The sequence below is a fragment of the Nocardia harenae NBRC 108248 genome (assembly GCF_001612885.1).
Taxonomy (GTDB): Bacteria; Actinomycetota; Actinomycetes; order Mycobacteriales; family Mycobacteriaceae; genus Nocardia; species Nocardia harenae.
Genome location: NZ_BDBH01000013.1, coordinates 57,672 through 115,342, shown reverse-complemented (window position 1 = coordinate 115,342; position 57,671 = coordinate 57,672). Strand labels below are relative to the sequence as shown.

The 57,671-nt window shown below is 72.2% G+C and carries 50 protein-coding genes (2 of these 50 cut by a window edge); 28 read left to right on the top strand and 22 right to left on the bottom strand.

All coding sequences use genetic code 11. The features are described from left to right. From NH2_RS24865 to NH2_RS24845, 5 genes are all read right to left on the bottom strand, one after another. A protein-coding gene (locus tag NH2_RS24865; RefSeq protein WP_067659219.1) for a non-ribosomal peptide synthetase crosses the window boundary here: on the bottom strand, positions 1-9,021 show its 5' portion. 3,885 nt of this gene lie to the left of the window's left edge; 9,021 of the gene's 12,906 nt are visible here — the first part of the coding sequence; it begins with the start codon at positions 9,019-9,021; its stop codon lies off the left edge, out of view. A gap of 42 nt (positions 9,022-9,063) precedes the next feature. Continuing rightward, positions 9,064-9,450: an AMP-binding protein gene (locus NH2_RS24860; protein WP_067659216.1), complete on the bottom strand. Its 387-nt coding sequence runs from the start codon at positions 9,448-9,450 to the stop codon at positions 9,064-9,066. Positions 9,451-9,623: 173 nt separating this feature from the next. Next, on the bottom strand, positions 9,624-10,043 hold the full coding sequence (locus NH2_RS24855) for a DoxX family protein (RefSeq protein ID WP_067659213.1): 420 nt from the start codon (positions 10,041-10,043) through the stop codon (positions 9,624-9,626). A gap of 92 nt (positions 10,044-10,135) precedes the next feature. Further along, positions 10,136-11,350: an FAD-dependent monooxygenase gene (locus NH2_RS24850; RefSeq protein ID WP_067659210.1), complete on the bottom strand. Its 1,215-nt coding sequence runs from the start codon at positions 11,348-11,350 to the stop codon at positions 10,136-10,138. Beyond that, positions 11,338-11,847 carry a hypothetical protein gene (locus NH2_RS24845; protein ID WP_067659207.1) on the bottom strand — a complete coding sequence of 170 codons (510 nt, stop codon included), beginning with the start codon at positions 11,845-11,847 and terminating at the stop codon, positions 11,338-11,340. Before NH2_RS24845 ends, NH2_RS24850 begins: the two co-directional genes overlap by 13 nt. 224 nt (positions 11,848-12,071) lie before the next feature. Here NH2_RS24845 and NH2_RS24840 point away from each other — a divergent pair, with 224 nt between their 5' ends. Next, entirely contained in the window at positions 12,072-12,215 is a 144-nt protein-coding gene (locus NH2_RS24840) for a hypothetical protein (protein WP_157103953.1), read from the top strand. A 117-nt stretch (positions 12,216-12,332) separates the two neighbouring features. Here the strand turns inward: NH2_RS24840 and NH2_RS24835 are convergent, their stop codons facing one another. The 6 genes from NH2_RS24835 to mftR form a co-directional block, all read right to left on the bottom strand. Continuing rightward, on the bottom strand, positions 12,333-14,648 hold the full coding sequence (locus NH2_RS24835) for a SpoIIE family protein phosphatase (RefSeq protein WP_245650745.1): 2,316 nt from the start codon (positions 14,646-14,648) through the stop codon (positions 12,333-12,335). After that, positions 14,645-15,277 (bottom strand): SpoIIE family protein phosphatase, encoded by a 633-nt coding sequence (locus NH2_RS24830; protein ID WP_067659196.1) that lies wholly within the window; start codon positions 15,275-15,277, stop codon positions 14,645-14,647. The genes NH2_RS24835 and NH2_RS24830 overlap by 4 nt, the downstream gene beginning before the upstream one ends. Then, positions 15,270-15,683 (bottom strand): ATP-binding protein, encoded by a 414-nt coding sequence (locus tag NH2_RS24825; protein ID WP_084505862.1) that lies wholly within the window; start codon positions 15,681-15,683, stop codon positions 15,270-15,272. The genes NH2_RS24830 and NH2_RS24825 overlap by 8 nt, the downstream gene beginning before the upstream one ends. Further along, positions 15,673-16,059: an STAS domain-containing protein gene (locus tag NH2_RS24820; RefSeq protein WP_067659193.1), complete on the bottom strand. Its 387-nt coding sequence runs from the start codon at positions 16,057-16,059 to the stop codon at positions 15,673-15,675. The genes NH2_RS24825 and NH2_RS24820 overlap by 11 nt, the downstream gene beginning before the upstream one ends. Positions 16,060-16,074: 15 nt before the next feature. Continuing rightward, positions 16,075-16,980: an STAS domain-containing protein gene (locus NH2_RS24815; protein ID WP_067659190.1), complete on the bottom strand. Its 906-nt coding sequence runs from the start codon at positions 16,978-16,980 to the stop codon at positions 16,075-16,077. Between the two features lie 95 nt (positions 16,981-17,075). Next, positions 17,076-17,729 carry a mycofactocin system transcriptional regulator MftR gene (gene mftR, locus NH2_RS24810; RefSeq protein ID WP_067659187.1) on the bottom strand — a complete coding sequence of 218 codons (654 nt, stop codon included), beginning with the start codon at positions 17,727-17,729 and terminating at the stop codon, positions 17,076-17,078. Positions 17,730-17,783: 54 nt separating this feature from the next. Between mftR and mftE the strand changes: the two genes are divergently transcribed. Together mftE and mftD are read left to right on the top strand one after the other, a co-directional pair. Beyond that, on the top strand, positions 17,784-18,518 hold the full coding sequence (mftE, locus tag NH2_RS24805) for a mycofactocin biosynthesis peptidyl-dipeptidase MftE (protein WP_067659184.1): 735 nt from the start codon (positions 17,784-17,786) through the stop codon (positions 18,516-18,518). Continuing rightward, positions 18,515-19,717 carry a pre-mycofactocin synthase MftD gene (mftD, locus tag NH2_RS24800; protein WP_067659181.1) on the top strand — a complete coding sequence of 401 codons (1,203 nt, stop codon included), beginning with the start codon at positions 18,515-18,517 and terminating at the stop codon, positions 19,715-19,717. The genes mftE and mftD overlap by 4 nt, the downstream gene beginning before the upstream one ends. On the opposite strand, the gene NH2_RS24795 is transcribed toward mftD, so the two are convergent. The 3 genes from NH2_RS24795 to NH2_RS24785 all read right to left on the bottom strand — a co-directional run bounded on the left by NH2_RS24795 (position 19,718) and on the right by NH2_RS24785 (position 22,724). Further along, a complete protein-coding gene (locus tag NH2_RS24795; RefSeq protein WP_067659178.1) occupies positions 19,718-20,959 on the bottom strand; it encodes a fatty acid desaturase family protein in 1,242 nt (413 codons plus the stop codon). An 8-nt stretch (positions 20,960-20,967) separates the two neighbouring features. After that, complete coding sequence (locus NH2_RS24790; protein ID WP_067659175.1) at positions 20,968-22,080, bottom strand: ferredoxin reductase; 1,113 nt, start codon at positions 22,078-22,080, stop codon at positions 20,968-20,970. 179 nt (positions 22,081-22,259) lie between these two features. After that, positions 22,260-22,724 (bottom strand): MarR family winged helix-turn-helix transcriptional regulator, encoded by a 465-nt coding sequence (locus tag NH2_RS24785; protein ID WP_067659172.1) that lies wholly within the window; start codon positions 22,722-22,724, stop codon positions 22,260-22,262. A 165-nt stretch (positions 22,725-22,889) separates the two neighbouring features. Between NH2_RS24785 and NH2_RS24780 the strand changes: the two genes are divergently transcribed. Further along, positions 22,890-24,566: a fumarate hydratase gene (locus NH2_RS24780; protein ID WP_067659169.1), complete on the top strand. Its 1,677-nt coding sequence runs from the start codon at positions 22,890-22,892 to the stop codon at positions 24,564-24,566. Positions 24,567-24,822: 256 nt separating this feature from the next. Then, positions 24,823-25,236 (top strand): M15 family metallopeptidase, encoded by a 414-nt coding sequence (locus NH2_RS30020; RefSeq protein ID WP_245650748.1) that lies wholly within the window; start codon positions 24,823-24,825, stop codon positions 25,234-25,236. 1 nt (position 25,237) lies between these two features. Here the strand turns inward: NH2_RS30020 and NH2_RS24770 are convergent, their stop codons facing one another. Continuing rightward, positions 25,238-26,377, bottom strand: a complete 1,140-nt coding sequence (locus tag NH2_RS24770; RefSeq protein ID WP_067659286.1) for a hypothetical protein — start codon at positions 26,375-26,377, stop codon at positions 25,238-25,240. 353 nt (positions 26,378-26,730) lie between these two features. On the opposite strand from NH2_RS24770, the gene NH2_RS24765 reads away from it, so the two are divergent. After that, positions 26,731-27,036: a hypothetical protein gene (locus tag NH2_RS24765; protein ID WP_067659166.1), complete on the top strand. Its 306-nt coding sequence runs from the start codon at positions 26,731-26,733 to the stop codon at positions 27,034-27,036. A 49-nt stretch (positions 27,037-27,085) separates the two neighbouring features. On the opposite strand, the gene NH2_RS24760 is transcribed toward NH2_RS24765, so the two are convergent. After that, complete coding sequence (locus tag NH2_RS24760; RefSeq protein ID WP_067659163.1) at positions 27,086-27,970, bottom strand: PAC2 family protein; 885 nt, start codon at positions 27,968-27,970, stop codon at positions 27,086-27,088. Positions 27,971-28,071: 101 nt separating this feature from the next. Here NH2_RS24760 and metH point away from each other — a divergent pair, with 101 nt between their 5' ends. The 11 genes from metH to NH2_RS24705 all read left to right on the top strand — a co-directional run bounded on the left by metH (position 28,072) and on the right by NH2_RS24705 (position 42,544). Continuing rightward, positions 28,072-31,659 carry a methionine synthase gene (gene metH, locus NH2_RS24755; RefSeq protein ID WP_067659160.1) on the top strand — a complete coding sequence of 1,196 codons (3,588 nt, stop codon included), beginning with the start codon at positions 28,072-28,074 and terminating at the stop codon, positions 31,657-31,659. Between the two features lie 371 nt (positions 31,660-32,030). After that, the gene (locus tag NH2_RS30015) at positions 32,031-34,544 is read left to right on the top strand and encodes a serine/threonine-protein kinase (protein ID WP_245650744.1); all 2,514 of its coding nucleotides are present in this window, start codon (positions 32,031-32,033) and stop codon (positions 34,542-34,544) included. Between the two features lie 57 nt (positions 34,545-34,601). Continuing rightward, positions 34,602-35,339 (top strand): HAD family hydrolase, encoded by a 738-nt coding sequence (locus NH2_RS24745; protein WP_084505859.1) that lies wholly within the window; start codon positions 34,602-34,604, stop codon positions 35,337-35,339. 66 nt (positions 35,340-35,405) lie between these two features. Further along, complete coding sequence (locus NH2_RS24740; protein ID WP_067659157.1) at positions 35,406-36,269, top strand: HalD/BesD family halogenase; 864 nt, start codon at positions 35,406-35,408, stop codon at positions 36,267-36,269. 27 nt (positions 36,270-36,296) lie between these two features. Then, a complete protein-coding gene (locus tag NH2_RS24735) occupies positions 36,297-37,124 on the top strand; it encodes a class I SAM-dependent methyltransferase (protein WP_067659152.1) in 828 nt (275 codons plus the stop codon). Beyond that, the gene (locus NH2_RS24730; protein ID WP_067659149.1) at positions 37,121-38,941 is read left to right on the top strand and encodes a choline/carnitine O-acyltransferase; all 1,821 of its coding nucleotides are present in this window, start codon (positions 37,121-37,123) and stop codon (positions 38,939-38,941) included. Before NH2_RS24735 ends, NH2_RS24730 begins: the two co-directional genes overlap by 4 nt. 81 nt (positions 38,942-39,022) lie before the next feature. Next, positions 39,023-39,286 (top strand): phosphoribosyl-ATP diphosphatase, encoded by a 264-nt coding sequence (locus NH2_RS24725; protein ID WP_067659283.1) that lies wholly within the window; start codon positions 39,023-39,025, stop codon positions 39,284-39,286. A 64-nt stretch (positions 39,287-39,350) separates the two neighbouring features. Continuing rightward, entirely contained in the window at positions 39,351-40,202 is an 852-nt protein-coding gene (gene hisG, locus NH2_RS24720; protein WP_067659146.1) for an ATP phosphoribosyltransferase, read from the top strand. A 398-nt stretch (positions 40,203-40,600) separates the two neighbouring features. Further along, a complete protein-coding gene (locus NH2_RS30250; protein WP_281202061.1) occupies positions 40,601-40,735 on the top strand; it encodes a hypothetical protein in 135 nt (44 codons plus the stop codon). Continuing rightward, a complete protein-coding gene (locus NH2_RS24710; protein ID WP_084505858.1) occupies positions 40,735-41,910 on the top strand; it encodes a YeiH family protein in 1,176 nt (391 codons plus the stop codon). The genes NH2_RS30250 and NH2_RS24710 overlap by 1 nt, the downstream gene beginning before the upstream one ends. 19 nt (positions 41,911-41,929) lie before the next feature. Then, on the top strand, positions 41,930-42,544 hold the full coding sequence (locus NH2_RS24705; protein ID WP_084505857.1) for a TetR/AcrR family transcriptional regulator: 615 nt from the start codon (positions 41,930-41,932) through the stop codon (positions 42,542-42,544). Between the two features lie 38 nt (positions 42,545-42,582). Here the strand turns inward: NH2_RS24705 and NH2_RS24700 are convergent, their stop codons facing one another. Continuing rightward, positions 42,583-43,476 (bottom strand): RecB family exonuclease, encoded by an 894-nt coding sequence (locus NH2_RS24700; RefSeq protein ID WP_067659137.1) that lies wholly within the window; start codon positions 43,474-43,476, stop codon positions 42,583-42,585. 87 nt (positions 43,477-43,563) lie between these two features. Between NH2_RS24700 and NH2_RS24695 the strand changes: the two genes are divergently transcribed. After that, positions 43,564-44,397 carry a tRNA (adenine-N1)-methyltransferase gene (locus NH2_RS24695; RefSeq protein WP_067659135.1) on the top strand — a complete coding sequence of 278 codons (834 nt, stop codon included), beginning with the start codon at positions 43,564-43,566 and terminating at the stop codon, positions 44,395-44,397. Positions 44,398-44,518: 121 nt separating this feature from the next. On the opposite strand, the gene NH2_RS24690 is transcribed toward NH2_RS24695, so the two are convergent. Beyond that, positions 44,519-45,022: a WKL family lipoprotein gene (locus tag NH2_RS24690; RefSeq protein WP_369690062.1), complete on the bottom strand. Its 504-nt coding sequence runs from the start codon at positions 45,020-45,022 to the stop codon at positions 44,519-44,521. Between the two features lie 209 nt (positions 45,023-45,231). Here NH2_RS24690 and arc point away from each other — a divergent pair, with 209 nt between their 5' ends. Next, positions 45,232-46,992: a proteasome ATPase gene (gene arc, locus NH2_RS24685; protein ID WP_067659129.1), complete on the top strand. Its 1,761-nt coding sequence runs from the start codon at positions 45,232-45,234 to the stop codon at positions 46,990-46,992. Between the two features lie 94 nt (positions 46,993-47,086). On the opposite strand, the gene NH2_RS24680 is transcribed toward arc, so the two are convergent. After that, positions 47,087-47,785: a peptidylprolyl isomerase gene (locus NH2_RS24680; protein WP_245650743.1), complete on the bottom strand. Its 699-nt coding sequence runs from the start codon at positions 47,783-47,785 to the stop codon at positions 47,087-47,089. Positions 47,786-47,909: 124 nt separating this feature from the next. Between NH2_RS24680 and NH2_RS24675 the strand changes: the two genes are divergently transcribed. Further along, positions 47,910-48,290 carry an arsenate reductase family protein gene (locus tag NH2_RS24675; protein ID WP_067659126.1) on the top strand — a complete coding sequence of 127 codons (381 nt, stop codon included), beginning with the start codon at positions 47,910-47,912 and terminating at the stop codon, positions 48,288-48,290. An 11-nt stretch (positions 48,291-48,301) separates the two neighbouring features. Then, a complete protein-coding gene (locus NH2_RS24670; protein ID WP_067659123.1) occupies positions 48,302-48,982 on the top strand; it encodes a TIGR00266 family protein in 681 nt (226 codons plus the stop codon). Here the strand turns inward: NH2_RS24670 and NH2_RS24665 are convergent. The 3 genes from NH2_RS24665 to NH2_RS24655 all read right to left on the bottom strand — a co-directional run bounded on the left by NH2_RS24665 (position 48,966) and on the right by NH2_RS24655 (position 50,666). Continuing rightward, positions 48,966-49,505 carry an NUDIX hydrolase gene (locus NH2_RS24665; protein WP_067659120.1) on the bottom strand — a complete coding sequence of 180 codons (540 nt, stop codon included), beginning with the start codon at positions 49,503-49,505 and terminating at the stop codon, positions 48,966-48,968. The genes NH2_RS24670 and NH2_RS24665 overlap by 17 nt on opposite strands. Next, on the bottom strand, positions 49,498-50,265 hold the full coding sequence (gene yidC, locus NH2_RS24660; protein ID WP_169811532.1) for a membrane protein insertase YidC: 768 nt from the start codon (positions 50,263-50,265) through the stop codon (positions 49,498-49,500). The genes NH2_RS24665 and yidC overlap by 8 nt, the downstream gene beginning before the upstream one ends. Before the next feature lie 92 nt (positions 50,266-50,357). Continuing rightward, complete coding sequence (locus NH2_RS24655; RefSeq protein WP_067659114.1) at positions 50,358-50,666, bottom strand: DUF6412 domain-containing protein; 309 nt, start codon at positions 50,664-50,666, stop codon at positions 50,358-50,360. A 219-nt stretch (positions 50,667-50,885) separates the two neighbouring features. Between NH2_RS24655 and dop the strand changes: the two genes are divergently transcribed. From dop to NH2_RS24620, 7 genes are all read left to right on the top strand, one after another. Beyond that, entirely contained in the window at positions 50,886-52,385 is a 1,500-nt protein-coding gene (gene dop, locus NH2_RS24650; RefSeq protein ID WP_067659111.1) for a depupylase/deamidase Dop, read from the top strand. A gap of 104 nt (positions 52,386-52,489) precedes the next feature. Continuing rightward, positions 52,490-52,684 carry a ubiquitin-like protein Pup gene (locus NH2_RS24645; RefSeq protein ID WP_067659108.1) on the top strand — a complete coding sequence of 65 codons (195 nt, stop codon included), beginning with the start codon at positions 52,490-52,492 and terminating at the stop codon, positions 52,682-52,684. After that, positions 52,681-53,598: a proteasome subunit beta gene (gene prcB, locus NH2_RS24640; protein ID WP_067659105.1), complete on the top strand. Its 918-nt coding sequence runs from the start codon at positions 52,681-52,683 to the stop codon at positions 53,596-53,598. The genes NH2_RS24645 and prcB overlap by 4 nt, the downstream gene beginning before the upstream one ends. Further along, on the top strand, positions 53,595-54,365 hold the full coding sequence (gene prcA, locus NH2_RS24635) for a proteasome subunit alpha (protein WP_067659102.1): 771 nt from the start codon (positions 53,595-53,597) through the stop codon (positions 54,363-54,365). Before prcB ends, prcA begins: the two co-directional genes overlap by 4 nt. Before the next feature lie 364 nt (positions 54,366-54,729). After that, a complete protein-coding gene (gene pafA, locus NH2_RS24630; protein ID WP_084505856.1) occupies positions 54,730-56,088 on the top strand; it encodes a Pup--protein ligase in 1,359 nt (452 codons plus the stop codon). A 24-nt stretch (positions 56,089-56,112) separates the two neighbouring features. Then, on the top strand, positions 56,113-57,108 hold the full coding sequence (locus NH2_RS24625; protein WP_084505855.1) for a helix-turn-helix transcriptional regulator: 996 nt from the start codon (positions 56,113-56,115) through the stop codon (positions 57,106-57,108). Then, positions 57,105-57,671, top strand: the 5' portion of a protein-coding gene (locus NH2_RS24620; protein WP_067659097.1) for a helix-turn-helix transcriptional regulator. The gene runs 414 nt beyond the window's last position; 567 of the gene's 981 nt are visible here — the first part of the coding sequence; it begins with the start codon at positions 57,105-57,107; the stop codon falls past the right edge of the window. The genes NH2_RS24625 and NH2_RS24620 overlap by 4 nt, the downstream gene beginning before the upstream one ends.

The following is a 57,671-nucleotide window of genomic DNA, read 5'->3' as shown; positions in this document are numbered from 1 at the left end:
GCGGTCGGGGAAGCGGGCGGCGGTGCCGGTGAGGATGGCGGGCAGCGTGGTCGTTCCGGCGGTCTCCGGGCCGGTGACCGGGGCCAGCTCGGCGCGCTCGGCGGCGTCGAGCAGGTCGATATCGCCGATCCGGATGGCCGGCGCGGCGGTGACCGCGGTCAGGATGCGCTGCCAGCGGCGGATCAGGGCGCGCGCGGTGGGCTCGTCGAAGAGGTCGGTGGCGTAGGTGAGCACGCCGGTCAGCCCGTCCGCGTGTTCGCGCAGGTCGACGGTGAGGTCGAACTGTGAGGAGCCGCGGTCGAAGTCCTCCACCTCGACGCGCAGCCCGGGCAGCTCCAGCACCGGCGCCACGTAGTTCTGCAGGCTCAGCGTCACCTGGAAGAGCGGGTGGTGCGCGGTCGAGCGGGCCGGGTCGAGCACCTGCACCAGCCGCTCGAACGGCACGTCGGCGTGCGCGAAGGCGTCCAGGTCGATGCCGCGCACGGTGCCGAGGAGCTCGCCGAAGGTGGCGGCCGGGTCGACCGGGGTGCGCAGGGCGAGGGTGTTCACGAACATGCCGACCAGGTCGTCCAGGGCGCGGTCGCCGCGACCCGCCACCGGGGTGCCGATCACGATGTCGCCGCTGCCGCTCAGCCGCGCGGCGAGGATCGCGAGCGCGGCGTGCGCCACCATGAAGAGGCTGGCGCCGTTCGCGGTCGCCAGCTCGCGCAGCGCGTCCGCGAGTGCCGGGTCGACGGTGAAGTCCAGGTCGGCGCTGCGCAGCGACTGCACCGCGGGGCGCGGGCGGTCGGCGGGCAGCTCGAGGACGTCGGGGGCGCCGGTCAGCGTTTCGGTCCAGAACCGGACCTGTTTCGCGGCCATCGAGTCCGGGTCGGACTCGGCCCCGAGCAGCTCCCGGTGCCAGAGCGCGAAATCCGCGTACTGCACCGGCAGCGGCGGCGCGGTGCCCCCGGCGTAGGCGGTGACCAGGTCGGTGGCGAGCGGAGCCATGGAGGCGCCGTCGGCGCTGATGTGGTGCACGACGAGCAGCACCACGTGCGTCTCCGGATCGAGCCGGAAGACGCTGGCGCGCAGCGGGGTCTGGTCGGCCAGGTCGAAGCCGGCCGCCGCCGCGGCGGTGATCTCGGTGCGCAGCGCGGCGGCCGCCACCTCGCGCAGCGCGACCTCGGGGGTGGCGTCGGCGGCGTCGAGCACCACCTGGCGGGCGCCGTCGGCATCCGCCGGGTACACGGTGCGCAGACTCTCGTGCCGCGCCACCAACGCGCCGAAGGCGGCGCGCAGCGCGGCGAGGTCCAGCGCGCCGGTGAGCCGCAGCGCCACCGCGATGTTGTAGCCGGGCGAGCCGGGATCCATCCGGTTCAGTACCCACATGCGCTGCTGCGCGGGGGAGAGCGGGATCCGGTCCGGCCGCACCCGGGCGGCGAGCGCGACCCCGCCGCCCGGCTCGACGGCGGGCACCACCCGGGCCGCGAGCTGCGCGACGGTGGGGGCGTCGAAGAGGTCGCGCAGCGCGATCCGCGCGCCGAGCGCCGCGTTCACCCGCGCCACCACCTTGGTCGCGCTCAGCGAGTTGCCGCCCAGCTCGAAGAAGGACTGGTCGGCGCTGACCCGCTCGGCCTCGAGCACCTCGGCGAAGACGGCGGCCACCGCCTCCTCGACCGGGGTACGCGGGGCCAGGTAGGGGCGGGTGGCGCCGGTGAAGTCCGGGATCGGCAGCGCGGCCCGGTCCAGCTTGCCGACCGGGGTGAGCGGAATCGCGGCCAGCACCACCACGTGCGCGGGCACCATGTACCCCGGCAGCACCGCCGCCACCCGCTCGCGCAGCAACTCGACATCGAGCACGATATCGGCGGCGGGCAGCACGTACGACACCAGCACGGTGGCGCCCCCGGGCCCGGCGCGGCCGATGGTGACCGCGTACTCCACCTGCTCGTCGCGCGAGAGCACGGCGTCGATCTCGCCCAGCTCGATCCGCAGCCCGCGGATCTTCACCTGGAAATCGCTGCGGCCCAGGTACTCCAGCTCATGCCGCCCGGTCCAGCGCACCATGTCGCCGGTGCGGTACATGCGGCTGCCCGGCTCGCCGTACGGGTCGGCGACGAAGCGCGCCGAGGTCATGCCGAAGCGGTTGAAGTAACCGCGGGCCAGCGCGGGCCCGGCCAGGTACAGCTCGCCGGGCACGCCGACCGGCACCGGGCGCAGCCAGCCGTCCAGCACCACCGCCGCGGCGCCGCGGATCGGCCCGCCGATGGTGATGCGCTCGCCCGCCACCAGCTCGGCCGGGCCGGTGGCCCAGATGCTGAACTCGGTGGGGCCGTACTCGTTCACCATGCGCCTGCCCGGCGCCCAGCGCTGCAGCAGCTCGGGGGTCGCGGCCTCGCCCGCCACGGCGAGCGTCCGCAGCTCGTCCAGCCCGGCCTGCTCCATGGTGGCCAGCGAGGACGGGGTGATCACGGCGTGCGTCACCCGCTCGGTGCGCAGCAGCTCGGCCAGCGCGGCGCCGCCGTAGACCTCCGGCGGCGCGACCACCAGCCGCCCGCCGGAGGCGTGCGCGGTGAGCAGTTCGTACACCGAGGCGTCGAAGCTGGGGGAGGCCACCTGCAGCGCGCGGATCGCCGGGCCGACGCCGAGCGTGGTCCGCTGGTGCTCGACCAGGTTCGCGATGCCGCGGTGGCTGAGCAGCACCGCCTTGGGCTTGCCGGTGGAGCCGGAGGTGTAGATGAGGTACGCGGTCTGGTCCGGGAAGATCGGGCCGCCGCGCTCGGCGTCGGTGATCGGGGCGGCGGAGACCGTCATGACCCGGCGGATGGTGTTCAGGTCGTCCAGCAGCAGCCAGTCGATGGTGCCGGGCAGCGTCTCGCCGGTCGCGGTGACGGTGACGCCGATCGGGGCCCTGGAGTCGGCGAGCATGTGCTCGATCCGCTCCACCGGGTGGTTCGGGTCCAGCGGGGCGAAGGCCGCGCCGGTCTTGGCCAGCGCCCAGACCGCCACCACCGACTCCAGCGAGCGGGTGAGCGCCAGGATCACGAAGACCTCGCGGCCGATGCCGCGGCGCAGCAGCATCCGGGCGAACCGGTTGGACCAGGTGTCGAGCTCGCGGTAGGTCATGCTCAGCTCGCCCGCGCGCACCGCCACGGCGTCCGGGTCGAGCGCGGCGCCCGCGGAGAGCAGCTCGGGCAGGGTGCGCACCGGCACCGCTTCGGGGCCGCGGACCGGGGCCAGCGCGGCGAGCTCGGCGTCGTCGCAGGTGCGCAGGTGCGCGAGCGGGGCATCCGGGCGGGTCGCGAGCTGGTCGGTGAGCCGGACGAAGCGCTCCAGCAGCGGCCGCGCCGCGTCGGCGGCGAGGTGCCCGGTGAGGTACTTGAGCGTGACCTCCAGGGTGTCGCCGTCGTCGCCACGCCGCGGGATCACCATGAGGTTGAGCGGGTACGGGGTGGCATCGGTGCCCTCGACGTCGAGCACCCGCATCCCGGCGATATCCAGCGCCTGTGAGAGCGCCGCCCGGTCGATGGGGTAGGACTCGAAGACCGTGAGCGTGTCGAAGAGCTCCGCCAGCCCGACGGCCCGGTGGATGGCGGCCAGCCCGATGTGCTGGTGGTCGAGCAGCCGCGCCTGCTCGGCCTGTACCCGGGTGAGCAGCGCGGCCGCGCTCTCCGCCGGATCGAGCCGGACCCGCACCGGCAGCGTGTTGATGAAGAGCCCGATCATCTCCTCGACCCCGGCCAGCTCCGGCGGCCTGCCTGCCACCGTGCCGCCGAAGACCACGTCGGTGCGGCCGGTCAGCATGGCGAGCATCAGCGCCCAACCCGCCTGGACCAGGGTGTTCACCGTGGCCCCCGCGCCGCGGGCCGCGCTCTCCCAGCGCGCCACGGTGGCGCGCGGCAGCTCCAGGGTGGCCGCTCCGGTCTCGGTGGACTCGATGTCGGAGAGGCTGGGCAGTGCCCGGGTGGGGGTGTCGATCCCGGCCAGCGACTCGGTCCAGGCGGCGAGCGAGGCGGCGTCGTCGCGCTCGGCCAGCCAGGCCAGGAACTCGCGGTAGGAGTGCGCGGGCGGGAGCGCGGCGGCGTCGCCCGCGGTGACGTAGAGCGTGAGCAGCTCGCGCACCAGCAGCGGGGTCGACCAGCCGTCCAGCACCAGGTGGTGGTTGGTGAGGATCAGCCGGTAGGTGTCGCCGGGCAGCCGGACCAGGGTGAAGCGGACCAGTGGCGGGCGGGTCAGCTCGAAGCGGGTGCGGGCGTCGACCGCGACGATCCGGTCCAGCTCGCGCCGCCTGGCGTCGGGGTCGGTGACGGTCCGCAGGTCGAGCTCGCGCCAGCCCACCTCGGCGGTGCCGAGCACCAGTTGCCGCGGCCCGTCGGTGGTCTCCACGAAGGCGACCCGCAGGTTCTCGTGCCGGTCGATCAGCGCCTGCGCGGCGCTGCGCAGCCGGGCCGCGTCGACGGTGCCCGCCAGGGTGAGCAGCGACTGCACGGTGTAGCCGTCGGCGGTGTCGGTGTCGTACACGGCGTGGAACAGCAGCCCGTACTGCAGCGGCGAGAGCGGCCAGACATCGGCGAGCGCCGGGTGGTCGCGCTCCCAGCGCTCGATCTGCGGCTGGTCGACGGCGACCAGCGGGAAATCCGACGGGGTGCGGCCACCCGGCCCCGTCGCGGCGAGCGCGGCGAGCGCCTCCGCCCAGAGCCCGGCGAGCTCGGTGACCTCGGCGGCGGTGAGCAGCCGGGTGGCGTAGGCCCAGGTGACCTCGAGCCCGGCCGCGGTGCGCACCGCGTTGATGTCCAGCACGGCGGCCAGCGGCGCGCGGTCGTCCTGGGTGGCGGCGAAGCGGCGCGGCAGCCAGGGGCCGTCGGCGTTCGTCTCGGCCCGGCCCAGGTAGTTCACGCTGATCTGCGGCTCCCGGTACCCGGCGAGCGTGGGCGCGGTCTCCGGGTTCAGATAGCGCAGCATGCCGTAGCCGATGCCCTTCTCCGGCACCGCGCGCAGCTGCTCCTTGACGGCCTTGAGCGCCGCGCCGGGGTCGGCGGGGTCGATGCCGGTGAGGTCGATGGCGACCGGGTGCACGGTGGTGAACCAGCCGACGGTGCGGGTGATGTCGGCGCCGGGCAGGATCGATTCGGCGCGGCCGTGGCCCTCCAGGGTGAAGACCGCCGTGCGGCGGTCGCGCCAGCGCGCGATCGCCAGCGCGAGCGCGGTGATCAGCACGTCGTCCGGGCCGCAGTGGAAGCGCTCCGCGGCGGCGCCGAGCGCGGCGTCGGCCGAATCCGGCGCGATGACGGTGTGCTGCTGCGCCATGGTTCCCACCACGTCGAGCGCGGGGTCGAAGGGCGCGGCGCCGATCGGCGGGTCGTCGGTGGCGGCGATGCGCTGCCAGACCGGCAGCTCCCGGCTTCTGGTGGCGGCGTGCTCGCGCTGGCCGTCGGCCCAGCGCCGGAAGGAGGTGCCGACCGGGGCGAGCGCGCCGCCGAGCGCGGCGGTGGCCAGGTCGGGGAGCAGGATGCGCCAGGAGACGCCGTCGGTGACCAGGTGGTGCAGCACCAGCCAGGCCAGCGGCTCGGCCGCGTCGATCACGACCACCCGGACGACGACGCCGTGCTCGGGGTCCAGCCGTTCGGCGGCGGCATCCAGCGCGGCGTCGGGGTCGGTGCCCGCGGGTACCAGGTCGATCAGTGCGCGCGCGTCGACCGCCCCGGGGGCGGCGACCTCCCAGGTCCAGCCGTTGGCGCCCGCGTCCCGGCGCAGGGTCGAGCGGAGGAGATCGTGGTGGTCGAGCAGGGTTTGCAGCGCGGGCGCCAGGTCGGTGCCCGCGGGTAGCCCGATCAGCACGGCCTGGCCGAAGCGCCGCCAGTGGCCGCCGGCCAGCATGGCGTGCACGATCGGGGTCGGCAGCACCGGACCCACTCCGCCGCCGGGCAGTTCGCGCACCGCGACCGCGGTGACGTCTGTGGCCACGGCGGCCAGCGCCGCCACCGTCTTGCGCTCGAAGACGTCGCGGGCGCCGAAGCCGAGCCCGGCCGCCTTGGCCCGCGACACCAGCTGGATGGAGACGATACTGTCACCGCCGAGCGCGAAGAAGCTCTCGTCCACCCCCACCGACTCCAGCCCGAGCACCTCGGCGAAGAGGCCGGCCAGCAGCTCCTCGCGCGGCGTCGACGGTGCGCGGCCGGTGCTCGGGCGGGCGCCGAAATCGGGGGCGGGCAGCGCTTTCCGGTCCACCTTGCCGAGCGGGGTCAGCGGCACGTGGTCGAGCAGCATCACCACCGACGGCACCATGTACGACGGCAGCGACTCCCCGGCGGCCACCTTCAGCGCCTCCGGGTGCGGCGCGGCACCCGGCCGCGGCAGCACGTAGGCGACCAGCGCGGTGGCGCCGGACGGGGTCTCGGCCCCGACGGTGAGCGCGAACTCGACATCGGGGTGCCGGTGCAGCGCCGCATCGATCTCGCCCAGCTCGATCCGGAAGCCGCGGATCTTCACCTGGAAGTCGCCGCGGCCCAGGTACTCCAGCTCGTGCCGCTCGGTCCAGCGCACCAGGTCGCCGGTGCGGTACATGCGCTCGCCCGCGGCGTACGGATTCGCCACGAAGCGGGCGGCGGTGAGCCCGGTGCGCCGGTGGTAGCCGCGCGCCAGCCCCGGCCCGCCCAGGTACAGCTCGCCGGTGGTCCCCGCGGGCACCGGGCGCAGCCAGGGGTCGAGCACCATCGCGGCCACCCCGGGCTGCGGGGTGCCGATGGTGACCGGGGCGTCCGTGTCGAGCGGGCCGGTGAGCGTGGCCGTCACCGTGGTCTCGGTGGGGCCGTAGCCGTTCAGCAGGGTGCGGCCCGCCCAGCGGGTCACCAGCTCGGGCGGGCAGGCGTCGCCGCCCACCACGACGGTGCGCAGCGCGGGCAGCGCGGCGGGGTCGAGTGAGCCGGCCACGGTCGGGGTGACGTTCAGGTGCGTCACGCCGCCCGCGCGCAGCACCGCGGCCAGCTCCTCGCCCGCGTAGGCCGATGGCGGGACGACGGCGAGCGTGGCGCCGCGCGCCAGCGTCACCAGGATCTCCTCCACCGAGATGTCGAAGCTCGGCGAGACGGCGTGCGCGACGACCGCGTCGGCGGTCACCCCGAAGCCGTCGCCGGAGCCGGTGACCAGCCCGGCCAGCCCGCGGTGGGTCACCACGACGCCCTTCGGCAGGCCGGTGGAGCCCGACGTGTAGATGACGTACGCGGCCTGGTCCGGGTGCACCCGGACGGCGGGCGGCTCGGCGCTGTGCCCGGCGATCCGCGCCGCGGTGGCCGGGTCGTCGAGCACCAGCCAGTCGATCCGCCCCGGCAGCGCGGCGGCGACCGTCACGCCGGTCACCACCCCGCTGTCGGAGAGCATGTGCTCGATCCGGTCGGCGGGGTAGGTGGGGTCGATCGGCACGAAGGCGGCGCCGGTACGCGCCACCGCCAGCGTGGTCAGCACGGAGTCGACGGAGCGCGGGATCGACACCGCGACGGCGCGTTCCGGCCCGGCGCCGCGGGCGATGAGCTCCCGGGCCAGCCGCGCCGTGCGGGCATCGAGCTCGGCGTAGGTGAGGGTGGTGCCGTCGCCGGTGAGCGCGGTGGCGTCCCGGTCGAGACCGATTCCGGCGGCGATGATCTCGGGCAGCGTCCGCACGGCGGGCCCCGGCGCGCCGCGCCGCGGCGCCAGCTCCGCGCGCTCGGCGTCGGTGAGCACGGTGAGCGCGGCGAGCGGCGCCTCCGGCCCCGCGGCCAGGAAGCGGTGCAGGAAGAGCAGGAAGCGGCGGTGCTGCGCGGCCAGCTCGGATTCGCCGTAGAGATTCGCGTTGCCCTGGAAGTCGATGTGCGTGCTCTCACCGCCGACGCCGGGGTAGAGATTCACGAAGAGGTCGTCGATGAGCCCGGAGGTGAGCACGTGCAGCCGCCCGGTGACGCTGCCCAGCCGGATCCTGGTGTCCACCATCATGAGGTTCACCGACGGCCCGAACGAGACCGCCTCGTCCATCGCGCGGCCCTGGTCCCGGAAGATGTCCTCCTGGCGGTAGCGCTGGCGGCGCAGCGCGCCGGTCAGCTCGCCCTGCGCGGCCCGGACGACATCGCCGACGGTGGTCGCCGGCGTCACCGCCAGCCGCAGCGGCACCACATTGGCGATCATGCCGCCGGAGCGGCGCAGGCTCGCCGTCGTGCGCGCCGAGACCGGCAGCGAGAGCACCACCTCCGGCGCCCCGGTCATGGCGGCCAGGTAAGCGCCGAAGGCGGCGACCACCGTCGGGGCGGCGCCGGAGTTCACCGCCTTCGCCACCGAGTCCAGCAGCGCGGCCGTCGTGTCCGGCAGTGCGCCGGAGACCAGCGCCGGGTGGCCGTCCACCGCGGCGACCCGGCCGGCCAGGCTCACCGGGTCGGCCATCCCGGCCAGGTGCTCCAGCCAGTACTCGCGGTCGGTCGCGAAGCGCTCCGACTCGCGGTACGCGCGGTCCGCCGCGACGATGCTGCGCAGGTCGTCGGCCTTGGCGGCGGGCGGCTCGACCCCGTCCACCGCCGCGTTGTACAGCTCGCCGGTGCGCTGCACCATGGCCAGCGCGCCCATGCCGTCCAGCACCAGGTGGTGGATGCGCGAGTACCAGTACCAGCGGTCCTCCGCGATCCGCAGCACCGCCACCCGCACCAGGCGGTCGGCGGCGGGATCCAGCGGGGCACGGTACTCGGCCCGCATCCAGGCCTGCGCCGCCGCCTCCGGGTCCGGTTCGGCGCGCAGATCGAGCAGCTCCATGCTGTCGTCCAGGGTCGGATCGACCAGCTGGTACGGCCTGCCGTCGGCCTCCCCGATGCGCAGGTAGCCGGTGCCGAACTCGCGGCCCGCCCGCTGCGCGGCGCGCTCCAGCTCGGCGACGTCGACGGCGCCGCTCAGCTCGACGTACTGGGCGATGGAGATGGGCGTGGCGCCGGCGATGTGCTGCGCGAACCAGATCCCGAGCTGGGCCGCGGAGAGCTCGAACGAGCCGTCGGGGGCGCCGGTCACCGGGGGAGTGGGCTGCTGCATGGGGACGTCCTTCTACCCGCGACCGCGGGCGCGCGATCGAGTTCAGGCGGAGCGGTCGGCCACGGTGATCGTGGAATCCGACCCGACCAGGTAGCGGCGCAGCGTGGCCGGCTCGTCCAGGATCAGCCAGCGCACCTCGTCGGTGAGCCGCGTCCGGCGCGCCCGGTGCGTGATCCCGAGCTTCGCGCCCTCGGGCAGCACGCCGTTCTCGACCGGCAGCGGGATCCCGCGCACCTTGGTGATCGCGCGCTCGGCCACGGCGGCCTCGACCGGGGAGTCGATGGCGACGGCGATCGGCGCGCCCGCCTCGGCGCCCATCCCGAGGAGCATCCGGGCCAGCCGGTTGGACCAGCGGTGCAGCTCCTCGGCGGTCAGGTCGGTATCGGGGCCGGAGACGACGACGGCGTTCTTGTCGGCGGAGGAAGGCATGAGGGGGATCCTTCGGGTCGAACGGACGAGGGGGTACGTCAAATACTCCGCTCGTCGGCGCGCTCGGGATAGACCCCTGCGAGTGTCTCCGCACCTCCCGGGGGGTTGTGGATACCCACCCTTGGTGGTGCCGGTCCGGCGGTGGCCGCCCGTCGAACGGCCACCGCGGCGGATCACTCCACCCGGGCCCCGCGCCGCCGGGTGAGGTAGTGATCCGCGGCCGCCCGTCCCGCGTGCGAGAGCCCGACCGCGAGCAGCCCGGCGATCAGGGCGAGCGGCAGCTCGTAGCCGCCGTCGCTGTTCCAGAAGCCGCTGTCCCAGTGCGCGTAGTAGATGGCGCCGAGCATGTTCAGGATGAGCAGCAGCGAGACGACGGGCAGCAGCAGCCCGATGATCAGGAAGATGCCGCCGAGGAACTCGACCCAGGTGGAGTACTGCGCGGCGAGGCCGGGCGCGGGGATCCCCATGGCGTCGAAGCCCTTCTCGACGTTGGAGATTCCGTTCGTGTGCAGCTTCTGCCAGCCGTGCATGACGAAGATGAAGCCGAGGATCAGGCGGGCCAGGAAGAGCGCCGCGTCGCGTGAGCCGTACATGTCGGTCCTTCCGTCGCTGATAGCCACTCGACATGAGAATATCGCGCTGGGTCTCGCAGAGCGATGGTCGCGATCGATGGCGGTGCGCCGCTCTACCGACCGAACCCGGCCCCGCTGCCACCGGCTCGGCGGTACCCGTCGCCGATCGCGCGGAGCTCGTCGGCGCTGAGCACATCCTCGATCACGGTGAAACCCTCCGGCGCGCGCTCGGCGACGGCGTGCAGCACGGCGTCCATCGGCATGTCCCGGTTGGCGAGCACCACAGCATTGGCGGCGGCCAGCCGCGCTGTCTGGTAGGCGGCAAGCCCGGCCGCCGGATCGTCCGGCCGGGCGGCGAGCTCGACCGCGAGCGCCGCCGCGTCCAGGATCGCCTGCGACCCGCCGTTCGAGCCGATGGGGTACATCGGGTGCGCCGCGTCGCCGAGCAGCGTGGCCCGGCCGAAGGTCCAGCGCGGTACCGGATCCCGGTCGACCATCGGGTACTCCAGGATGTCGGCGGTGCGGGTGAGCAGCGCGCCGATGTCGAGCCCGCCGATCCGCCAGCCGGAATAGTGCGGAAGCACGTCGATGAGCCGCCCGCTCCGGGTCCACTCCGCCTCGCCCAGCTCGCTCGCGGGCGCGCGCACCTCGGCCACCCAGTTCACCAGCGCGGTGCCGTCGGCGGCCGGGGTCACCGGGTAGGCGACGAACTTGGCCGCGTGATTGCTCCCGGCCATGATCATGGAGGCGCCGGTCAGGAACGGCGCGGCGGCGGCCACCCCGCGCCACATGCGGACGCCGTTCCAGCGCGGCGGCCCCTCGGCCGGGTAGAGCTGTGCGCGCACGGCGGAGTGCAGGCCATCCGCGCCGATCACGGCATCCGCCGGGTACTCCGGGTGCCCGGCGACGGTGACCCGTACCCGGTCATCGTCGGTGCGGGTCCCCGTTACCCGGCAGCCGGTGCGCACCGCGGCCGGGCCGAGCCGGTCGCGCACCGCCGCCAGCAGGAGGGTCTGCAGGCGGCCGCGATGCACCGAGTACTGCGGCAGCGGGTGCCCGGCGGCGCGGCCCCTCGGCTCGCGCCAGATCTCGTTGCCGAACCGGTCGTAGTGCACCAGCTCGGCGGTGGCCACCGCGTTCGCGGCCAGCTCGTCGTGCAGCCCGAGCTCGGCGAGCACGGCGACGGCGTGCGGGAGCAGGTTGATCCCGACCCCGAGCGGGCGCAGCTCGGTCACCCGGTCGAGTACCACCGCATCGATCCCGGCCGCGTGCAGGGCGAGCGCGGCGGTGAGCCCGCCGATCCCCGCTCCGGCGATCAGGACCTGCATCGGCCCACCGGAACGAAGGCCGGGTTGAAGCGTTCGTGCAGGTGCACCGTTGGCGGGGCCGAGGCGTCGCTGAGCACGCTCTCCTTGTAGGCGCACGGCACACCGTCCCAGCGGGTGAGCCCGGACCGGATCACCGTGCGCGCGAGCTGCTTCCCGGCCGCGGCCAGGCTGTGCCCGATCGGCAGCCCGCCGTCGGTGAGCAGCGCGGTGAGCTCGCGATCGGTGTCGACGATGACCACGGTATTCCGCGAGACCGTCGAGCCGGAGCCGGTGACCAGCGCCGATCGGCGCACCACGACCGGATCCCGGTCCGCGCAGCCGAGGGCGGCGCGCACCGCGACGGGTAGCTCACCGCCGGTGGTGGCGCGTTGCTCGGTCAGATTCAGCCCGAGGTCGGCATCGACCAGGGCCTCCAGCAACCGGGTCATGGAGCCGTCGGCGCGCAGAATCATGCGGGTGACAGGCGGGAAGGTCGTCTCGGTGAGCACTCGCACCACGGGTCAAACCATACGGTCGCGCCGGTTGTCCCGCGCTCCGGCGGGCAATGGCGAGCGCCATAGTCGCGAGAATCGGCTATCACCGCGGGAGACGCTGCGATGGGCCGAGATTCACCCCGCGCTGCCCGATTCGTCACCACGAAGCCGCCCTGTCGGGGAGAATAATGTCGGCGGGTTGGGTAATGCTGTGCCCGATCGCCCTGTTCCGCCCGAAGGAGTCCGTCGTGAGCAATATCGATCAGACCCCGCTCTTCAGCCACGCCGAGGCCGCAGTCGCCACCGGCACGGCCCCCGAGACCGCGGTTCCGCTGCCGGTGTTCAGCAGCGGTGATCGCGCCGGCGCCCGCGAGGACGGCCGCACCCGGTAGCGGGGCAGGGGTCTCGCGCAGCGCGAGCGATACGAAATCTCCCCGCGCGGAACCGAGTGCCGCATCGAGCCGGTGCAGCCGCCGCGTTCCGGACGATCCGGCGAAACGCGCCGCCCGCTACGCGGGCTGACCGGCGCTGCGGATCGGGTTCGCGGTGGGAAAGGTGATGGCGGGCAGCGTGACCCACATGCGCACCCTGGTGCCCGCCTCGGTGTGCTCGATCTCCACGTCCTCGGTGAGCGCCTTCATCATCTCGATGCCGCGGCCGCGGTAGCCGGGGTCCGCGGCGCGCGGCTTCCAGTCGCCGTCGTCGCGGACCACGATGACGACGGTCTCGGTGTCGCACTCGGCGGCCAGCACCACCCGGCCGGGGCGCTTGTGCAGGTACGCGTGCTCGACGCTGTTGCTGCACGCCTCGTTGGCGGCGGCGACCAGGTCGGCGGCGAGGTCGTGCGGCACCGCAGCGGCGGCGAACCAGGCCTTGAGCGTGCGGCGCAGCACGGTGAGCTGCTCGGCGGCGGCGGGCACGTCCAGCAGCAGCGGCGCGGGGGGCTGCCGGTAGACCACCATGGCGACGTCGTCGTCGTACCCGGCGGCCGGGCGCAGCCTGCTCAGCACCGCGTCCGCGACCTCGCGCGGCAGCCGCCCCGGCGTCCCGGCCAGCACGTCGGCGATCTGCGCGAAGCTGTCGTCGATATCGACGCCCTTGCGCTCCACCAGGCCGTCGGTGAAGAGCACCAGGGTGGCGCCGGGCGGAAGCGCGGTGGTCGCCTCCGGCCTACGCGGCATGTCGAAGGTGGCCAGCGGCACCGCGCGCCCGCCCTCCAGCAGCCGCCCGACCTCGCCGACATCGGCCAGGATCGGCGGCATGTGCCCGGCGCTGCTGTACCGCAGCACGCCGCGCACCGGGTCGAGCACCGCCGCGCAGACCGTGGTGCACATGGCGCCCGGAATCCGCGCCGCCACGGTGTCCAGCTCGGCCAGCAGCTGCGCCGGACCGGCTCCGCGCAGCAGCAGCGCTCGCGCGGCGGTGCGCAACTGCCCCATGACCACGGCGGCGGAGAGGCCGCGGCCGACGCAGTCGCCGACCACGACGCCGATGGTGCCGTCGCGCAGCGGCACCACGTCGTACCAGTCGCCGCCGATCTCCAGCGGCGGCAGCGCCGGCTCGTAGTGCACCGAGAAGCGCGGCGGCAGCTCGATCGGGCCGAGCATGGCGCGCTGCAGCGTGAGCGAGGTGGCGCGGGCCTGGTCGAAGTTGCGGGCCCGCTGCATGGCCAGGCTGAGATGCCCGACGAGCAGCGAGAAGAGCGTGCGGTCGGCGGCGGCGACCACCCGGGGTGCGGCGAAGCGCAGCAGCAGCGCGGCGTCGCCGGTCTCGCCGAGCGGGGCCACGATGCCCGCCGCGCTGTCCAGGCCGTCCGGCAGCACCTGCAGCGAGCGCGGCGGGCGGCGCCTGGCCCGCTCCAACAGCGCCCTGGTCTCCCGGTCCGGGCCGTCGGGCACCGCGCGCGCCGGGACCTCGGCGAACTCGTCCTCGTCCGGGCGGTCCGGGCCGGAGGTGTAGATCTCCGGCTCCGCGGTGCGCGCGGGCCAGACCGCGACGACCGCGGCCGCGGCGCCCGCCGTCCGGCGCAGCTCGTCCAGCCCGACGGCGAGCACCTCGGCCACGCTGGTGGCCGCGCCCACCGCGGTCGCCAGCCGGGAGGCGGCCTGGTCGCGGGCCTGCGCGTCGTGCTCGGCGGTGACGTCGCGGATGGTGCCGACGAAGATGCGCTCGTCGTGCTCCGGCTTCACCAGCGAGCTGGTGCTCACCGCGAGCCAGACCTTGCGGCCGTCCCGGTGCTGCACCGGCATCACCCAGCGCAGCGATTCGGTGCCGAGGTCGGGGTAGCGCGGGCTGTCCGGCGGCGACCACGGGTGCGGCAGCGCGAACGGGACGTCGCCGGGGCCGTAGCCGGTGAGCGCGCCGAAGGCCGAGTTCACCTCGACGATGGTGCCGTTCGCCTCGGCCACGAAGAAGCCGTCCTGCAGCGACTCCACCAGCGCGGTGCGGAAGGCATCGCGCCCGGCCAGGTCGTCGGCGCGGGTGCGCTGCTGCTCGTAGCGCTTGGTGCCGTCCAGGTAGCCGCGGGTGGCGATGTCGAGCGCGGCCAGCGTCTGCAGCAGGAATTCCAGCGCGTTCTCCGCGATCCGCTGGTCCCGCGCGTCCGGTGAGCGCTGCGCGGCCTGCGCCACCCGGTAGTGGTTCTCGGTGAGGTCGAGCAGGCTGATCCGCTCCACCAGGGCCCGCCTGCCCAGCTCGTACCCCTCGCCGAGGCCGCCCTGCTCCGGCGCGGCCAGATGCCGCCGCAGCACGGCCGCGTAGTCGTCGAGGAAGGCGGTGAGCACCGCCCCGGCGTCGTCGCTGCGCTCCCCGTCCGCCATCGTCATGCCGCCGGGTCGGTGGCGCCGCGGTGCCGCGCCGCCAGGACCAGGGCGTCGTCGGTGGCCTTGGCGTAGGTGTCCAGGATGGCGGCGGTGATGTCGGCGGTGGAGCGGGCCAGGTCGATGGCGTCGTCGGAGTCGGCGAGGATGCCGTCGGTGGACATGAGCAGCAGGTCGCCGGGGCGCACCGGAATGCTCTGCGGCTGCAGCGTCGGCGGCAGCCGGTAGCCGACGATCCCCGCGGTGAGCAGCATGGTGGCGCGCACCGCGATCCCGGCCGGGCCCGCGGTCAGCACCCGCGACTCCACATTGCCGACGCCGAGCCAGTGCACCGTCTCGTCGGCCCCGACCGAGGCCAGCGAGACCGCCGCGCCCCTGGTGTCCGCCATGGCCCGGTGGCACAGCACCAGCAGCACGTCCAGCGGTTCCGAGCGGTTCTCCGCGAGCACCCGCGCCGCCCGGTCCGCAGCCTCGGCGGCGCCGCGGCCGTGCCCGAGCCCGTCCAGCACCCCGAAGAGCACCCGGCCGCCGCCCGCGTCCAGCACCACGCCGCGATCGCCGGAGGCCTCGTGGCCGGGGTAGGCCCGGCCCGCGATCGCCCACTCGACCCGGTTGACGAAACCGTGGTCAAACATTCTCCGGCACCCACTTCCACATCTCGATGAGGGTGCCCTGCCCGGGATTCGAGTCGACGGTGAGCCGGTCCATGAGCCTGCGTGCGCCCGGCAGCCCGAGCCCGAGCCCGCGGCCGGTGGAGTAGCCGTCCTCCAGCGCGCGGGTGATGTCGCGGATGCCGGGCCCCTGGTCCTCGGCCTGCACGATGAGCGCGCGCCTGCCCTCGCGCTCGTCGACCAGCAGCCGGATCTCGCCGGTGCCGGCGTAACTGGTGATGTTGCGGGCGATCTCGGAGATGGCGGTGGAGATCATCGTGCGGTCGGTGAGCGAGAACCCGAGCTCGGCCGCGAGCTCGCGGCCGGCCTGACGCGCGATCACGATGTCCCCCGACACCTTGACCAGGATCACGTGGCTCTCAGCGGCCACTGTCACGGCCGTCTCGATGGCGCCGGGAGGTTTTCGCGTTCAGCCAGGCGAGGCCCTCTTCGAGGTCGAGCGCGGTGTGCATGTCCTCGAAGGTCAGCCCGAGCTGCACCATGGCGAACGCGACCTCGGGTTGCAGCCCGACGATCACCGTCTCGGCCCCCCGCAGCTGCGTCATGTGCGCGATGGTACGCAGCGACCGGGCCGCGAACGAATCCATGATGTCGATCGCGGTGACATCGACGATGATGCCGTTGGCGCGGTATTTGCTGACCTGCCGCATCAGGTCGTCCTGCAGCCGCTCGGTGTCGGCGTCGGTGAGCGCCGACTGCACCGAGGCGATCAGGTAGGTGCCCTGTTTGAGAATCGGAACCGGCATCTGCCCGCCGCCCGGTCAGCGACCGTCGCGTTCGGTGAGCCGGTCCGTGACCCGGGTGACCTCGTAGCCGAGCAGCCGCTCCGCCTCCTCGATGCCGCCCTGCAGGTCGCCGACCGCGTTCATCTTGGACAGGTCGAGACCGATCGTGACCAGGGTGAGCGCGATATCCGAGGAGAGCCCGGTGATGATGACGTTGGCGCCCATCAGCCCGGAGGCGTCGACCGTCTGCACCAGGTGGTTGGCGACCGTGGAGTCGATATCGGGCACACCGGTGATGTCGATGACGACCACCTTGGCGCGATTGGCCCGGATGGCGCGCAGCAGCTGCTCGGTGAGCTGGCGCGCGCGCTGGCTGTCGAGCACGCCGATGATCGGCAGGATGAGCAGCTGCTCACGGACCTGCAGCACCGGGGTGGAGAGCTCGCGGATGGCCTCCTGCTGCTGCCGGATGACGCGCTCGCGCTCCTGCACGAAGGAGATGGCCACCGTGCTGGCGATCCGGTTCGCGGCCGGCTCGTACGCGTCGAGCACGTGGTTGAGCAGGTTGAAGTCGGACTGGTACTTCTCGAACAGCGAGCGGGCCAGCACATCTCGCAGTAGCAGCACGATGCCGAGCACCTCGTCGGTCTCGACGCCGCGCGGGATGATCCGCTCGGAGAGATCGCGGGCGTAGGCCTGCAGCGCCTCGACGCTGCCGGTCTCCAGCACCGCCACGTAATTGTCGTAGACCGAGGTGATTTCGGAGAAGATCTCCTCCGGGGTCATCGCGGTCAGCAGCTGCGCGTCGGTGATGCGGCGCGCCCACTCCTCGCGCAGCGCGGTGCGATTCTGCCGCAGGTGCTCCACGAGCTGGGGCAACAGGTTGTCGACCGGCCCCGCTACCAGCGGATCCGCCGAAAGACTCATGGACACCTCGGACATGGAATTCCAGGCCCCTTCTCATCGGTTGGATGGGGGTTGTGCTGCCGGTCGCCACGACCCGCACCGCGGCAGGCGCGCGCCGACACCGAGCCTACTCATACCCCATCTCCACCGCCGCCCAAACCTGCGGGTAGCTCGGCGGCTACCGGGCCGGGCGCCGCGAACCCGGCGGCCAGCGCGGCGAGCGCCCGGTCCAGGTACACCGTGAGGTCGTCGTCGGCCCGGCCGAGCCAGGCGTCGAAGGCGGCGCGCGCGGTCGCCAGGGTCGCCCGCCCGACCGCCATCGGGACGAGATCGTCCGGTCGCCCGCCCAGCCTGCGCGCCGCGAAATCGCTGACCGCGCGCTCCCAGGCGTCGTAGTGCGCGCCCGCCGTCGCGGCCAGCCCGGGAACCGTTGCCAGCAGGTGCATCCTGGTGCGCAGCTCCGGGACGTCCTCGGCGCGATAGGCATTGGCCGCCACCACCACCCGGCGCACCGCCGTCATCATCGGCACGTCGGCGGCGACGGTGGCGAAGAGCCCGCGCAGCGCCGCCACCTCGTCGTCGAACTGGTACCAGAGCAGCTCGCCCTTGCTCGGGAAGTAGCGGAAGAAGGTGCGCTCGCTGATGCCTGCGGCGGCCGCGATCTGCTCCACCGTGGTGTCCTCGAAACCTCGCTCGGTGAACAGCTCGAGCGCGATGAGCTCGAGCCGGCGGCGGCTGGTGCCGCGCGGCCTGCCGCGGGAACGGGTCTTCGCCTGCTCGGTCACCGGGCGATTATCGCAGGCTTGATTATGTCAGTCGGTGACGATAATGTTCTCCCCGTGGCCGAACTCACAGCACCGGACCGCGCGGTCGCCGAAGCGGCCGCGCTCACCTGGCCTGAGGTGGGTGCGCTCGGCCGCGCGGCCGTCCTGGTGGTCCCGCTGGGGGCGACCGAGCAGCACGGCCCGCATCTGCCGCTGTCGACCGATACCGACCTCGCCGTCGCGCTGTGCTCGGGGCTGGCTCGTGCCCGCCCCGACGTGCTGGTGGCGCCTGCGCTGCCGTACGGGTCCAGCGGGGAGCACGCCGGGTTCCCCGGCACGCTCTCCATCGGGCAGGCGGCCCTGGAGCTGGTGCTGGTCGAGCTGTGCCGCTCGGCCACCGAGTTCGTCGACCGGGTGCTGCTGGTCAGCGGCCACGGCGGCAATGCCGAGCCGCTGCGGCGGGCCTGCGCACTACTGCGCAGCGAGGGGCGCGATGTGCGGTTCCATCTGCCGCGGTACCCCGGCGACGCGCACGCCGGGCGCAGCGAGACCGCGCTGCAGCTCGCGCTCGACCCGGCCCGGGTGCGGCTCGACCGCGCCGAGCCGGGGGAGACCCGGCCGCTGCGCGACCTGCTCCCCGCGCTGCGGGCGGGCGGCGTCTCGGCCGTCAGCGCCAACGGCGTACTCGGCGACCCCACCGGCGCCACGACCGACGAAGGCACGGTCCTGCTGGACCTGCTGATCACCGACCTGATCGAGCGCGTCTGCCGCTGGTGGCCGACGCCCTCCCCGGAAAGGATCCGACGATGAATCCCTGGTTCGAGACCGTGGCCGAGGCCCAGCGGCGAGCGAAGAAGCGGCTGCCCAAGCCGGTGTACGGCGCGCTGATCGCCGGGTCCGAGCGCGGGCAGACCATCGAGGACAACCAGAAGGCCTTCACCGAGCTCGGCTTCGCCCCGCACGTCGCCGGGCCGATCGGCGAGCGCTCGCAGGCCACCACGGTGCTCGGCCAGAGCGTCGCCATGCCGGTGCTCATCTCACCCACCGGCGTGCAGGCCGTGCACCCCGACGGCGAGGTCGCCGTGGCCCGCGCCGCCGCCGCGCGCGGGATCGCCATGGGGCTCAGCTCCTTCGCGAGCAAGCCGGTCGAGGAGGTGATAGCGGCCAACCCCGCGACCTTCTTCCAGCTGTACTGGTGCGGCTCCAAGGACGACATCCTCGCCCGCATGGCCCGCGCGAAGGCCGCCGGTGCCGTCGGGCTCATCCTCACCCTGGACTGGTCGTTCTCGCACGGGCGGGACTGGGGCAGCCCGGAGATTCCGCAGAGCCTCGACCTCCGCACCATGCTCAAGTTCGCCCCCGCCACCGTGGTCAAGCCGCGCTGGCTCACCACCTACCTGAAGTCCGGCACCCTCCCCGACCTCACCGTGCCCAACCTGGTCACCGGGGACGCGAAGGCCCCCGGCTTCTTCGCCGCCTACGGCGAGTGGATGGGCACCCCGCCGCCGGACTGGGCCGATGTGCGGTGGGTGGTCGACAACTGGGACGGCCCGGTGCTGCTCAAGGGCGTCATCCGGGTCGACGACGCGCGGCGGGCGGTGGACGCCGGGGTCGCCGGCATCTCCGTCTCCAACCACGGCGGAAACAACCTCGACGGCACCCCCGCCGCCATTCGCGCGCTGCCCGCCATCGCGGACGCCGTCGGCGACGAGATCGAGGTGCTGCTCGACGGCGGCATCCGGCGCGGGAGCGATGTGGTCAAGGCCGTCGCGCTCGGCGCCCGCGCCGTGCTCATCGGCCGCGCCTACCTCTGGGGTCTCGCCGCCAACGGCCAGGCCGGGGTCGAGAACGTACTCGACATCCTGCGCGGCGGTATCGACTCCGCCCTGCTCGGGCTGCGCAAGACCAGCATCCACGACCTCGACCGCGGCGATATCGTCATCCCCGAGGGCTTCGTCCGCGAGCTCGGAGCGCCCGCCCGCACCCTGGGTGCGGTGACCTCGGCCTGATCACTGTCCCGCCCGGACCGGGGCCTCCTTCAGCTCGCGCAGCGCGGTGCGCAGGCCCCGGCGCCGGCCGGTCTCCGGGTCGACCCCGAAGTGCTCCGAGAGCCCCTCGCGGATGGCGAAGCGGAGTTCGGACGCGGTCTCCGGCGCGTCGTCTGCGGTGGCGGAGAGCAGGCCGTTCGGCACCGAGAGCTTGGCGATGGTGCGGAAGGTCTGCCAGTACTGGTGGCCGATGGAGCCGGTGGTGTACGGCAGGTCGTACTTGTCGCAGAGCGCGCGGACCCGCACCCCGATCTCCTCGTAGCGATTACTGGGCAGATCGGGGAAGAGGTGGTGCTCGATCTGGTGGCTGAGGTTCCCGCTCATGAATCGCATGAGCGGCCCGGCGTGGAAATTCGCGGAGCCGAGCATCTGCCGCAGGTACCAGCGCGGCTGATCCTCCTCGGCGAACTCCTCCGTGGTGAACTTCTCGGCGCCGTCCGGGAAGTGCCCGCAGAAGATCACCATGTACGCCCAGTAGTTCCGGACGATATTGGCGGTGGCGTCGGCGGTGAGCGTCGTCTTCCAGTTCTTCCCGGCCAGCGCGGGGAAGATCAGGTAGTCCTTGGCCGCCTGCTTGCCGACCTTGGTCCCGATGATGCGCAGGTCACGGAAGACCTGCCGCCAGCTCTTCTCCTTCTTCCTGATCTTCTCGATCTCGATATGGTGCAGCGCGACGCCCCATTCGAAGAAGGTCGCGAGCAGGAAGTTGTAGAGCGGGTTGCCCGCGTTCCACCACAGCCATTTCTGATCGCGGGTGATGCGCAGGATCCCGTAGCCCACGTCGTCGTCCATGCCGACGATATTCGTGTACTTGTGGTGCACGAAGTTGTGCGAGTGCTTCCACTGCACGCTGGGACAGGTGGTGTCCCACTCCCACGACGAGGAGTGGATCTCCGGGTCGTTCATCCAATCCCACTGCCCGTGCATGACATTGTGCCCGAGCTCCATGTTCTCGATGATCTTCGCGGCCGAGAGCAGGGCGGTCCCGGCCACCCACGCGACCTTGCGATTGCTGAACATGAGCGTCGCGCGGCCGCCGGCGGCCAGTGCCCGCTGGAACGCGATGGTGCGGTGGATGTACTTGGCGTCGCGTTCGCCGCGGGACTCCTCGATATCGCGGCGAATGGCGTCGAGTTCGGCGCCGAGCGCCTCGACATCCTCGGCGGTCAGATGTGCGTATACGTCGATATCGGTGATGGCCACCGGACCTCCTACAGGTCGAGCGTGCATTCTCCGGACACGCTGCTGATGCATGTCTGGATTCGTTCTCCTTCGCGCCGCTCCGCGCCGGTGCGGAGATCGCGCGCGTATCCCCCCGCCAGCGGGACGACACAGGTCTGGCAGATACCCATCCGGCAGCCGTAGGGCAGCGTCACCCCCAGGCTCTCGCCCGCCTCGAGCAGCGTGGTGGCGCCGTCGACCTCGGCCTTCTTGCCGGAGACCGCGAAGTGCACCGTCCCGCCCTCGCCGCCGTGGTCGGTGCGGGCGATGGTGAACCGCTCGGTGTGCAGCCGGTGCCGCAGCCCGCCCGCCTCGTAGTGCGACTCCATGTCGTCGAGCAGCCCCGCCGGGCCGCAGGCCCAGCAGTCCCGCTCCCGCCAGTCCGGCACCCACTCGTCCAGCCGCGCGGCGTCGAAGTTGCCCATCTCGCGGGTGAGCTGCAGGGTCAGGTCGTAACCGGGGGCCTCGGCGGCTTTGCTCTCCAGCTCGTCGAGGAAGATGACGTCGTGCCTGGTCGGCGCGGAGTGGATGTGCCGGATATCGGGCACCTGCCCCTTGGCCGTGAGCGACCGGAGCATCGCCATCACCGGCGTGATCCCGCTGCCCGCGGTGACGAACAGGAGCTTGCCCGGCACCGGTTCGGGCAGGTGGAAGTCGCCCTTCGGCGCGGCCAGCCGGATGATGGTGCCCGGCTCCACGCCGTCGACCAGGTGGGTCGAGAGGAACCCGTCAGGATTGGCCTTGACGGTGATCGAGAGCGTCCGGTCACCGGTGTCGCCGATCGAGGTGAGCGAGTACGACCGCCAGTGCCAGCGGCCCTCGATCTGCAGGCCGATGCCGATGTACTGCCCCGGCCGATAGGTGGCGGGGAATCCCCAGCCCGGCCGGATGACGACGGTGGCCGAGTCGGCCGTCTCCTTCGTCACGTCGACCACCTTGCCGCGCAGCTCGCGCGCGGTCCAGAGCGGGTTGATCAGGCGCAGGTAGTCGTCCGGGAGCAGTGGCGTCGTGGCCCTGGCGACCAGGCCGCGCACGATGTTCACCGGCGGTCTCGTCGCATCGACGTCCGCGGCCGGCCGTTTGCTCCACTTCAGCAGGTCCATCGGCAGCCCCTAACTTCTGTGCACGACCGTACACCGGATGGTTATTGCTGGACATATGAGAGTGATGTACCACCGTTGCCGCAGATGCATGCGCGGCTGTGAGTATTCACTATTCAGTGGACGCTTGTACGCCGACGCGTCGAATCGCCTATGATCCCGGCGCGAACCGCCGCCGAGTGTCAGGGATTGGCGGAGCGGCGGTGATGCGCGAGCAGGGTGTCGTAGATATCGGCCAGCGCGGCCAGCTGCTCCCGGTCCAGCACATCGATCATGTTCCGCCGCACACTCCCGACGTGCATCGGCGCCGCTTCGCCGAGCGCCAGGATCCCCTCCGGGGTGAGCCGGGCGGCGGTGCGGCGCGCATCGTCGGGCAGGGGCTCGCGGGCGACCAACCCTCGCCGCTCCATTCGCGTGATCTGATGCGACAGTCGGCTCTGTGACCACTCCAGCTTGGCCGCCAGCGCGGCGAAGGTGAGCGGCTCCCCGCTGAGCGAGAGATACGCCATCACCGAGTACTCGGCGAAGGTCAGGTTCGAATCCCGGGTGGAGTCCCGCCCGACCGCCGCGGCGACCAGGTCCCTGGTGCGCACGTACCCGAGCCACGCCCGCATCTCCAGGTCGTCGAGCCACTGTGGGTCGGTCACCGCCTGTGTTCCCATCCTCGCCGGTTCGCTGTGGTCGTGTTCGGGTTGAAGGTACAACTTCGCCTCGGCCCGGGTTTCATAGGGGAGCCTAAGCAACGGCGGGCCGGATCGCGATCGTTACGCTCCGGTGACTTCGCAGACAGCCCGCCCGAAGGAGTGCGTTCCGTGACCGCGCCCGAATTCCGCTATTCCGACCTGCTGCCGATCGGCGCCGACGAGACGCCGTACCGGTTGCTCACCACCGAGGGGATCTCGACCATCGAGGCCGGTGGGCGCACCTTCCTCCAGGTCGAGCCCGAGGTGCTGCGGCTGCTGACCGCCGAGGCGATGCACGACATCAGCCACTACCTGCGCCCGGCACACCTGCGGCAGCTGCGGCGGATCATCGACGACCCGGAGGCCAGCGGCAACGACCGGTTCGTGGCGCTCGACCTGCTCAAGAACGTGAACATCTCGGCGGGCGGCATCCTGCCCATGTGCCAGGACACCGGCACCGCCATCGTCATGGGCAAGAAGTCCGAGGGGGTGCTGACCGGCGCGGACGACGCGGAGTGGATCAGCCGCGGCGTCTTCGACGCCTACACGAAGCTGAACCTGCGGTACTCGCAGCTGGCGCCGCTCACCATGTGGGACGAGAAGAACACCGGCTCCAACCTGCCCGCGCAGGTGGAGCTGTACTCGGCGCCCGGCGACCCGGCGCACCCGGCCTACAAGTTCCTCTTCATGGCCAAGGGCGGCGGCTCGGCCAACAAGTCCTTCCTCTACCAGGAGACCAAGGCCGTGCTGAACCCCACGCGGATGCTGGAGTTCCTGGACGAGAAGATCCGGTCGCTCGGCACCGCGGCCTGCCCGCCCTACCACCTGGCCGTGGTGATCGGCGGCACCAGCGCGGAGTTCGCGCTCAAGACCGCGAAGTACGCCTCCGCGCACTACCTGGACTCGCTGCCCACCGAGGGCTCGCTGGCCGGGCACGCCTTCCGCGACCTGGAGCTGGAGGAGGAGGTCTTCAAGCTCACCCAGTCCTTCGGGATCGGGGCGCAGTTCGGCGGCAAGTACTTCTGCCACGACGTGCGGGTGGTGCGGCTGCCGCGGCACGGGGCCAGCTGCCCGGTGGCGCTCGCGGTCTCCTGCTCGGCGGATCGGCAGGCGCTGGCCAAGATCACCGCGGAGGGGGTGTTCCTGGAGCAGCTGGAGCGGGAGCCCGCGCAGTACCTGCCGGAGCAGACCGACGAGATCCTCGGCGGCGACGTGGTGCGGATCGACCTGAACCGGCCGATGGCGGATATCCGCGCCGAGCTCACCAAGTACCCGGTGAAGACCCGGCTCTCGCTGAGCGGGCCGCTGGTGGTGGCGCGGGACATCGCGCACGCCAAGATCAAGGAGCGGCTGGACGCGGGGGAGCCGATGCCGCAGTACCTACGGGACATGGCCGTCTACTACGCCGGGCCGGCCAAGACGCCGGACGGCTACGCCTCCGGCTCGTTCGGGCCGACCACGGCCGGTCGCATGGACTCCTACGTCGACCAGTTCCAGGCGGCGGGCGGGTCGCACGTCATGCTGGCGAAGGGGAACCGCTCGGCGCAGGTGACCAGGGCGTGCAAGGAACACGGCGGGTTCTACCTCGGCTCGATCGGCGGACCCGCGGCGCGGCTCGCGCTGGACTGCATCAAGTCGGTCGAGGTGCTGGAGTACCAGGAGCTCGGCATGGAGGCGGTGTGGAAGATCGAGGTCGAGGACTTCCCCGCCTTCATCGTGGTCGACGACAAGGGGAACGACTTCTTCGCGGAGACGCAGAAGCCGATCGCGCTGCGGGTGCGCACCCGGTCCGCCGAGCGGGTCTGAGCGCGCCTACGATCGCCGCATGAGCGAGCGCGGGATTGCTGTCGATGGACGGGTGGATCGGCGAAAGCCCGCGGTCGCCGCGCGCGGTCACGGCGCCCGGCGCCCCTGGGTCGCCGCGGCGGTCCTCGCCGCCGGGCTGGCGCTGCGCGCGCCGGTCGCGCACGCGGCACCGGAGCTGCCCGTTGGCGCCGCGCCCGAGTCCGTCGCGGGCGCCGAGCTGCCCGCGGACGTCGCGCCGGAGTCCGGTGCGCGCGCGATCGATCAGCGCGAGGCGGTCGGCTCGGCCACCGGCACCGAGGGGCTGAACCCGGCGCTCGCACTCGCCTACACGCTGGCCGAGGGCGAGGCGCACGCGCAGGGCGTTCCGCTCTCGATCACCTCCGGCTACCGCGACCCGGCCGAGCAACAGGCGCTGTGGGACGACGGGCTCGCCACCTACGGCAGCCCGGAGGAGGCGCGGCGCTGGGTGCTCCCGCCGGACGAGTCCACGCACGTCAGCGGCGACGCGATCGATGTGGGGCCGCAGCAGGGCGCGCAGTGGCTGGAGGCGAACGGGTTCCGCTGGGGCCTCTGCCGCACCTTCGACAACGAGTGGTGGCACTTCGAACTCGCCACCGCGCCGGGCACGGCGTGCCCGGCGCGCATCCCGGACGCGAGCGTCAGGAACTGACCTACACCCGCGCCAGCGCCCGCAGCTGATCCAGGTAGTCCTGCCCCCGCGGATCACCGGGGAACCGGTCGTTGATCTCGCGCGCCAGCTCCCCGGCGATCCACCCGAGCGAGGGCAGCGAGCGCCGGTCGTGGCCGAACGCCGCCTCCGCCTCGGCCAGCGCGCACTCCAGGTCGCGCTCGCGGGCGGCGAGCACGGCGAGGGTCAGGTGCGCCTCGGCGGCGCGCATGGGGTTGCGCACGGTGCCGTCCACCCGGAACGAATCCCGGATGACCTCCTTGGCGTAGGTTCGCGCGGCCTTGTCGTCGCCGACCACCCGGCTGCAGTCCATGGCGTAGAAGTCGAACTTCTGCGGGTCCACCACGAAGTGGTTGTCCAGGTCGGCGGGGTGCTCGAGCTGGTCGAGGATGCCGCGGCCGCGGGAGAGCGCCTTCTCCACCCTGGCCCGGTCGCCGAGCCGGGCCCAGCCCTTGGCCTGCTGCGCGGCCAGCTGCACCCCGACCCCGAAGCCGCGGCAGGAGTCGATGAGCGGCTCCGCCGCCTCGATGGCGCCGCGGTAATTGCCCTGGGTGAGCGCGAACCAGGACGCCATCTCGGCGGCCCAGCCCATGATCTCCGGGTTCTCCGACTCGGTGCCGAGCGACAGCGCCGCCTGCCGGGTGGACTCCGCCGCCGCCCGCTTGCCGAGGTCGTACTCCACGCAGCCGACCAGCAGCGCCACCCACCCCGCCAGCGACAGGATCTCCCGGTGCTGGGCGAGCGTCAGCCTGCCGTCGAGCAAGGCGGCTATCCGGCGCAGCCAGGCGGTGCCCTCGCTGTGCAGCTCGATCGGGTCGGCGTAGGCGTACTCGCAGCAAAGCCGCTCCGCGGTGATCCGCACCGCGTCGAGCGTGGAGCCGGAGACGTCCGACATACGCAGCCTGCCGACGAACTCCAGGGTGTCCATCCCGGTCGCGGAGAGCAGCTCGTCGTCCCGGTTCGGCCTGGCCTTGGGGAAGAACGAGGCCGCGGCGGAGTCGAAGGCTGCCGCGATGATGGGGGCGTAGAAGTCGTCCGGCTTCGACTCACCCGCCTCCCACCTGCGCCAATTGCGCAGCAGCGTGCTGTCGGTCGGCAGATTGTGCGCGGACTTGGCGCGCATCACCCGGATCGCGTCGGCTTGGGACCACCCCCTCGCGTCGCGTTCGGAGCGCATGCGGACTGCCCAGACGGGTCGATCGTCGGCTATGGCCACGCCGCCAGTATCGCACCAGTTAACCTTCGGCGTCCTCGATAGGGCAACCCGATGTCACCGGGTTGACATCTGCATTCGCCGGATGTCGTTCGGCATCCTGTAGGGGAGCGAGAAGTTTGCCCGAAGGTTCCTGTAAGTGCAGATGGACGTGCATCCGCAACCGATGTCGCGTGCGCAGGGGTTGGGAGCCGGAGGGTGGTCCCTGGAGGCGCTCCCGGGGGCCGCAGACGCGAAGACATACCGATCCAACGGAGGTTTCGGTGCAAGCGTTGACCTATGGGTACGTGCGGGACGATCTGGCCGACGGGCGGGGGGAGGAGCTGGAGCACGCGCTGCGTGACCTGGCCCGGTCCCGCGGTCTCTGTTTCGCCGCGACCTTCCACGAGTCCTGTGACGGCGACGGCACTGCGCTGGCGGAGCTCACCCACGAGCTCCAGCGCGCCGACGCGCACCACGTGCTCACGCCCTCGCTCGACCACCTGGGCGGCCAGACCATCCCGCGCGAGATCCTGATCGCCCGGCTGGCCCGCGACGCCGCCGCGCTCGTGCTCACCCTGGACGGGTGAGCGGCCCGGCGCCCGGCCCCGCCCCCATCCCCGGCGGGGCCGGCGCGCCTCACAGCCCGAAGTTCCCCGGCCCCCGGCGCCGCAGGTACTTCTCGAACTCGGCCGCGATGGCGTCGCCGTCGATCTTGGAGATGGCCTCGTTCAGGTCGACCGCGGCGTCGCCGCGCTCCTCCAGCGAGCGCACGTACTCGCTGATCTCCTCGTCGCCCTCGGTCATCTCGTTGACCGTCTCCTCCCACTCCTCGGCCTGCTTGGGCAGCTCGCCGAGCGGCACCTCGATGTCGAGCACCTCCTCGACCCGGTGCAGCAGCGCGATGGTGGCCTTGGGGTTGGGCGGCTGCGAGATGTAGTGCGGGACCGCGGCCCAGAAGGAGACGGCGGGCACCCCGGCCCGGACGCACTGGTCCTGGAGGACGCCGGTGATGCCGGTGGGGCCCTCGTAGCGGGTCTGCTCGAGGGCGAAGCGCTCGGCGGCCTCGGGGCTGTAGGCGGAGCCGGTGACCGGGACCGGCCTGGTGTGCGGGGTGTCGGCGAGCAGCGCGCCGAGGATCACCACGGTCTGCACCCCCAGCTGCTCGATGAACTCCAGCAGGTCGGCGCAGAAGCTGCGCCAGCGCATGTTCGGCTCGATGCCGCGCAGCAGCACGATGTCCTTGTCGCTGCCGGGCGGCGAGCATACCGACAGCGAGGTCGACGGCCACTGGATCTCCCTGGTCACCCCGTCCACCTGGCGCACCGTCGGGCGGTTGACCTGGTAGTCGTAGTAGTCCTCGGAGTCCAGCTCGGCGAGCGGCTCGGCGTCCCAGATCAGTTCCAGGTGCTCGACCGCGCCGCTGGCGGCATCACCCGCGTCGTTCCAGCCCTCGAAGGCCGCGACGAGCACCGGATCCCGCAACGTCGGCAGTTCCGAATCGGGAGTTTGACTGCGGTTCACCCGGTCAGCCTACGGCGTGGCCCGCCGGGACGCGCCGTCCGGTGAGGGCGCGTCCGGGCGCGCGCGAAGAGGGCGTCGGAGCACCCCACTACCCTGGTCTCATGGTTGCGCCCCGGTTCGACACCACCCTGCTGGACACCCTCGCGCGCCGCGTCGTCATCGGCGACGGCGCCATGGGCACCATGCTGCAGGCCGCCGATCTCACGCTCGACGATTTCCGCGGTCTGGAGGGCTGTAACGAGATCCTCAACGAGACCAGGCCGGACGTGCTGCGCCATATCCACCGGGCGTACTTCGAGGCGGGCGCCGACGCGGTCGAGACCAACACCTTCGGCTGCAACCTGCCCAACCTCGCCGACTACGACATCGCCGGCCGCATCCGCGACCTCTCCGAGCGCGGCACCAGGCTGGCCCGCGAGGTCGCCGACGAGATGGGGCCCGGTCCCGACGGCACGCCGCGCTACGTGCTCGGCTCCATGGGCCCCGGCACCAAGCTGCCCACCCTCGGCCACGCCCCCTACGCCGCGCTGCGCGACGCCTACGCCGAGGCCGCGCTCGGCATGCTGGACGGCGGCGCCGACGCCATCCTCGTCGAAACCTGCCAGGATCTGCTCCAGGTGAAGGCCGCGGTGGTGGGCAGCAGGCACGCCATGGCCACCGCGGGCAGGCGGATCCCGATCATCACCCACGTCACCGTGGAGACCACCGGCACCATGCTGGTCGGCAGCGAGATCGGCGCCGCGCTGACGGCGATCGAGCCGCTCGGGGTGGACATGATCGGCCTGAACTGCGCCACCGGCCCGGCCGAGATGAGCGAGCACCTGCGCCACCTCTCCCGGCACGCGCGGCTGCCGGTCTCGGTCATGCCCAACGCGGGGCTGCCGGTGCTCGGCAAGCACGGCGCCGAGTACCCGCTCACCCCGGAGGAGCTGGCTGTCGCGCTCCGCGATTTCGTCAGCGAGTTCGGGCTGGCGCTGGTCGGCGGCTGCTGCGGCACGACCCCGGAGCACATCCGGCAGGTCGGCGCGGCGGTGCGGGAGGCCGAGCGGGCGCTGCCGCCGATCCGGGAGCGCAGGCGCCCCGAGCCGGAGCCGAGCGTCTCCAGCATGTACACCGCGGTCCCGTTCGAGCAGGACGCCAGCGTCCTGATGATCGGCGAGCGCACCAACGCCAACGGCTCGAAGGCGTTCCGCGAGGCCATGCTGGCCGGCGACTGGCAGCGGTGCCTGGAGATCGCCAAGGACCAGACCCGCGACGGCGCGCACATGCTCGACCTCTGCGTCGACTACGTCGGCCGGGATGGCACCGCCGACATGAGCGAGCTCGCGAGCAGGCTCGCCACCGCCTCCACGCTGCCGATCATGCTCGACTCCACCGAGACCCCGGTGCTGCGCGCCGGGCTGGAGCACCTGGGCGGGCGCTGCGCGGTGAACTCGGTGAACTACGAGGACGGCGCCGGGCCGGACTCGCGGTTCCAGCAGACCATGGCGCTGGTGGCCGAGCACGGCGCCGCGGTGGTCGCGCTGACCATCGACGAGGAGGGCCAGGCGCGCACCGCCGCCAAGAAGGTGGAGATCGCCGAGCGGCTGATCGCCGACATCACCACCAACTGGGGGTTGCACGAGTCCGACATCATCGTCGACACCCTCACCTTCACCCTCGGCACCGGCCAGGAGGAGTCGCGCCGGGACGGGCTGGAGACCATCGAGGCCATCCGCGAGCTCAAGCGCCGCCACCCCGAGGTGCAGACCACGCTGGGGCTGTCGAACATCTCCTTCGGCCTGAACCCGGCGGCCAGGCAGGTGCTGAACTCGGTCTTCATGCACGAGTGCGTCGAGGCCGGGCTGGACTCGGCCATCGTGCACGCCTCCAAGATCCTGCCCATCGCGCGCATCCAGGAGGATCAGCGCGAGGCCGCGCTCGACCTGGTCTACGACCGGCGTCGCGAGGGGTACGACCCGCTGCAGAGGCTGATGGAGCTGTTCGAGGGCGTCTCGACGGCGTCGTCGCGGGCCTCGCGGGCCGAGGAAATGGCGGCGCTGCCGCTCTTCGAGCGGCTGGCGCGGCGCATCGTGGACGGCGACCGGAACGGCCTGGAGCCGGATCTGGACGCGGCCATGGCCGAGGTGCCGCCGCTGAAGATCATCAACGAGACGCTGCTCGCCGGGATGAAGACCGTCGGCGAGCTGTTCGGCTCCGGGCAGATGCAGCTGCCCTTCGTGCTGCAGTCGGCCGAGGTGATGAAGACCGCGGTCGCCTACCTGGAGCCGCACATGGAGGCCACCGACGACAGCGGCAAGGGCCGGATCGTGCTCGCCACGGTCAAGGGCGACGTGCACGACATCGGCAAGAACCTGGTCGACATCATCCTCTCCAACAACGGCTACGAGGTGGTCAACCTCGGCATCAAGCAGCCGATCGCGACCATCCTGGACGCCGCCGTCGACAAGAAGGCCGACGTCATCGGGATGTCGGGGCTGCTGGTGAAGTCGACCGTGGTGATGAAGGAGAACCTGGAGGAGCTGAACTCCAAGGGCGTCTCCGACCAGTTCCCGGTGCTGCTCGGCGGCGCCGCGCTCACCCGCTCCTACGTGGAGAACGACCTCACCGAGGTCTACCTGGGCGATGTGCACTACGCCAGGGACGCCTTCGAGGGGCTGCGGCTGATGGACACCATCATGACCCGCAAGCGCGGCGGCGGCCCGGACCCGGACAGCCCGGAGGCGATCGCCGAGCGGGAGAAGGCGGCCGAGCGCAAGGCGCGGCACGAGCGCTCCAAGCGGATCGCCGAGGAGCGCAAGGCCAGGGAGACCCCGGTCGAGGTGCCCGCGCGCTCCGACGTGGCCGCCGAGCTGCCGGTGCCGGTGCCGCCGTTCTGGGGGACCAGGGTGGTGCGCGGGCTGGCGCTGCACGAGTACGCCGGGCTGCTCGACGAGCGCGCCCTCTTCCTCGGGCAGTGGGGGCTGCGCGGGCAGCGCGGCGGCGACGGGCCCAGCTACGAGGAGCTGGTCGAGTCCGAGGGCAGGCCGCGGCTGCGAGCCTGGCTGGAGCGGCTCAGTACGGAGAACGTGTTGCAGCACGCGGCGGTGGTGTACGGCTACTTCCCGGCGGTCTCCGAGGGGGACGACGTGATCGTGCTCACCGAGCCGCGCCCGGACGCCCCCGAGCGCTACCGCTTCACCTTCCCGCGCCAGCAGCGCGACCGCTTCCTCTGCATCGCCGACTTCATCCGCTCGCGCGAGCACGCGGAGCGCACCGGGCAGGTGGATGTGCTTCCCTTCCAGCTGGTGACCATGGGGCAGCCGATCGCCGACTTCGCCAACCAGCTCTTCGCGGACGACAACTACCGCGACTACCTCGAGGTGCACGGCATCGGCGTGCAGCTCACCGAGGCGCTGGCCGAGTACTGGCACCGCCGGGTCCGTGAGGAGCTGGTGCTGGAGGGGCACGCGATCGCCGACTCCGACCCGGACGACGTGCAGGAGTTCTTCAAGCTCGGGTACCGCGGCGCGCGCTTCTCCTTCGGCTACGGCGCCTGTCCCGAGCTGGAGGACCGGGCCAAGCTGGTCGACCTGCTCGCGGCCGAGCGCATCGGGGTCCGGCTCTCCGAGGAGCTGCAGCTGCACCCGGAGCAGTCCACCGACGCGTTCGTGCTGCTGCACCCGGAGGCCAAGTACTTCAACGCCTGAAACCGGGTGTGAGCGGTTTCACGGCGAAATCGCTCATACCGGCGATGGTCATGCCGGATCATGGCGCGGGCGTGCCGTGCCCGAAACCGGATGCCGGGGAAGGGATTCGCCGCGGCGCCGGGAACCGGTTCGGCGTGCGCTCGACGCGGAGCGCGCGCCGCCTGGCGTACCGTGCTCGGGTCCGCCGATGGAACGGCCGGTTCCGGGTATGCCACTGTCGGATATCGCGCAGCGCAGCGCTCGCCGTATGCCGCACCCGGTGGCGTGCGGCCCGCCCGGAGTCGAAGCGTCTCGGGGCGTAGGATTTTCGCCGGGCTCCGGGCCTCGTGCGCCGAGTTGCGGCACTGCTCGGCGGGAAGGAGCACGATCAGATGACGTCGGACCGGTTGATCGCGGGACGGTATCGGCTCTCCGATCCGATCGGCACCGGCGCCATGGGCGTCGTGTGGAAGGCGACCGACGTCCGGTTGCAGCGGACCGTCGCGGTCAAGCAGCTGCGGCTGGATCCCGGGTTGACGCCGTCGCAGGCCGTCGAGGCGCGGGCGCGGGCCATGCGCGAGGGGCGGATCGCGGCTCGGCTGCACCACCCGAACGCCATCACCGTCTTCGACGTCGCCGAGGAGGACGGGCGGCCGTGGCTCGTCATGGAGTTCATGGACGCGCCCAGTCTGGCGGCGCGGATCTCCGGGGGGCGCACGCTGCCGCCGATGGAGGTGGCGCGGATCGGGGCGCAGGCGGCGGCCGCGCTGGCCGCCGCGCACAAGGCGGGGATTCTGCATCGGGATGTGAAGCCGGGGAATCTGCTCGTCGGTGACGACGGCACGGTCAAGATCACGGACTTCGGGATCTCGCGGGCGGTCGGCGATGTGACCGTCACCGCCACCGGTTTTCTCGCGGGGACGCCCGCGTACCTGGCGCCCGAGGTGGCGCGCGGGGAGGACGGGGAGCCCGCCTCGGACGTGTTCGCGCTCGGGTCGACGCTGTACGCGGCGGTGACCGGGAGTCCGCCGTTCGGCGAGGGGGACAATCCGCTGGCGGTGCTGCACGCGGTCGCGCGCGGGCATGTGCAGCCGCCGCAGCACGCGGGGGCGCTGGGGCCGGTGCTCATGCAGTTGCTGGCGCCGACGCCGGAGGGGCGGCCGACCATGCGGCAGGCCGCCGAGGTGCTCGAAGGGGTCGCCGTGGGGCGGCCCGCCGGGCCCACCTCGGTGCCGCCCGGTGGGTATCCGCGGACCGCTGTGCTGGCCGGGCCCGGCGGGACCACCGTCCTGCCCGACCCGAATCGGTTCAGCGGGCCGCCGCCGATCGATCCGCGCAGTGTTCCGCCGGGGCCGCGGGTGAATGCGTTCCGGCCCGCGTACGGGCCGGGGGCAGGGGCGCCGGGGGCGTACGGGCCGGTGACGCCGGGGAGTGGGCCCGGGGCCCCGGGGTATGGGCCGGGGACTCCGGGGTACGGCCCGCGGGCTTCGGGTAGTGGGCCGGGGGCTTCGGGTAATGGGCCGGGAACTCCCGGGTCAGGGCCTGCCCGAGTGCCGCAGGGGCCGCCGAGCGGTCCGGCCGAGTCCGGGGCCGGTAGTCGGCCGGACGGCGGGCAGAGCGGAGACGGCGCCAACTCGGTGCCGGTCGCAGGCACCGGCTCGCCTTCGGCGCCCGACGCGGGCGATTCGGCGGCGCGGGCCGGAACCGGGAAAGGTGCGGCGGAGGTCGCGAAGGCGCACGGGGAGAGCTCGGGCGAGCGCGTCGAGCTGAGCAAGCGGGGCGGCGCTGTCGCGGCGGGCGCGCTCGCCGGATCGTCGGCAGGCGCCGGCGAGGCCGGGAGCACTCCTGCGGGCGGTGACTCCGCGCCGAGCGATGGCGCCGCTTCGGACTCCGAGGCGGCGGGTAGCGCCGCGGACGCCCTCGTTGCGGGCGTCGGTACGGCCGTCGGCGGTGCCACCGCGGGCTCTGCCGCGGCGGGCAGCCGTGCGGAGGGCGACACCTCCGCTGACGGGGGCGACTCCGCTGCGGGCGGCACTGTTGCCCGTGACTTCGCTGCGGGCGGCCCTGTTACGGGTGACTCCGTTGCGGGCGGCACTGCCGCGGGTGATCCCGCTGCGAGTGGCCCTGCCGCGGGCGACTCCGTCGCGAGTGGCCCTGCCGCGGGCGACTCCGTCGCGGACGGCCCTATTGCGGGTGGCCCCATTGGGGGCGGCCGTGGCGCTGGCGACTCCGCGGGGAGTGGCCCCGCCCCCTCGGACACCCCGGCCCCCGACCCCACCACCGCCCTCCCGTACACCCCGGACTACGCCGCCTTCGCGGCAGCCGCCCGACCGACCCCGCTCGAATACACCCCGCCCCGCCGCGACCCCGCCGCGGGCAAGCGCCTCCAGCTGACCGCCCTCGGCGCCATCGCCGTCGCGGTGATCGTCCTCGCGGGCGTCCTCATCGCCCTGATCGCCAACGGCACCGGCGACGACCAGCAGGCCGCGCCCCCACCCCCGAGCCCGTCGGCCCCGCCCGCCCCGGCTACGGAGGCCCCGGCCCCGACGACCACACAGCCCCCGGCCACCTCGAACGCCCCTGCTCCGCAGAACGGCCCCCCGACGCCGGAGCAGCGGGCCCAGTTCGTCCAGGGCTACTACGGCATGCTGCCGGGCGACATCAGCGGCGCCTGGGCCCAGCTCTCCCCGGGGTACCAGGCGCAGACCGGCGGCTTCGGCGCCTACTCGCAGTTCTGGTCGACGATCCGCGGGGTGCGGGTCGGCTCGGTCACCCCGTCCGGCCCGGACACCGTGGTCGCCTCGCTCACCTACACCCTCGCCGGCGGCGGCACCAGCTCGGAGAGCCGCTGGTTCCGGGTGAGCAACGAGGGCGGCCGCCTCGTGATCTCGGGCTCGGGGCTCTGACCGGGCCCGGATAGGCTTGGCCGCGGCGGCCGGACGGCCGGGGAGAGGCGGACCACGATGACCCGACCGGCGGGTGTGCTCTGGGATATGGACGGCACCCTGCTCGACTCCGAGAAGCTGTGGGACGTCGCGGTGCGGGAGCTGGCCAGGGAGCACGGCCACGAGATGACCGACGAGCTGCGGCACGCGCTCATCGGCGCCTCCGGCCCGAACGCGCTGCGCATCATGTTCACCGGCCTCGGCATCGAGCCGACGCGCACGGCGCTCACGGCGGCGGGGGAGTTCCTGGAGCGCCGCGTCACCGAGCTCATGACCGGCCCGATCCCGTGGCGCCCCGGTGCGCTGGAGGCGCTGGCGGTGATCCGCGCGGCCGGGGTGCCCGCCGCACTGGTCACCAATACCAAACGGTCACTGACCGAACTCGCCTTGAATACGCTCGGCCGCGACAATTTCGCCGTCACCGTCTGCGGCGACGAGGTGCCGCACGGCAAACCGGAGCCGGACGTCTACCTGCGCGCCGCCGAGTTGCTCGGCGCCGATCCGCGCGCCTGTGTCGCCATCGAGGACTCACCGACCGGTTCCGCCGCGGCCGCCGCGGCCGGCTGCGCGGTCTTGGTTGTGCCCTGCGAGATTGCCGTTCCCGCCGCGCCCGGGCTGGTTTTCCGGGATTCGCTGACGGGGCTCTCGATGGCCGATCTGACCGCCGTGCTCACCGCCGCTGCCCCTGCGCCTGCCGCTCGTCGGGAGCGAGAGTTACTGCGCGGCAACAGGAATATCCGCACGTCGGGGGTGTGACAGTAGTCACCGGCGAGCTCGGCGAATCCCGGGCGTGTTCGCAGGGCGCCGCGCCACAATTACGCCATGACGGTGATGGGGGTCCTCGACGAAATCGTCGATACCGCACGGTATCCGCTGGCTGATCCGGAGGGGGAGGGGTGGCGCGCCGCGGTCGGCGCCGCCAGGGCCGAGCTCGCCGCCACCGGCTGCCACGTGCTGCGCGAGTTCGTCCGGCCGGAGCTGGTCGAGACGCTGCGCGCGCAGGGCGCCGCCATCGCACCCGACGCCTACTACAAGGTGGAGCGGGTCAATGCCTACAACATCCCGCTCGATTCCGAACTGCCGCAGGATCATCCGGGCACCATCGTGCTCGAGCGCGGCAATGCCTTCGTGCCGCGGGATCTGATCCCCGCCGACGCGCTCATCCACCGGCTGTACGTGAGCGAGGTCTTCCAGCGCTTCGTCGCCGACTGTTTCGGGCTGGCCGGGCTGCACGAGTTCGCCGACCCGCTGGCCGGGCTGTGCCTGAACGTGGTGGCGCCCGGCATGTCGCACCCGTGGCACTTCGACACCAACGAGTTCACCGTCAGCATGCTCACCCAGCCCGCCGAGGAAGGCGGCGTGTTCGAGTTCTGCCCGAATATCCGCAGCACCGAGGCGGAGAACCTGGATGACGTGCGCTCCGTGCTCACCGGCACCGGCGACTACCCGGTCCGGAGGCTCGATCTGCGCCCCGGCGATCTGCAGCTCTTCCAGGGGCGCTTCTCCCTGCACCGCGTTTCCCCGGTCTCCGGCGCGGTGCAACGGCATTCGGCGATCTTCGCCTACACCGACCGGCCCGGTGTGATCGGCACCGTTGAACGGACCCGGCAGCTTTTCGGCCGGGTGCTGCCGGACCATGTCGCCGCGGCTGCCTCGGCCGTCCGCGGTGACCGATTACTCGATTGATCCTGGCTCGACCGAGAGGAACGCACAGTGCCGGTACCCTTGCACACGACCGGGAAAGCCTCCTTCGACCACATCTACGATCGCCCCGATCCCCGTGCGTACTACCGGCGGATGGCGGAGCTGGGCTACTCGATCCCCGATTCGGCGGCACCCTTCTTCCAGCAGCAGCTCCGCGAGTACCGTGCCTCGGCCCGGGTCGCGGTGCCGACGGTGCTCGACATCGGCTGCTCCTACGGCGTGAACGCGGCGCTGCTGCGCTTCGGCACCAGCGTCGCCGAGCTCGCCGAGAGCTACGCGGGCACCACCGACCGGGATTCCGCGCTCGCGCTGGACAAGGGCAGGGCCGAGGTGCCGAACGTGGCGGCCCGCTTCCTCGGGATCGACGCCTCCCGCCCCGCGCTGGAGTACGCGGCCGAGGCCGGGCTGCTGGACGAGGTGGTGCACGCCGACCTGGAATCGGCCGATCCGGACTCCGATCAGCGCGAGGTGCTGGCCCGCGCCGACCTGGTGATCTCCACCGGGTGCATCGGTTATGTCACCGAGAAGACGCTGGTGCGGGTGGCCACCGCGCACCCGCGCCGCAGGCCGTGGATGGCACACTTCGTGCTGCGCATGTTCGACTACGGTCCCGTCGCCGCGGAGCTCGCGGCGCTGGGATACCGCACCGAGCAGGTGCCCGGACTCCACGCACAGCGGCGCTTCGCCTCCGCCGACGAGCAGGCGCAGGTGTTGAAGACGTTGGCGGACAAGGGCATCGACACCACCGGGTACGAGGCCGAAGGGTCGCTGTATGCGACCCTTCATCTCTCCCGACCGCTACCGGAACACTCCGCCGACCCCGAGGACAACTCGTGAGCCCACGAACCTTCGCCGCCGAGGACCAGCTGCCGAGGGTGCCGCTGCCCACCCTGGAGGACAGCGCCGCCCGGTTCCTGGAGTGGAGCGCCCCGCTCCTCACCGACGACGAGCGCGCCGCCACCGAGGCCGCCGTGGCCGACCTGCTGCGCCCGGACGGGCCGGGCCGCACCCTGCACGCCGCGCTCGCCGAGTACGACGCCACCCCCGGCGTCGGCAGCTGGCTCGACCTGTTCTGGCCCTCCCGCTACCTGGGCCGCCGCGACCGCATCGCGCTGAACGCGAACTTCTTCTTCCTGTTCCGCGACGACACCCCGCTGGCCGCGAGCACAACGGACGACCAGGCCGAGCGCGCCGCCGCCATCACCCTCGCCGCGGTGGACTACAAGCTCGCGCTGGACGCCGAGGAGATCCCGCCGGTCACCCAGCGCGGCAAACAGCTCTCCATGTGGCAGAACAAGTACCTGTTCTCCGAGACCAGGATCCCGGGCGCGGAGCAGGACTCGGTACGGGTGCCGTACTCCGACGAGCACCCCGGCCCCTCCACCGCGCGGCACATCCTGGTCTTCCACCGCGGTAATGCCTTCCGGCTGGACGTGGTCGGCCCGGACGGCGCGCCGTACTCGGCCGAGGACATCACCGACGGGCTGCGCGCGGTGCTCAAGGCGGGGGCAAGGGCCGCTGCCACCGACACCGCCGTCGGGCACCTGACCACCAAGGCCCGCGCCGAGTGGGCGGCGAGCCGGGCCGAGCTGCTGGCCGACCCGGGCAACGCCGCCTCGATCGAGACCATCGAGTCCGCGCTCTTCGTTGTCGCGCTGGAGGACCTCGCCCCGCGCGACGAGCAGCAGGCCGGCGATCAGCTGCTGCACGGCGAGAGCGGCAACAGGTACTTCGACAAGGCGGTGACCTTCGTGGTCTTCGCCGACGGCCAGGCCGGGATCAATGTCGAGCACTGCGGGCTGGACGGCACCACCATCCTGTCCTTCGTCGACACCCTGCTCGGTACCCCGCTGGCCGCGCACGCGGAGCGCTCCGGCGCCCGCGGGCAGGGGCTGCCGCCGGTCGAGCCGATCGAGTTCACGCTGAGCGCCGCGCAGCGCGCCGATATCGCCGCGGCCGCCGCCGACTTCGCCGCCTACGCCGCGGCGAACGCCACCCAGGTGGTCGCCTTCGACGACTTCGGCACCGAGGCGGCCAAGAAACTGAAGATGAGCCCGGACGCGTTCGCGCAGCTCAGCTACCAGATCGCACACCGGCGCAGCAAGGGCTTCACCGGCGCCACCTACGAGTCCATCGCGACGCGGCAGTGGCGCAACGGCCGCACCGAGGCGATGCGGGTGATCACCCCGGAGATCATCGCCTTCGTGGACACCTTCGAGGACCCGGGCGCCTCGGCCGAGGCGAAGCTGGCCGCCGCGCGGGCCGCCGCGGCGGCGCACGTGGAGCGGGCGAAGCAGTGCCAGGCAGGCGCCGCGCCCGAGCAGCACCTCTGGGAGCTGGAGTGGATCCAGCGCCGCCGGGGCGCCGAGCTGGGCGTCACCGAGCCGCTGCCGCTGTACTCCAGCCCGGGCTGGCGGATCCTGCGCGACGACTACCTGAGCACCAGCTCGGCGCCGTCGGTGTACATCCGCCAGTTCGGCTTCGGCTCCACCAGCCCGACCTGCATCGGCGTCGCCTACGTACTGCTGCCGGATCGCTGGAAGCTCTACCTCGCCACCCCGCAGCCGGTGGCCGGGGAGATGCACGCCTTCGCCGAGCACCTCCGCGCCGCCGTCGCGGACCTGCGCGAACTGCTGGCGACCGACGCGGGCTGACCCGGTCCGGTGCCGCGGCGGGCGTCGCCGTCGCGGCACCGGAGCGGAGGGGAACCCGGCGGGTCTGAAAGAATGACCCCCGTGAAGAACTTCGAGGCCCTGTTCGCCGAGCTGCAGGACCGCGCCGCCACCCGCCCCGAGGGATCGGGCACCGTGGCCGCGCTGGACGCGGGCGTGCACACCCAGGGCAAGAAGGTACTCGAGGAGGCGGGCGAGGTCTGGATCGCCGCCGAGCACGAGAGCGACGACGCCCTCGCCGAGGAGATCTCCCAGCTCCTGTACTGGGTACAGGTGCTGATGGTGGGCCGTGGGCTGACGCTGGACGACGTGTACCGACATCTGTGACGGCGCTGAAGCCGTCACCCGTCGACCGTCGAGAGGCACAAACCCACCCCGAAAGGACCCCACCGTGCTGCGCGTCGCCGTACCCAACAAGGGCTCGCTCTCCGAGTCCGCCGTCTCGATCCTCGCCGAGGCCGGATACCGCACCCGGACCGATTCCCGCGACCTGACCGTGCTCGACCCGGCCAACCAGGTCGAGTTCTTCTTCCTCCGCCCCAAGGACATCGCCATCTACGTCGGCTCCGGTGAGCTCGACCTCGGCATCACCGGCCGCGATCTGGCCCTGGACTCCGGCGCACCGGTGAAGGAGCGGCTGGCGCTCGGCTTCGGCCGCTCCAGCTTCCGCTACGCCGCGCCGCAGGGGCAGCCGTGGTCGGTCGAGCAACTGGCGGGCAAGCGGATCGCCACCTCGTATCCGAACCTGGTCCGCGCCGACCTGGCCGCGCGCGGGCTCACCGCCGAAGTGATCCGGCTGGACGGCGCGGTGGAGATCTCCATCCAGCTCGGCGTCGCCGACGCCATCGCCGACGTGGTCGGCTCCGGCCGCACGCTGCGCCAGCACAACCTGGTCGCCTTCGGCGACTCGCTCTGCGACTCCGAGGGCGTGCTGGTCGAGCAGGCCGACTCCCGCGCCGCCGACCGGGCCCGCAACCAGCTGGTCGCCCGGATCCAGGGCGTGGTCTTCGCCCAGCAGTACCTCATGCTGGACTACGACTGCCCGAAGAAGCTGCTGGACGAGGCGGTGCTCATCACGCCGGGGCTGGAGTCGCCGACCGTCTCCCCGCTGGCCGACCCCGACTGGGTGGCGGTGCGCGCGCTGGTGCCGCGCAAGCAGGGCAACGATCTCATGGACCGGCTGGCCGAGCTGGGCGCCAAGGCCATTCTCGCCACCGACATCAGGTCCTGCCGAGCCTTCTAGCAGGCTGCCCGCGCTATCGGGCGGTCGGCGGATTCCGGTCACCGTTCCTGATCCGGCGACCCAGTTCGGCCAGAGACGGCGTCATGGCGCCGTCGATGACGGCTGCCGGCATGCCGTCGACAGCCTCGGTCCGAGCGAGTGTAGTACCGGACGCCGACGCGGCCTCTGCCAGGAGGCCGAGTTCCTCGTGGGACATCGCGGTCACGGCGCGTACCAGTTCCGGGCTCGCATCGATACCGGTTCCCCGCCGGAGCGCATCGGCAGGGGAATAGGCGCCGGGTCTCCAGTCGGTTCGAGGAGCGGAGTCAACTGTTCCATTCTCGCCGAACGCAATCGGTGAGTGCGGCAGGCGCGCGTTGCTACGGTGCGGGCCTGCCGGTCGTGAGCGAGGAGTTACCGTGTCCGATCATCCCGCCCCGGTGCCGCCCCAGCGCCGCTTCCCGCTGAACGAGGACTGGCTCGCCACCATCGTCGGGCTGGCGCTGCTCGTGCTGATCCTGGCCGGCGTCGTCCCCGGATGGCTGGTGCCCTGATGAGCGATCTGGAGAAGCGGGAGCCGGTCGCCGCGGCCGGAACCGATGCGGCCGACCGCGCGGCGACCGAAACGGACGCGATCGCCGGTGCGGAGCGACCGGTGCGGGCGCCGGACGTGCTGCTCGGCCTGGCCGTGGTGCTAGTGCTCGGCGGGCTCACCAGGTACCTGGAGATCAACGTCCCGAAGTGGGCAGCCGATGGCACCTTCTCCCGGGTCGCCAGGGCGGTCGAGTTCCCGGTGTACGCCATCGCGCTGGGGCTGATCGGCAATGTGGTGCTGAGCAGCCTGGGGCTGCGCGACCGGCTCGCCGCCGGGTTCCGCACCGAGTTCTTCATCAAGACCGGCGTGGTGCTGCTCGGGGCATCCGTCAACCTGAAGCTGCTGGTCACCGCGGCGGGTCCGGCGATCCTGCAGGCGCTGCTGCTGATCACCATCGTCTTCGGCTTCACCTGGTGGTTCGCCGGGCGGCTCGGCATCGACGACAAGCTGCGCGCGCTGCTCGCCTCCGCGGTCTCCATCTGCGGGGTGAGCGCCGCCATCGCGGCGGCAGGCGCGGTGCAGGCCAGGCGCGAGCAGATCGCCTACGCCGCCTCGCTGGTGATCCTCTTCGCGCTGCCCTCGATCTTCCTGCTGCCCTGGCTGGCCGATGTGTTCGGGCTCTCCGACGCGGTGGCGGGCGCCTGGATCGGCGGCAATATCGACACCACTGCCGCGGTGGCCGCCTCCGGCGCGCTGGCGGGGGAGGAGGCGCTGCAGATCGCGACCATCGTCAAGACCACGCAGAACGCGTTGATCGGGCTGGTCGCCATCGCGCTCACCGCCTACTTCACGCTGCGGGTCGAGCGCATCGACGGCGCGGCCCGGCCCGGGCTCGGCGAGTTCTGGGCGCGCTTCCCGAAATTCGTGCTCGGCTTCATCGCGGCGTCGGTGATCGGCACGCTCTACCTGCAGCAGGTGTCGGCCTCGACCGGCAAGGAGCACATCAGCCTCGTCAACGACCTGCGCACCGATTTCCTGATTCTCGCCTTCGTCTCCATCGGCCTGGAGTTCTCGGTGCGCGGACTGCGCGAGGCGGGCCGCCGCCCGATTCTGGCCTTCGGCTCCGCTGTCGTCGTGAATCTCGTTGTCGGACTAGGTCTCTCAATCCTGCTGTTCCACGATTTCGAGGTCTGACTCCGCGACGAGCCGGTCGATGCTCCCCGGGAGGCGGCCTGCTACCGTTTCCGCGGGGCTCGTTCGTTCGAACGAACGAGAGAAAAAGCAGATCGTTCAGGCGGTCGTGCGGATCATCGGGGCCGACGGGGTGGCCGCGGTGACGAATCGGCGGATCGCGGCGGAGGCGGGCGTATCACTCGGCACGCTCACCTACCACTTCGCTACGCAACGTGATCTGGTGCGGTCGGCGCTGGCTTCGTTCGTCGCCGACGAGTCGATGCGGCTGGAGGACACGGCGGATCGGCTCGGGGCGCCGCACCTGGCCGTCGGCGCGGAAAAATGGACGCTGGACGGCGTCGTCTCGGATGCGGATTCCGACAGCGCCGCCGCCTGGTTCGAGTTGTTCCTGCAGGCCGCCCGCCATCCTGAACTGCACGAGGCGGCCGCCGGGTTCTTCGACACCTACGATCTACTGGCGGAGCAGGTGCTACGCGCTTCGGAGGTTTCCGATGTCGAGAGTGTTGCCCCGATCGCCGTCGGGCTACTCATCGGCCTGCAGCTGCGGCAGCTGGCAACCGGCGGGCCCGCCGATGAGGTTGTCATCGTGATGGCGCGGCTGACGCGGATCCTGCGCGGTGCGGGGGAGAGCTGACCCGTGATGGAGTAATTCCGTTGTCGAACAGGCGATTCTCAATCCCGTCGGTCGGTGATCTCGAGGTCAGGGGCCGCCGGTGGGCCCGGGTACGGCGGCGGGGTGCCGCCGTACGCCGGGCAGAGCGGCTTGAAATCGCAGTAGGCGCAGAGCCATCCGGTGCTCGGCCGGAAATCGCCGGTGCGCACCGCCTCCGCCACCGCGCGCCAGAGCGCGCCGAGGGTGCGCTCGAAGCGCTCCAGCTCCGCGGCGTCGGGGGTGTAGGTGAGGACCTGCTCGTCGGCCAGGTAGATGAGCCGCAGCTCGGCCGGGACCACCCCGCGGCTGCGGAACATCATGAGCGCGTAGAACTTCAGCTGGAACAGGGCACTGGTCTCCCGGGTGACCCCCGGCGCCTTGCCGGTCTTGTAGTCGACCACGCGCAGCGCGCCGCCCGGGCCGGCGTCGAGCCGGTCGACGAAGCCGCGCAGCGGCACTCCGTCGGCCGACGCCGTCTCCAGCCGCAGCTCGCAGGCTTCCGGGTCGAACGCCGTCGGATCCTCCAGCCGGTAGTAGCTCGCCAGCAGCGCGGCCACCTCGGCGGCGAAGGCCGGGAACTCCGCCTCCGGGATCAGCTCGCCCGCCTCCGGCCGCTCGGCGCGCACCCGCTCCCACGCCGCGGGCAGCAGCGCCTCGGCCGCCTCCGGAATCCGCTCTGCCGCAGGCAGTTCGAACAACCGCTCCAGCACCGCGTGCACCACGGTGCCGCGCACCGCCTGCCGCGACGGCGTTTCCGGCAGCCGATCCACCGCGCGGAAGCGGTACTTGAGCGGGCACTGCTTGAAATCCGCGGCGCGTGAGGGGGAGAGCGCGAGCGCGGCGGGCGCGGCCGGGCCCGCCCCCGGCCGCTCGGGCGGCGGACCGGCAGGGGGCATGGACACCGGCAGCGACATACCTGGCAGGCTATCCGGCGGTACCGACACCCCCGCGGCCGCAGACCGCGCGGCGGGGGCCGGACAACGACCAGCGAACGGAGATCCATGACGGCCAGACGGACCGGGCCATTCACCGTCGGGGACCGGGTGCAGCTGACCGACGCCAAGGGCAGGCTGCACACGGTGATCCTGGAACCGGGGAAGGAGTTCCACACCCACCGCGGCGCGATCCGGCACGACGACCTGCTCGACGCGCCGGAGGGCAGCGTGGTGAACTCCACCAACGGCACCCCCTACCTGGCCCTGCGCCCGCTGCTGGTCGACTACGTGCTCTCCATGCCGCGCGGCGCCGCCGTCATCTACCCCAAGGACGCGGCGCAGATCGTGCACGAGGGCGACGTCTTCCCCGGCGCGCGGGTGCTGGAGGCGGGTGCCGGCTCCGGCGCGCTGACCTGCTCGCTGCTGCGCGCGGTCGGGCCGGAGGGCGAGGTGGTCTCCTACGAGATCAGGGACGACCACGCCGAGCACGCGGTGCGCAATGTCGAGCGATTCTTCGGCGAACGCCCGGCGAACTGGTCGCTGACCATCGCCGACGTGGCGGCCTACCAGGGCCCGCCGGTGGACCGGGTGGTGCTGGACATGCTCGCGCCGTGGGACGCGCTGCCCGCGGTCTCCGGCGCGCTGGTGCCCGGCGGGGTGCTGATCGTCTATGTGGCGACCGTCACCCAGCTGTCGAAGGTGGTGGAGGCGCTGCGCGAGCAGCAGTGCTGGACCGAGCCGCGGTCCTGGGAGTCGCTGGTGCGGCCCTGGCACGTGGTCGGGCTCGCGGTGCGGCCGGAGCACCGGATGCAGGGGCACACCGCGTTCCTGGTCAGTGCGCGCAGGCTCGCCGAGGGCACGGTGGCGCCCAAGCCGCAGCGGCGCCCGTCGAAGGGCTGAATCGCATCCGCGAAATTCCCGTGTTGGAATCCACCCGCCGGGGAACAATGGCAGCGTGGAAACGCGGTGCGGGTGGTGCCGGGTACGTGCTCGGCGCTCGTACCCGGCACCCGCGCGGCGGTCAGGCGCAGGGGATCTGCGCGAAGCCGAGCAGCGTGCACGCGGTCGCGTCCGACAGCTTCCAGCTGCCGCCGACGTTCTCCCAGGTGAGCGGGATGGCGGGGGCGGCGCCGTTGGGCGAGGTGATGACGGTCGGCGCGGTCGCGGTATTGCCTGCCACAGTGACGTCGGACACCGCGAAGGTGAGCTTGCCGTACCCGGCGAGCGCCTGGGTCAGCTGCTCGATGGCGGCGGCGCGCTTCTCGCCGTCCACCACCACCGCGGTCTTGTCGGCGGTCGGCGTGGCCGGATCGGCCAGCTTGTCCAGGGTGGCCTGCAGCTGAGCCGGGGTCGGCCCCGCGGCATTGTCCGCACCCGCCTGCGAGCTGGACGCGGCCGCCGTCGAGGAGGCGGCGGCGGCGCTGCTCGCGACGGCACTGGTGCTCGCGGCGGTGTCGGACGAGTCGTCCGAGCCGCAGCCGGCGAGGCCGAGCGTAACGGCGGCGGCCGCCGCGACGGTAGCCACGGACACACGCAGTGCACGGGAAGGAAGGAGCATCTCGGCAACCTTTCGGCTTATCGGCGAGAGGGCCCGCCGGGGTTTGTTAGGGCAGGCTAACATGGTGGATCGACGGCCGGTCGCAGCACAGATGTGATCACGACGAAACCATGTCGGACAGCGAGAACGGTTCGCGCCCGGTAGCGTTGATAGACCGGGACTGGGAGGAGCAGCACATGAGCCCCATCGAGAATTCGGATTCGGCGGCCTGGAGAGAGCTCGAGGCGGTTCGCGCCGAGGCGGCTGCACTCCGCAGGCAACTCGCCGACTCGCCTGATCGCGGGCGGGAACTCGAGGCCCGCATCGATTCGCTCACCATTCGCAACACCAAGCTGATGGACACCCTCAAGGAGGCCCGTCAGCAGCTGATCGCGCTCCGCGAGGAGGTCGACCGGCTCGGTCAGCCGCCCAGCGGCTACGGCATCCTGATCGGCGCCTACGAGGATCAGACGGTCGACGTCTTCACCTCCGGCCGGAAGATGCGGCTGACCTGCTCGCCGAATATCGACACCGACACGCTCGAGTACGGCCAGACGGTCCGGCTGAACGAGGCGCTCACGGTGGTCGAGGCGGGCAACTTCGACGCCATCGGCGAGATCGGCACACTCCGCGAGATCCTGGACGACGGCCGCCGCGCGCTGGTCGTCGGGCACGCCGACGAGGAGCGGGTGGTGTGGCTCTCCGGGCCGCTGAGCAAGCTCTCCGAGGCCGACGACCTGGACGACCCGGACTCCCCGATCCGCAGGCTGCGGCCCGGCGATTCGCTGCTGGTCGACACCAAGGCCGGGTTCGCCTTCGAGCGCATCCCCAAGGCCGAGGTCGAGGATCTGGTACTGGAGGAGGTGCCGGACGTCGACTACACCGACATCGGTGGCCTCGGCAGGCAGATCGAGCAGATCAGGGACGCGGTCGAGCTGCCCTTCCTGCACAAGGACCTGTTCCGCGAGTACGCGCTGCGCCCGCCCAAGGGCGTGCTGCTCTACGGCCCGCCCGGCTGCGGCAAGACGCTGATCGCCAAGGCGGTGGCGAACTCGCTGGCCAAGAAGATCGCCGAGGCCCGCGGCGAGGACGCCAAGGAGGCCAAGTCCTTCTTCCTCAACATCAAGGGCCCCGAGCTGCTGAACAAGTTCGTCGGCGAGACCGAGCGGCACATCAGGATCATCTTCCAGCGGGCGCGTGAGAAGGCCTCCGAGGGCACCCCGGTGATCGTGTTCTTCGACGAGATGGACTCGATCTTCCGCACCCGCGGCTCCGGCGTCTCCTCGGACGTGGAGACCACCGTGGTCCCGCAGCTGCTCAGCGAGATCGACGGCGTGGAGGGGCTGGAGAACGTCATCGTGATCGGCGCCTCCAACCGCGAGGACATGATCGACCCGGCGATCCTGCGGCCCGGCCGGCTGGACGTGAAGATCAAGATCGAGCGGCCGGACGCGGAGTCGGCGCAGGACATCTTCTCCAAGTACCTGACCGACACGCTGCCGCTGCACGCCGACGACGTCGCCGAGTTCGGCGGCGACAAGTCGCTCTGCATCCGCACCACCATCGAGCGGGTCGTCGATCGGATGTACGCGGAGAGCGAGGACAACCGGTTCCTGGAGGTCACCTACGCCAACGGGGACAAGGAGGTGCTGTACTTCAAGGACTTCAACTCCGGCGCCATGATCCAGAACATCGTGGACCGGGCCAAGAAGTACGCCATCAAGGCGGTGCTCGACACCGGTAACCCGGGGCTGCGCATCCAGCACCTCTACGATTCGATCGTGGACGAGTTCTCCGAGAACGAGGACCTGCCGAACACCACGAATCCGGACGATTGGGCGCGGATCTCCGGCAAGAAGGGGGAGCGGATCGTCTACATCCGCACCCTCGTCACCGGCAAGAACGCCAGTGCCAGCCGGGCCATCGACACCGAGTCGAACACCGGTCAGTACCTGTAGGTCCGCACAATCCGATGACGATGGCCGCGATCCGCTGGATCGCGGCCATCGTCATCGAACAGGGCGGTCCGTGGGGCCGGGAGCTGCGCCGAGATCAGACCTTGGCGACCACGACGTTGTCGAGCACGACCGGGACGGCGGGGGCACCGTCACTCCCGCCGCCGAGCACGCCCGCGGCGGCGATGCCGTTCAGCAGCTCCAGCCCGGCGGTGACCCGGCCGAACGGGGTGTAGTTCGGCGGCAGCTGGGAGTCGCGGTAGACCAGGAAGAACTGGCTGCCGTTGGTGCCGGGCCCGGCATTCGCCATGGCCACGGTGCCCGCCGGGTAGACGGCGCCCGCGAGGTTCTCGTCCGGGAACCGGTATCCGGGCCCGCCGGTGCCGGAGGCGGTCGGGTCGCCGCACTGCAGCACGAAGATGCCGTCGGTGGTGAGCCGGTGGCAGGCGGTGTGGTCGAAGTACTTCTGCCCGGCCAGGAAGGCGAACGAGTTCACCGTGCGCGGCGCGGCGGCGCCGTCCAGCTCCAGGGTGAGCGGGCCGCAGGTGGTGTTCAGCGTCGCCGTGTAGGCGGCCGCCTCGATGGTGAGCGGCGGCTCGGCCTGCCACTGCTGGCCGGTCGGGGTCGCGGGGCCGGGTGCGGCGCACACGGCCGGGGCAGGCGTGGCGTGCGCGGGGCCGGCGCCGAGCAGCGCGGCCAGCAGCGGCGCGGCCAGCAGCGCGGCGCGGAATCGGGGTCGGCCCGGCGCGGGCCGGGGGGAGGTCGCGGGGGAAACGGGCGGCGGAACGCAGCTCACCGGGCAAGCTCTCTTTCGGGGTGTCGCGGGGTCGATCGATGCGGCCCGCATCTTGCCATCCCAGCGGGGCGCGGCGCCGCGCTTCGCCGGGACCGGTGCCCGATCGCAGCGGTACGCTGCGGGCATGCCCGCGGCACCCGAGATCTGGCACAACCCGCGCTGCTCCAAGAGCCGCGCCGCCACCACCCACCTGGACGGCATCGGTGCCGAGTACACCGTGCGCCGCTACCTCGACGACCCGCCCACCGCGGACGAGCTGCGCGCGGTGCTGGCGCGGCTGGACCGGGAGCCGTGGGAGATCACCCGCACCGGTGAGGCGGTGGCGAAGGAGCTCGGGCTGCGGGACTGGCCGCGCACCGAGGCCGCGCGGGAGCGTTGGATCACCGCGCTGGCCGAGCACCCGGTGCTCATCGAGCGCCCGATCGTGCTCACCGCGGACGGCGGCGCGGTCGTCGCGCGGACGCCGGAGGCGCTGGCCCGGCTCGGCTCCGCCGCCGGGCGGTAGGGTCGCCGATCATGAAGGTACAACTGCGCCACAGTCCCGCCTCCGCCGTCGCGCGGTGCTTCCTGGCAGGCGGCGAGCCCATGCGGGTGGAGAGCGGCGCCATGGTCGCGCACTCCGCGGGGGTCGCGCTGCAGGCCAAGGCCGAGGGCGGCATCATGGCCGGGCTCAAGCGGTCGGTGCTGGCGGGCGAGTCGTTCTTCATCTCCACCTTCACCGCCCCGCAGCAGGGCGGCTGGGTGGACGTGGCGCCCGCGCTCCCCGGCGACGTGCTGAACCTGCAGATCACCCCGGAGCGGCCGTACTTCATCAGCCGCGGCGGCTGGATCGCGAACTCGCACGCGGTGCAGGTGGAGAGCAAGTGGGGCGGCTTCGCCAACCTCTTCGGCGGCGAGGGCGGCTTCGGGCTGCGCGCGCACGGCGACGGCGAGGTGGTGGTCGGCGTCTTCGGCGCCATCGACATCATCGACCTGCAACCGGGCGAGCCGATCACCATCGACACCGGGCACGTGGTCGCCTACGACCTGGCGATGAACTTCACCATCCGGCGCGCGGTCTCCGGCCGCTCCATCCAGTCGCTGAAGTCCGGCGAGGGGTTCGTCTTCGACTTCGTCGGCCCGGGCCGGGTGCTGCTGCAGACCCGCAACCCGGGTGCCTTCGCGGCATGGGCGGGGTCGGTCAGCTCGTCGTCCTGAGCAGGTCGTCGACGAGCAGCCGGGTGTCGGGGACGAACGGCCAGGCCGGGTCGGCCAGGTGCGCGCGGAGCTCGGCGTCGCTCCACCACCAGCCGTCGGCGATCTCCTCCGGCTGGTGGTGGATCGGGCCGTCCCAGTTCACCGTGTAGGCGAACAGGTGGCAGCGCATGGGCGCGCCCTGCCAGCGGCCGTCCCAGGAGACCCGGGCCGCCGGGCGCGCCCCGACGCCGCCGGCGAGCACGATGCCGAGCTCCTCGGCCAGCTCCCGCTCGGCGGTCCGGGCCGGGGTCTCGCCCGGCCCGACCACACCACCGGCCAGGCAGTCGTGCATCCCGGCGAAGACCAGCTTGCTGTCGGTTCTGCGGTGCACGTAGACCCGGTGGCCGTCGCCGGAGCGCACCAGCACGCCCGCGCTGGCGTGCCAGAGCCCCTCCCGGTAGACGGTGGCCCGTTCGGCGGCGCCGGTGACCCGGCCCTCCGCGTCGTACACCGCGATCCGCTCGGTTCCCGCTCCCTCATCCACCGAGCGAGGGTAGCCCGCGGTAGGCGAGGAACTGCAGCGCCACCGTGCAGAGCGCGTTCGTCGCCAGGTAGACCAGCACGATCACCGGCAGCAGCGCGGCACCGGCGAGCGCGGTGCCTGGCAGTACCCACAGGGTGAGCGGGCGCAGCAGGGGCAGCGTGGGACCGGCGCTGCGGCGCAGCGTCATCCGCGCGGTGACGTGTGCGGCGATCGCCGCGACGAGCGCCAGCGGGACGGCGACCAGCGCGATCGTCAGCGGGGCGGCGGCGCCGGCGAGCGCCGCCGAGAGCGGGGCGCCGAACAGGTCGGCGTGCAGGAACGCCTGCACGTGACCCGGGTCCAGCAGGTAGTTGGCGGTGGCGGCGTTCACCTCGGGGCTGAGCGGATGCGCGGTGCTGCCGAAGGGCAGCGCGGCCGCGGCGGTGCGGTCGAACGAGCGCAGCACGTGGAAGAGCCCGAGGAAGAGCAGCGCCTGGCCGAGCATGGGCAGGAAGCCGCCGAACAGGCGGACATCGTGCTCGGCGTAGAGCTCGCGCAGCTCGGCGGATTGCCGCTGCGGGTCGGTGTGGCTGCGGCGGATCCGCTCCACCGCGGGCCGGAGCCCTGCCACGGTGATCGAGCGCCTGGCCTGCGTGCGGAGCACCGGGTAGAGCGCCGCGCGCACCGCGAGCACCAGCAGCGCCACCGCGGCGATCCAGGCGAGCGAACCGCCGAGCAGCGCGGCGGTGGCGGTGTGGCCGGCCAGGAGCAGGGCGGACACCGGAAAATAGACGAAATCGAGCATGGGGACACCCCTCACGAACACGTGCGCGTACGGCGCACGGGTGGTTGACCGGAACGGCGGAATGCGCCTCAGGCGCGCACCGCTCCTGGTGCCCGTGGCCGCGGGCGGCCGGGGGTGCCGGGGTTGCTCTGGCGCAGGAAGTCGCCGCGCCTGCGCTGCTGGGCGGCAGGCGGCGGGCCGGTGCGCGGGATGGGCACCAGCGGTGCGCGGTCGCCCCGGGTGACCAGCAGCGCCACCACCAGCGCGGCCGCGAGCAGCGCCGCGACCTGCACCGCCGCCTGCGGTGCCGGGGAGCTCAGCCCGGCGGGCAGGACCAGCACGGCCACCGCGGCGAGCGCCGCGAGAATCGCGGGCAGCGCACGGTGGTCGGAGAGCATGCGCACAGTGTACGGCCGCGCCGCGTCACCGGAGTGCCCGCGAAGGCCGCGGCCGCTCGGCGCGGTGCGCCCACCTCGGCCGGCCGACTGCCCGCGAAGCCGGCGCGGGAGAACCGTCTCCGTCTCGGTTCGGCGATCGCGCGGGCCACGGTCACACCGCGACCGCCGCCAAGGACGACCCTCGGGAGGATGCCGGGGCCGGTCGCCTACGCTCGAAGGATGCAGCGCATCATCGGAATCGAGGTCGAGTACGGTATTTCGACCCCCACCGAGCCGTCGGCCAACCCGATCCTCACCTCCACCCAGGCCGTGCTGGCCTACGCGGCGGCCGAGGGTGTGCCGCGCGCAAAGCGCACGCGCTGGGACTACGAGGTGGAGTCGCCGCTGCGGGACGCGCGCGGCTTCGACCTGAGCCGGATGAGCGGCCCGGCGCCGGTCATCGACGCCGACGAGGTCGGCGCGGCGAACATGATTCTGACCAACGGCGCCCGGCTCTACGTCGACCACGCGCACCCGGAGTTCTCCGCCCCCGAGGTCACCGACCCGCTGGACGCGGTGATCTGGGACAAGGCGGGGGAGCGGGTGATGGAGGCCGCGGCGCGGCACGCCTCCAGCGTGCCGGGCGCGCCGCGGCTGCAGCTGTACAAGAACAACGTGGACGGCAAGGGGGCCTCCTACGGCACCCACGAGAACTACCTGATGAACCGGGCCACCCCGTTCAACCAGATCATCGTGGGGCTCACCCCGTTCTTCGTCTCCCGGCAGGTGGTCTCCGGGTCGGGGCGGGTCGGCCTCGGCCAGTCCGGCGACCAGGCCGGGTTCCAGCTCTCCCAGCGCGCCGACTACATCGAGGTCGAGGTGGGGCTGGAGACCACGCTCAAGCGCGGCATCATCAACACCCGCGACGAGCCGCACGCCGACGCCGACAAGTACCGCCGGCTCCACGTCATCATCGGCGATGCCAACCTGGCCGAGATGTCCACGTACTTGAAGGTCGGCACCACCGCCCTGGTCCTCGACCTGATCGAGAGCGGCGCCGACCTCTCCGACCTGCAGCTGGCCCGCCCGGTGACCGCCGTGCACACCATCAGCCACGACCCGACGCTGCGCGCCACCGTCGCGCTGCAGGACGGCCGCGAGCTCACCGGCCTCGCGCTGCAGCGCATCTACCTGGACCGGGTCTCGGCCTTCGTCGACCACACCGGCGACGACGACCCCCGGGTGCGCGACATCCTGGAGAACTGGGCCATGGTGCTCGATCTGCTGGAGCGCGACCCGATGGAATGCGCCGGCCTGCTGGACTGGCCGGCCAAGCTGCGGCTGCTGGAGGGCATGCGCAGCCGCGAGGGGCTGGGCTGGGCCGCGCCCAAGCTGCACCTGATGGACCTGCAGTACTCCGACGTCCGGCTGGACAAGGGGCTGTACAACCGGCTGGTTGCCCGCGGCTCGATGAAGCGCCTGGTCACCGAGCAGCAGGTACTGGCGGCGATGACCGAGCCGCCGACCGACACCCGCGCCTACTTCCGTGGCGAGTGCCTGCGCCGGTTCGGCGCCGATATCGCGGCCGCGAGCTGGGATTCGGTGATCTTCGACCTGGGCGGCGACTCGCTGGTCCGGATCCCGACGCTGGAGCCGCGGCGCGGGACGAAGGCGCACGTCGGGAAGCTGCTCGACGGCGTGGAGACCGCCGCCGACCTCGTGGAACAGCTCACCACGTAGGTAAAAGGTCCCTGCTGTCGGCGGGGCTGGGTAGTGTTGAGACACGCGCACGCACAGTGCGGAGGCGGCTTCGGCCGTGACGAGGAAGAGGGAGGTCGGCTGCCATGGCACAAGAGCAGACCAAGCGCGCCGGGGGCGGCGGCGAGGACGAGGGCCCGGACGGCGTCGACGCCGCGGGCCAGGAGCGTCGCGAGAAGCTCGCGGAGGAGACCGACGACCTGTTGGACGAGATCGACGACGTGCTCGAGGAGAACGCCGAGGACTTCGTCCGCGCCTACGTGCAGAAAGGTGGCCAGTGACCGCAGGTGATCCGTCACGGCTCCAGCTCGGATACGTGACTTCATCGTTCACCGACCATCTGCGCGCGACCGCACCGGAGCTGCTGCCGGGCAACGGCTTCACCGCGTCCACCGGTGCCACCGGCCGTGCCGGTGGCACCGGCGCGTCGGAGCTCGCCCCGCACGGCACCACCATCGTCGCGGTCAGCTTCCGCGGCGGTGTGCTCATCGCGGGCGACCGCAGGGCCACCATGGGCAACCTGCTGGCCAGCCGGGACATCGAGAAGGTGCACATCACCGACTCGTTCTCGGCGGCCGGGATCGCGGGCACCGCGGGGCTCGCGGTCGAGATGGTGCGCATCTTCGCCGTCGAGCTGGAGCACTACGAGAAGCTCGAGGGCGTCTCGCTCACCTTCGACGGCAAGGCCAACAAGCTCTCCAAGATGGTGCGGGAGAATCTGCCCGCCGCCATGCAGGGGCTCGCGGTGGTGCCGATGCTGGTCGGCTTCGACGAGCACGCCACCGACGCCGACCGGGCAGGCCGCATCGTCTCCTACGACGTGGTCGGCGGGCGCAGCGACGAGCGCTTCGGCTACGCCGCCGTCGGCTCCGGCTCCACCTTCGCCAAGTCGTCGCTGAAGAAGCTGTACGCCAAGGGCATCGACCAGGCGCGGGCGCTGCGCATCGCGGTGGAGGCGCTCTTCGACGCCGCCGACGACGACACCGCCACCGGCGGCCCCGATCTCATCCGCGGCATCTTCCCGACCGCGGTCGTGATCGACGCCGATGGCGCCGTCGAGGTGACCGAGGAACGGCTGGCCGAGATCACCAGGGCGATCGTCACCGACCGGGAGGCCGCCGAGGCGGTCGCGGGCCGGGCCGCGATCGAGGACGGGGCCGGCCGCGGTGCCGGGGAAGGGAGCTCCGGGGCATGACCCTGCCGTATTACGCCTCCGCGGAACAGATCGTCCGGGACAAGACCGAGCTGGCGCGCAAGGGCATCGCCCGCGGCCGCAGCGTCGTCGTGCTGGTCTACGACAAGGGCGTGCTCTTCGTCGCGGAGAACCCCTCCGCCACGTTGCACAAGGTCAGCGAGCTGTACGACCGGATCGGCTTCGCGGCCGTCGGGCGGTACAACGAGTTCGAGAACCTGCGGCGGGCGGGCATCCTGCAGGCCGATGTACGCGGCTACCAGTACGACCGGCGCGACGTCACCGGCCGGGCGCTGGCGAATGCCTACGCGCAGGCGCTCGGCACCATCTTCACCGATCAGCTCAAGCCCTACGAGGTCGAGCTGTGCGTGGCCGAGGTGGGCTACCCGGAGCAGCACCCGCAGTCGGTGCTCTACCGGGTCACCTTCGACGGGTCGATCGTCGACGAGCGCGAGTTCGTCGTGATGGGCGGCACCACCGAGCCGATCGTCAGCGCGCTCAAGGAGTCCTACCGGGCCGGGCTCGACCTGGCGACCGCTGTCCGGATCGCGGTGAACGCGCTGCAGTCCGGGCAGCCGGAGGGCGCCGACAAGGAGAAGCGGGTGCTCGGCGTCAGCTCGCTCGAGGTCGCCAGTCTGGAGCAGGCGCGGCCGCGCCGCACCTTCCGGCGGATCGCCGACGCGGCGCTGCAGGAGCTGCTCTCCGCCACCGCGGAATCCGCTTCCGACGGGGACGAGAAGCCTGCCGAGGGCAACGGCTCGCCCTCGTGACCGTTCGGGGACGCACCGCACGGTGCGTCCCCGAAGGTCCGCTCGCCACCGATGACCCGCCGGGCCGCCACTCCGCTGAGCGCGGCCCGCGTCGCGCCGTGCAGCACACCGGACAGCCGAGCGCCACGCAGAACGGCAGCCATGGGGGCAGTGCCACATGCCTCCCCCCAGCGCCGAGCCGGGCCGCGACACGGGGGCGTGCCGGGCGCGGCAGTGACGCATTTCCGTACCGGAAATTCTTTGTGTCGCGGCGGCCGCGGGGCGTTGTTTCCCCGGCCCGCACCCGGCATCGTTGCGAGAACGTAGGCAACGGGCTTCTCCCGACAACCCCGCCACCGGCACAAAGCGCTGTAATGTCGATGGGGTGCAGCGACGAATATTGGGGATCGAGACCGAGTTCGGTGTCACGTGCACCTTCCACGGTCACCGTCGGCTGTCCCCCGACGAAGTGGCTCGGTACCTGTTCCGCCGGGTGGTTTCCTGGGGCCGGAGTTCCAATGTGTTCCTCCGCAACGGCGCGCGGCTCTATCTCGACGTCGGGTCGCACCCGGAGTACGCCACCGCCGAGTGCGACAGCCTCGTCCAGCTGGTGACGCACGACCGGGCAGGCGAGCGGGTGCTGGAGGACCTGCTCATCGACGCCGAGCAGCGGCTCGCCGAGGAGGGCATCGGCGGTGACATCTACCTGTTCAAGAACAACACCGACTCCGCGGGCAACTCCTACGGCTGCCACGAGAACTTCCTCGTGGTGCGGGCAGGCGAGTTCTCCCGGATCTCCGACGTGCTGCTCCCCTTCCTCGTCACCAGGCAGCTGATCTGCGGCGCCGGCAAGGTGCTGCAGACGCCGAAGGCGGCCACCTTCTGCCTGTCGCAGCGCGCCGAGCACATCTGGGAGGGCGTCTCCTCGGCGACCACCCGCTCGCGCCCGATCATCAACACCCGCGACGAGCCGCACGCCGACGCGGAGAAGTACCGCAGGCTGCACGTCATCGTGGGCGACTCGAACATGGCCGAGACCACGACCATGCTCAAGGTCGGCACCGCCGCGCTGGTGCTGGAGATGATCGAGGCAGGCGTCTCCTTCCGTGACTTCGCCCTGGACAATCCGATTCGCGCCATCCGCGAGGTCAGCCACGATCTGACCGGCCGCCGGCCGGTGCGGCTGGCAGGCGGCAGGCAGGCCAGCGCGCTCGACATCCAGCGCGAGTACTACGCCCGCGCCGTCGAGCACCTGCGCAACCGCGATCGCGACCCGCAGGTGGACCAGGTGGTCGACCTCTGGGGCCGCACCCTGGACGCGGTCGAGGCGCAGGATTTCGCCAAGGTCGACACCGAGATCGACTGGGTGATCAAGCGCAAGCTCTTCCAGCGCTACCAGGACCGCTACAGCATGGAGCTCTCCGACCCCAAGATCGCCCAGCTGGACCTCGCCTACCACGACATCAAGCGTGGCCGCGGCGTCTTCGACCTGCTGCAGCGCAAGGGGCTGGCCAAGCGGGTCACCGAGGACGACGCGGTGGACGCCGCGGTGGACACCCCGCCGCAGACCACGCGGGCCAAGCTGCGCGGCGATTTCATCACCGCCGCCCAGGAGGCCGGGCGCGACTTCACCGTCGACTGGGTGCACCTCAAGCTGAACGACCAGGCCCAGCGCACCGTGCTGTGCAAGGATCCGTTCCGCTCGGTGGACGAGCGCGTGGATCGGCTCATCGCATCCATGTGACGGGCGTCGATTACCCTCTATCGGGTGGCGATATCCAAGGTCGAACGGCTGATGAATCTGGTCATCGCGTTGCTGTCGACCAGGCAGTTCCTCACCGCCGAGCGGATCAGGACGAGCGTCGCCGGGTACGAGGACTCGGCCAGCGACGAAGCGTTCAGCCGGATGTTCGAGCGGGACAAGAACGAGCTGCGCGATCTCGGCATCCCGCTCGAGGTCGGGCCGGTCGGCCGGTTCACCTCGGTGGAGGGGTACCGGATCAATCGCGATGCCTACGAGCTTCCCGAGATCGACCTCACCAGTGAGGAGGCGGCGGCCGTCGCGGTCGCCGTGCAGATGTGGGAGTCGCCGGAGCTCGCCGCCGCGGCCGATGGCGCGCTGCTCAAGCTGCGCGCGGCCGGGGTGCACGTCGAGACCGACGCCGCCATCGCCTCGGTGCCGGCCGTCCCCGCCCGCACCCGCGGCTCGGAGCCGGTGCTGAACAAGCTGCTCGCCGCGGTGGACGCCGGGCGCGCGGTGCGCTTCGAGCACCGGGCCCAGATGAACGCCCCCTACCTCATGCGCGATGTCGAGCCGTGGGGCGTCGTCACCCACCGGGGCCGCTGGTACCTGGTCGGGCACGACCGCGACCGGGACGCCGTTCGCACCTTCCGGCTCTCCCGGATCGGCGAGGACATCACCGCCTACGGCGCGGAGAACACCGTACGCAAACCGGACGGGGTCGACCTGCGCGAGGTGGTCGGCCGGGTCACCGAGGACGCCCCGGTGGTCGGCACCGCGACGGTGTGGGTGGCCGACGGCCGCGGCCGCGAGCTGCGCAGGCGCGGCACCGTCACCGGGAGCAAGGTGCTCGCGGGCCGCTCCGGTGCGGTGATCGAGCTGCCGGTGCGCTCGCTGGGCTGGCTGGCCAGGCTGATCACCGGGCTCGGCGCGGACGCGCTCGTCCTCGACCCGGAGGAGCTGCGCACCGATGTGGTCGCCCGGCTCCGCTCGGTCCTCGACCGCACCGAGGTACCGCTGTGACCAGCAGGCTCTCCGTGCGGCTGGCCCGGCTGCTGAACATGGTGCCGTACCTGATCGCCAATCCGGGTATCAGCGCGGCCGAGGCCGCCGCCGACCTCGGCGTCACCACCAAGCAGCTGATGAGCGACCTGAACCAGCTCTGGATGTGCGGGCTGCCCGGCTACGGCCCCGGCGATCTGATCGACCTCTCCTTCTCCGAGGAGAGCATCGAGGTCACCTTCTCCGCGGGCATGGACCGCCCGCTCCGGCTGACCTCCACCGAGGCCACCGCGCTGCTGGTGGCGCTGCGCTCCATCGTGGACATGCCGGGCATGGTCGACCCGAGCGCCGCCTACGCCGCCATCGCCAAGCTGGAGGCGGCTATCACCGGCGCGGCGCCCGCGCCGTCGGTGCTGCCCGGCGCCGAGCCGCCGGTGGAGCCCCCGGAGGTCGCCACCGTGCGGGCGGCGCTGGCCGACGGCCACGCGCTGCGGCTGGTCTACTACTCGGCCAGCCGGGACGAGGTCGCCGAGCGAGTGGTCGACCCGATCCGGATCGTCCTGGTGGACGACAACAGCTACCTG

What these genes read in the sequence shown, in the direction of transcription:
- NH2_RS24860 (WP_067659216.1), bottom strand. Translation starts at nt 9,450, where the DNA reads ATGCCTTCCTCCGCCGACAAGAACGCCGTCGTCGTCTCCGGCCCCGAT.
- NH2_RS24855 (WP_067659213.1), bottom strand. Translation starts at nt 10,043, where the DNA reads ATGTACGGCTCACGCGACGCGGCGCTCTTCCTGGCCCGCCTGATCCTC.
- NH2_RS24850 (WP_067659210.1), bottom strand. Translation starts at nt 11,350, where the DNA reads ATGCAGGTCCTGATCGCCGGAGCGGGGATCGGCGGGCTCACCGCCGCG.
- NH2_RS24835 (WP_245650745.1), bottom strand. Translation starts at nt 14,648, where the DNA reads ATGACGATGGCGGACGGGGAGCGCAGCGACGACGCCGGGGCGGTGCTC.
- NH2_RS24830 (WP_067659196.1), bottom strand. Translation starts at nt 15,277, where the DNA reads ATGTTTGACCACGGTTTCGTCAACCGGGTCGAGTGGGCGATCGCGGGC.
- NH2_RS24820 (WP_067659193.1), bottom strand. Translation starts at nt 16,059, where the DNA reads ATGCCGGTTCCGATTCTCAAACAGGGCACCTACCTGATCGCCTCGGTG.
- NH2_RS24815 (WP_067659190.1), bottom strand. Translation starts at nt 16,980, where the DNA reads ATGTCCGAGGTGTCCATGAGTCTTTCGGCGGATCCGCTGGTAGCGGGG.
- mftD (WP_067659181.1), top strand. Translation starts at nt 18,515, where the DNA reads ATGAATCCCTGGTTCGAGACCGTGGCCGAGGCCCAGCGGCGAGCGAAG.
- NH2_RS24790 (WP_067659175.1), bottom strand. Translation starts at nt 22,080, where the DNA reads ATGGACCTGCTGAAGTGGAGCAAACGGCCGGCCGCGGACGTCGATGCG.
- NH2_RS24770 (WP_067659286.1), bottom strand. Translation starts at nt 26,377, where the DNA reads ATGCGCGCCAAGTCCGCGCACAATCTGCCGACCGACAGCACGCTGCTG.
- metH (WP_067659160.1), top strand. Translation starts at nt 28,072, where the DNA reads ATGGTTGCGCCCCGGTTCGACACCACCCTGCTGGACACCCTCGCGCGC.
- NH2_RS30015 (WP_245650744.1), top strand. Translation starts at nt 32,031, where the DNA reads ATGACGTCGGACCGGTTGATCGCGGGACGGTATCGGCTCTCCGATCCG.
- NH2_RS24745 (WP_084505859.1), top strand. Translation starts at nt 34,602, where the DNA reads ATGACCCGACCGGCGGGTGTGCTCTGGGATATGGACGGCACCCTGCTC.
- NH2_RS24740 (WP_067659157.1), top strand. Translation starts at nt 35,406, where the DNA reads ATGACGGTGATGGGGGTCCTCGACGAAATCGTCGATACCGCACGGTAT.
- NH2_RS24710 (WP_084505858.1), top strand. Translation starts at nt 40,735, where the DNA reads ATGAGCGATCTGGAGAAGCGGGAGCCGGTCGCCGCGGCCGGAACCGAT.
- NH2_RS24705 (WP_084505857.1), top strand. Translation starts at nt 41,930, where the DNA reads ATGCTCCCCGGGAGGCGGCCTGCTACCGTTTCCGCGGGGCTCGTTCGT.
- NH2_RS24700 (WP_067659137.1), bottom strand. Translation starts at nt 43,476, where the DNA reads ATGTCGCTGCCGGTGTCCATGCCCCCTGCCGGTCCGCCGCCCGAGCGG.
- NH2_RS24695 (WP_067659135.1), top strand. Translation starts at nt 43,564, where the DNA reads ATGACGGCCAGACGGACCGGGCCATTCACCGTCGGGGACCGGGTGCAG.
- arc (WP_067659129.1), top strand. Translation starts at nt 45,232, where the DNA reads ATGAGCCCCATCGAGAATTCGGATTCGGCGGCCTGGAGAGAGCTCGAG.
- NH2_RS24675 (WP_067659126.1), top strand. Translation starts at nt 47,910, where the DNA reads ATGCCCGCGGCACCCGAGATCTGGCACAACCCGCGCTGCTCCAAGAGC.
- NH2_RS24670 (WP_067659123.1), top strand. Translation starts at nt 48,302, where the DNA reads ATGAAGGTACAACTGCGCCACAGTCCCGCCTCCGCCGTCGCGCGGTGC.
- NH2_RS24655 (WP_067659114.1), bottom strand. Translation starts at nt 50,666, where the DNA reads ATGCTCTCCGACCACCGTGCGCTGCCCGCGATTCTCGCGGCGCTCGCC.
- dop (WP_067659111.1), top strand. Translation starts at nt 50,886, where the DNA reads ATGCAGCGCATCATCGGAATCGAGGTCGAGTACGGTATTTCGACCCCC.
- NH2_RS24645 (WP_067659108.1), top strand. Translation starts at nt 52,490, where the DNA reads ATGGCACAAGAGCAGACCAAGCGCGCCGGGGGCGGCGGCGAGGACGAG.
- prcA (WP_067659102.1), top strand. Translation starts at nt 53,595, where the DNA reads ATGACCCTGCCGTATTACGCCTCCGCGGAACAGATCGTCCGGGACAAG.